Source organism: Citromicrobium sp. JLT1363 (assembly GCF_000186705.1).
GTDB lineage: Bacteria > Pseudomonadota > Alphaproteobacteria > Sphingomonadales > Sphingomonadaceae > Alteriqipengyuania.
On record NZ_AEUE01000002.1, the window covers coordinates 110,899 to 166,110 of the forward strand.

The following is a 55,212-nucleotide window of genomic DNA, read 5'->3' on the forward strand; positions in this document are numbered from 1 at the left end:
TTGCAGGTCGCCTGCACGCCGCCGTGACTGGAGACGACCGGGCGGCGCGACATGGAAAGAATGTCCGCCACGCAGGCATGGCTGCAATGCGCAATGTCGACCACCATGCCGAGCTCTTCCATTCGCCGCACGGCCTTGCGCCCCTTGTCGGTCAGCCCGCCCTTCTCGACCCCGTGCATCGACCCGGCGAGATCGGTGTCGAAGAAATGGGTCAGGCTGGCCATGCGGAAACCCGCCTCGTGCAGCTTATCGAGATTGGCGAGATCGCCTTCGAGGTTCTGCAGGCCTTCGATGCTGAGCAGCGCGCCGACGGGTGGCTGGCCCCGCAAGGGCGTGTTGAATTTCGGTTTGAGCACAGGCCAGCGGCTCTTGTCGGCGCGCACCGCAAGGAGCTGGTCGATCTCTTCAGCGCTTGTCATTTCGACTAGCTCGCCGTCCGACTTCGCCGCCGCCCGGTCGAGCTTCTCGGCGTGCCACAGAGATCGTTCCAGCAGGCTGGTCCAGGTGCGGGTGGGCTGCAGTTGGGCAATCACCAGCGTGGTGATGTTGTCGCTGTCAGCGTCGTTGGAGTCGTAGTTCTGGCCCTTGGGCGTCTTGGTGACGCTGGAGAACACCTGCAGCGCCACGTTGCCTTCTTCAAGGCGTGGCAGGTCCATGTGGCCGCGATCCGCGCGGGCCAGCAGGTTGCGATTCCACAGCAGCGTGTCCGAATGCAGATCGACGATGGTCAGCGTCTTGTGCAGCGCCTTCGCCTCTTCGGAGACTTCGATCAGCGGCTCGCCGTCGATCTGGTTCATGCTGCGCTCGGCAATGCCGGGGGCGAACTGGAAGAAGCCTGCGATGCCGATCAGCAGCACCAGTCCGGCGATGATCAGGACGGTCTTCTTCACGTGCGACGCTCGTAGGTGATGAAGGAGAAGGCGGGCGTATCGCCGCTGGCCTCGTGATCCTCGCGCGCGACCTCCTGCCAGCGCGATTCGTCGGGCGCGTCCATGAAGGTGTCGCCGTCGTAATCGGCGTGGATCTGCGTCAGCTCGATCCGCTCCGCCTGCGGTTCGAACAGCACGAAGACGTCGGACCCGCCGATCACGGCGGTTTCCTCGCCCCCGGCTGCGGCCAGCGCTTCGGGTACGGACATGGCCCGCTCCGCACCGTCGGCCTCCCACTCGCTGTCACGCGTCAGCACGATGTGGCGGCGACCGGGGAGGGGGGCCTTGAAACTCTCGAAGGTCTTGCGGCCCATGATCATGGGCTTGCCGGTGGTAAGCGCCTTGAAGTGCTTCAGGTCCGCGGGAATGTGCCAGGGAAGGCCGCCATCCTTGCCGATCGCGCCGTTCGCGGCGCGCGCGTAGACGAGGAAAAGCGTGTCTTCGATCATCGGGCGGGCTCCTCTTCCGGCCATTCCAGCCGCGTGATGTGGCCCATCTTGCGACCCTCGGGCGCTTGCGTCTTGCCGTAGAGGTGCAGGTGCGCGGTGGGATCGGCAAGCGCCTCGTGCGCGGTTGCGGCTGCGGGGCCGATCACGTTTTCCATCGTGACGCGCGGCGCGACGCGGCGCGTATCGCCCAGTGGCAGGCCGCAGATCGCGCGCACCTGGTTCTCGAACTGGCTCGTGGCCGCCCCCTCGATGGTCCAGTGGCCCGAATTGTGCGTTCGCGGGGCCATCTCGTTGAAGATCGGGCCGTCCTTGCTGGCGAAGAACTCGAGCGTGAGCACCCCGACATAGCCGAGCTTGTCCGCCACCGCCTTTGCCAGCTTGCGCGCTTCGTTCACCTGGGCGCCGACGATGCCGGGGGCGGGCAGGGTAGAGCGTGCGAGAATGCCGTCCTCGTGACCATTCTCGGAGCTTTCCCAGAATGCGACCACGCCATCCGCGCGCCGCGCGAGAATGACCGAGAACTCGCATTCGAACTGCACGAACCCTTCGAGAATGCAGGGCGCATCGGGCAGGTCGAGCGCTTCGGCCTCTTCGCGCGAGGAGATACGCCACTGGCCCTTGCCGTCGTAGCCGTCGCGGCGGGTCTTGAGGATCGCCGGCGTTCCGAGCGCGTCGATCCCGGCGAGCAGGTCACTGTGCGAATCGACCGCGTGGAAGGGCGCGGGCGTGCCACCCAGATCGGCGACGAAGCGCTTCTCGGCCAACCGGTCCTGCGCAATCGCCAGCGCGCGCGGGTGTGGTGCCAGTTTGTCGGCAATGGCCTCCAGCGGTGCGGCGGGCACGTTCTCGAATTCGAGCGTGATCACGTCGCACCGGTCGGCAAACGCCTTGAGGGCTGCCGCATCGTGCCAGTCCGCGCTGACATATTCGCTGCACACCTGCGCGATCACCGCGTCCCCTTCGGGCGCGAAGGCGATGACCTGATAACCCAGCTGCGCGGCGGAAATGGCGAGCATGCGGCCAAGCTGGCCGCCCCCAAGAATGCCGATGGTTCCGCCCGGCTCGATCATCCTTCGCTGGGCTTCTCGGCAACGGCCTCGCTGCGCCTGGTGCGCCAGGCGACGAGCCCTTGCATGATTCGCGAGTCATGCGCGCCCAGGATCGAGGCGGCGAGCAGTGCGGCATTTGTCGCACCCGCTTCGCCGATCGCAAGCGTGCCGACGGGCACGCCGGCGGGCATCTGCGCGATCGACAACAGACTATCCATCCCGGATAGCGCTTTCGAGCGGACCGGCACGCCCAGCACGGGCAGCGGCGTCATCGCGGCGATCATCCCGGGCAGGTGCGCCGCGCCGCCCGCGCCTGCGATGACGATCTTGAAGCCTTCGTCCGCCGCGCCTTTGGCGAAATCGTACATCCGGTCGGGCGTGCGATGGGCGGATACGATCCGCACATCATGCGCAATGCCCAGTTCGTCCAGAACGTCGGCGGCGCATTTCATGGTCGGCCAGTCGGACTGGCTGCCCATCACGATCGCGACCAGGGGGGCGTCAGCCATCAGGTTTCTTCCAGATACTGCCGCTCGCCCGCGACCTTGCCGTTTTCGAAGAGGTAGACGATCGGGCGACCGGTGGGGATTTCGAGGCCCGTGATCTCGTCGTCCGAAATGTTCGAAAGGTGTTTGACCAGCGCGCGCAGCGAATTGCCGTGGGCGGAGACGATCACCGTGCGATCTCCCGTCAGCTCGGGCAGGATGCGCTCTTCCCAGTAGGGCAGCACGCGCTCGATGGTGAGCTTCAGGCTCTCGGTATTGGGCACATCGATGCCTTCGTAGCGCGGGTCCGCGCCTGGATCATATTCGCTGCCTGCTTCCATCGGCGGCGGCGGCGTGTCGAAGCTGCGGCGCCAGATATGCACTTGCTCGTCGCCATGCTTGTCTCGGGTTTCCTGCTTGTTGAGGCCGGTGAGGCCGCCATAGTGCCGCTCGTTCAGGTGCCAGTCCTTGGTCACCGGGATCCACAGCCGGCCGCATTCCTCCAGCGCGAGGTTGAGCGTGCGGATCGCGCGGGTCTGGAGCGAGGTGAAGGCCAGATCGGGCAGCACGCCCTTGTCCTTCAGCAGGCGCCCTGCGGCGCGGGCTTCTTCAACACCCTTGTCGGTCAGGTCGACATCCCACCAGCCGGTAAAGCGGTTGGCGAGGTTCCATTCCGACTGCCCGTGACGGACGAGGATCAGCGTTGCCAAAGTTCATGCTCCCTTGCGGATAGGCTGCGAGCCGTTAGCTGCCTGGCTCTTCTTTGGGAAGATCGAGCTGCCCGCGGCCATCCTTGTGCGCCCGCGCCTGCGCCTTGCGGCGGCGAAGGTTCTCGCGCAGCTGCGCGGCCAGGCGTTCGGCTTTCTGGTCCACAGGCCTGTCGGCTGGAGAATGCTCGCTCATGGCCCGAGCAGATGCTATGGTCGCGGGCGCGACGCAAGCTTTGCTTGACTTGTGTGCGGCACGCGACAATAGCGCGCGGCCTGTGACGGGCTTCGGCTCGCCGATCCCCCATGCTGCTGTAGCTCAGTGGTAGAGCGCACCCTTGGTAAGGGTGAGGCCGGGAGTTCAATCCTCCCCAGCAGCACCACTCCCCCTGTTTATGGCGTCCCTGCCGAAATCGGGCGCCGCCCGCGCCTGAAAAAGGTTGCTGCATTGCAACGCCTTGGCCATTCTCGAATCATGCAAGACGAGGGGGGCAGAGCGGACATGGGTCCGGAGAACACGGTCGATGACCAGCCTTTGCGGCAGGGGCATCCAAATCATCCCAAGGCGATGAGGGTGGCGACCGTCTTGACCGCAATTCCGCTGCTGATCGGCGCGCTGGTCGCCGAATATCTCACCGCGTTCCCCAACTTCATCATCGCCGCGCCCGTGGCGCTGATCCTGCTGCTGGTGGTAGTCTTCCTCCCGCAGCGCCGGTATGCCGTGCGCGGGCATGCAATGAGCGATGACCGTTTGCGCGTGGTCAAGGGCATCATGTTCCACTCGGATACCGTCGTGCCGTTCGGGCGGGTCCAGCATATCGATGTCGATCGCGGCCCGATCGAGCGCTATTACGGGCTTGCCACGCTGCAGCTCTACACCGCCGGATCGCACGGCGATGTGGTGAGCCTTCCCGGCCTTGCCCATGAGGATGCGCTGGAGATGCGCGAGACGATCCGCTCGCATATCAAGCGCGAATCGCTGTGACCGAGAATCCGGCCAATGCGCCGATTCGCCCGCCCGAACAGCCGGAGGCCGGCGAGCTGGAGGCGGAGGCCGCCGACGGACTGCCCAGGCGCACCGATCCCCGCACCTTCATCGTCCAGGCGCTGCAGACGCTACCGAACATGGCGCTGCCATTCGCCGCGCTCGCCTTTACCTTCCGCGACAACGGGCGTTTCGCCTTGCCGGTGCTCCTGGGGCTGGTGGCGCTGTTCCTTCTTCTGAACACGGTCTTCACCTTTCTTGCATGGTGGCGACAAACCTACCGCGTGGGCGAAAGCGATATCCGGCTGGAAAGCGGGGTGCTTTCACGCGCGGCGCGCTCGGTACCGTATGACCGGATACAGGACGTCAGCCTGGAACAGGGGTTCATTCCGCGGTTGTTCGGGCTGACGATGGTCAAGTTCGAAACGGGTGCCGGCGGTTCGGACGAGATCAGTCTGGCTTACCTCACCAATGAAGAGGGCGCGCGGCTGCGTGAACTTGTGCGCGAGTTGCGCGACGAGGCCGACGGCGTGCCGACCGGCGGCGCGCAGGCTGCCGATGCCGCAAACGCATCAGCACAGGATACGGATGCCACGGTTTTGTTCGCCATGGGCCCGCGCCGCCTGTTCGTCTTCGGCCTGTTCGAGTTTTCACTGGCGATTGTCGCCTTCGTCGGCGCAGCGGCGCAGCAGTTCGATTTCCTGCTGCCCTTCGACATCTGGGATGTCGAGACCTGGCAGCGGCTGGTTGCAGGGCCGGGAGAACAGGTCGCCCAGCTCGGGCCGGTCGGGCAGGTACTCGGCGCGATTGCCGCCATCCTCACCCTGCTTGTCCTCGGTCTTGTCACGGGGATTGTGCGGACCTTCACGCGGGACTGGGATTTCCGGCTGGAGCGCAACCCGAAGGGTTTCCGGCGGCGGCGCGGGATGTTCACCCGGACCGACGTGGTGATGCCGGTCCATCGCGTGCAGGCCGTTCGCATCACGACCGGCGCGATTCGCCACCGATTCGGCTGGAAGAGCCTCAAGCTGGTGAGCCTGGCGCAGGATGCGGGCAATTCGAGCCACGTGGTCGCGCCCTTCGCCAAGGCGGCCGAACTGACCCCGATCCTGAAGGTGGCAGGCTTTCCGCTGCCGCCGCGCGGGCTGGACTGGCATCGCACGACTGCCAGCTACCGCGTTGTCGCGGCGGTGCTGGGCGGTGCGTTCTATGCAATCCTCGCCGTTGGTGCTGCGGGCGCGGCGGTTTACCTTGGGGACAGCCGCTACGACTGGCTCTGGCTGGTGGCGCTGGCGCTGGCGGCTTTCGCCGTCTTCGCCGCGGTTCGTGAGCTTTTTCTCTGGCGGGTAGAGCGCCACGCACTCTCATCCCGCCACCTTTACCAGCGACGCGGCTGGCTGGCGCCCGGTTTCGCGATCGCGGATCGCGTAAAGCTCCAGTCCGTCGACATCGTGCGCGGGCCTCTCGGCCGCATGTTCGGCTACGTCACGCTCCACCTTGGGCTGGCTGGGGGCACTTTCTCGCTGCCCGGAATACCCCGGTCCGAGGCGGACCGGCTGCGCGGCGAGCTGCTTGCCAGCATGGTGGAGACGGATTTCTCGCGCCTGGTGCGCTAGATCGCGCTCAGGCGCGCAGATCGCTCCAGTCGTTCTTGTCGAACTTGGCTTCGACATAGGAACAGTCGGGCCGGATCAGGAAGCCCTGTTCGCGCGCGTCGGAGATCAGCCGCTCTACCAGCTGAGCCGCAACCCCGCGCCCGCCGATGGCTTCGGGCACGATGGTATGCGTGGCCACCCGCACTTCCTTGCCGCGCGTTTCGGGGCCCGGCTCCCATTCCAGCGTGCCTTGTGCGTCCTCGCCCTCCAGATGCGCGACATATTTGCCGCCCTGGCCGACGACGTGGTGGGTGATCTTGGTGGTCATGACTTCCTGTCCTTTCGATACGCTTGCATCGAACGTTGGCCAGCGTAGGGGCGTTCCGATGCGATTCCTTTCCGATAATGCCGCGCGCGTCCACCCCCGGGTGTGGGACGCGCTCCGGGCCGCTGATGCGGGCGATGCGCCGTACGATGGCGATGCCTTGTCCGCCCGGCTGGACGAAGCCTTCGGAGCGCTGTTCGAGCGTGAGGTCGCGGTGCTGTGGGTCGCCACCGGCACGGCGGCCAACTGCCTTGCGCTGTCCGCCATGGTGCCGCCGCATGGCGGTGTCGTCTGCCACCGCGAGGCGCATATCGAGATGGACGAGGGCGGGGCGCCCGGCTTCTATCTCCACGGTGCCAAGCTGATGCTGGCGGAAGGCGAAGGCGCGAAGATCACGCCGGGCGCCATCCGGGAGGTGATCGATCCGATCCGCGACGATGTGCATCAGGTACAGCCCCACGCGATCTCGATCACGCAGGCGAGCGAATATGGCCGCGCCTACCGGCCGGAAGAAATCTCCGAGATTGCCGGGCTTGCGCGCTCTCGCGGTCTGGGCTTGCACATGGATGGTGCGCGCTTCGCCAATGCTGTGGCATTCCTTGGCGTCCCGGCGGCGGAAGCTGCCGGCGATGTCGACGCGCTGAGCTTCGGCTGCGTCAAGAACGGCGCGATGAGCGCGGAAGCGATCGTCTTCTTCGATCCGGCTCTGGCCGACGTGGTCCGCTACCGCCGCAAGCGCGCCGGGCATTTGCAGTCGAAGGGCCGCTTCCTCGCCGCGCAGCTGCTCGCCATGCTCGATGGCGACCTCTGGCTGGAAAATGCCCGTTCGGCCAATGCCGCCGCGCAGGCCATCGCGGAGGGCGCGAGCGAGCGCCTGATGCATCCCATCGAAGCGAACGAGGTGTTCATCCGGCTGACCCCTGCGGAGCGCGAGACGCTGCGCGGCGCCGGCTACCAGTTCTATGACTGGGGGGCCGACGCAGCGCGTTTCGTCGCCGCGTGGGATAGCGATCTGGGCGAGGCAAGCACGCTCGGTCAGGCCATCGCCGCCTTATGAGCGATCACGATAGCGGGCTGCTGCGGCCCCGCGTCATCCTGCCGTTTCTTCTGACAGGCGCAATCTGGGGCTCCACCTGGCTGGTCATTACCGGCCAGATCGATGGCGTGCCGGCGGCATGGTCCGTCTTCTACCGCTTCGCCGTTGCCACGCCCGCGCTGTTTCTGGTTGCCGTACTGATGAAAAGGCGGCTGTGGCTGACCCGGCCCGAACACCTTCTGGCGCTGGTGGTCGGCCTGTTCCAGTTCAGTGCGAACTTCCTGTTCGTATACCATGCCGAACTTTACGTGACCTCGGGCATCGTCGCGATGATGTTCGGCCTGCTGATGGTCCCCAACGCGCTGCAGGCCCGGCTTTTCCTTGGCGAAAAGGTGACGAGCGGCTTCATGCTCGGCAGCGCGGTTGCGATTATCGGCGTCTCCTTCCTGCTGATCCACGAATGGCGCGCCAATCCCGATGCGGGTGTTGTCGGTGGCAACGTGCTGCTCGGCATCGCGCTGGCGCTGCTGGGCATCCTCGCGGCCTCTTTTGCCAATGTGGTGCAGGCGAACCCGACCGGGCGTGCGGTGCCGATGGTCAGCCTGCTTGCATGGGCGATGCTCTACGGCACCGCGTTCGACCTGGGGTTTGCCTGGATCACCGCAGGGCCGCCTCCGTTTCCCACGGAGATCACATATTGGGGCGGGATCGTGTACCTCGCGCTGATCGGATCGGTGGTGACATTCCCGCTGCACTACAATCTCGTGCGGGAGATCGGCGCAGGGCGCACGGCATATAATTCGATCATGACGATATCCGTCGCCATGCTGCTGTCGACCCTGTTCGAGGATTATCGCTGGACCTGGCTGACCGCGAGCGGAATGGGGCTGGCGGTGATCGGCATGATCATCGCGCTCAGGGCGAGAACGCCGAGGCCCAAGGAAGTCAGGGCCGAGGGGGCAGCAGTGCCCTGAGGCCTTCGCGGTAGGTCGGATATTTCGGCTGCCAGCCCAGCAGGCGCTTTGCCTTGCCATTCGCCACCCGTCTGTTCTCCGCATAGAAGCCGCGCGCCATGGGCGAGAGGTCGGCCTCTTCCAGAGAGAGCAGCGGCGGCGGTTCGACCCCCAGAAGCGCGCAGGCCTCCTCGACCACGGCGTTCTGGCTGGCAGGCAGGTCGTCGCCGAGGTTGTAGGCACCCGGCGGGACATTGGCGGTCAGCGCCGCAACCGCGCCGCTCGCAATATCGTCCACATGCACCCGGCTGAAGACCTGCCCGGGCATGTCGATCCGGTGCGCCTTGCCCGCCTCGATCCGGTCGAAGATGCTGCGCCCCGGGCCGTAGATGCCGGGCAGGCGGAAGACCCGCGCCCCCTGCTCCAGCCATGCGCGATCGGCCTGGGCCCGCGCATTGCGACGGCCTTCTCCTCCCTGAGCAATGGTGGGTGTCGCCTCGTCGACCCACGCGCCCTGCCGGTCGCCGTAGACGCCAGTGGAGGAAAGATAGCCCAGCCAATCCTGGCTCAACGCATCGCCGTACCGTTCCAGCACCGGGTCGCTTGTGGTCTCCCGGTCCGGCGGAACCGAAGACAGCACTGCGTCGGCAAGGGCCAGCTCCGCTCGCACCTCCCCTTCGTCCGCGAAGGAAAGCTTGCCGTCGCTACCGGTCGCGACCACTTCCCATCCGAGAGATTGCGCTTCTCGTGCGATCCGCTTGGCGCTGTAGCCGAGCCCGAAGATGAAGAGTTTTGCCATTACCCGCCCTGCTGCCACAGTGCGTGACGCGAAGAAACGAGGACTTATGGACCAGCCGAGCAATCCCTCCACCGCCGCCAATGCTCCAGCAGGCGCGCCCGTACTGCCCGATGCGGCGCCCGAGCCGCAGGAGCCTGCGATCATCCGCCGCAAGGATTATGCGCCTTTTCCCTGGCGCGTGCCCGAAATCCGGCTCGATTTCGATCTGGGGCTGGAGACAACGCGGGTCGAGGCGACACTCTCGGTCGAGCCCAATCCCGATGCGCAAGCCGCGGACGAGATACGCCTCGACGGGGACGGGCTGGTGCTGGAAAGCGTGTCGGTCGACGGAGAGCGGCGCGAGGACTGGCGCCGTGAGGACGAGGACCTGATCGTTCCCCTGACTTCCGGCAAGCACACGCTGGCCATCGTCACCCGCATCGCGCCGTCGCAGAACACCCAGCTGATGGGGCTCTATGCCAGCGGCGGTATGCTGTGCACCCAGTGCGAAGCCGAGGGTTTCCGGCGGATCACCTTCTTCCCCGACCGGCCCGATGTCCTCTCCGTCTATACCGTGCGCATGACGGGCAGCCGCAAGACGTTCCCCGTGCTGCTTTCGAACGGCAACCCGGTGGACGAGGGCGCGCTGGAAGATGACCGCCATTTTGTCGAATGGCACGATCCCTGGCCCAAGCCGAGCTACCTCTTCGCGCTGGTCGCGGGCGATCTGGTGGCCCGCACGGACAGCTTCACGACAATGAGCGGCCGCAAGGTCGAGCTGGGTGTGTGGGTCCGCGCCGAAGATCTGCCGCGCACGGGCCATGCGATGGAATCGCTCAAACGCTCGATGACGTGGGACGAGGAGACCTTCGGGCGTGAATACGACCTCGACCGGTTCAACATCGTCGCTGTGGGCGATTTCAACATGGGGGCGATGGAGAACAAGGGCCTCAACATCTTCAACACGAAGTACGTTCTGGCGGACGAGGATACCGCGACCGACGACGATTTCGACGCGGTCGAAGGCGTGATCGGGCATGAGTATTTCCATAACTGGTCGGGCAACCGCGTGACCTGCCGCGACTGGTTCCAGCTAAGCCTGAAGGAAGGCTTCACCGTGCTGCGCGACCAGCTGTTCAGCCAGGACCTGCACGGCCACGCGATCAAGCGGATCGGCGATGTGCGCGTGCTGCGCAGCGTGCAGTTCCCCGAGGACAGCGGGCCTTTCGCCCATCCCATTCGGCCCGATAGCTATAAGGAAATCAGCAACTTCTACACGGCCACCGTCTACAACAAGGGCGCCGAGGTCATCCGCATGATGCGCGGGCTCGCGGGGGAGGCCGCCTTCCGCAAGGGCAGCGATCTCTATTTCGAGCGGCACGATGGCGAGGCCGCGACCTGCGAGGATTTCGTGCGCGCGATGGAAGACGGCGCAGGGCTGGATCTCAAGCAATTCCGCCGGTGGTACGAACAGGCGGGCACACCGCAGGTGACGGTCGAGCAGGGCCACGAGGGCGAAAAGGTGACGCTGACCTTGCGCCAGAGCGTGCCCGCAACGCCGGGCCAGCCCGACAAGGCTCCCATGCCGATACCCCTGCGCATCGCCCTGTTCGATCCCGCCAGCGGCACGCATTCGGGTGAAGAGCTGATCGTGCTGAACGAGGCGGAGCAGAGCTTCACCTTCGATGGCCACGCCGCTCCCCCGATTCTCTCCATCAATCGCGGTTTCACCGCTCCGGTCGCGATCGAGCGGGACATTTCGCGCGACGACCTGATGTTCCTCGCCGCGCATGACGACGACGCGTTCGCCCGGCACGAGGCGATGCAGGAACTGCTGCTCGGCTATCTGCTGGGCGATGGCGGGGACGATGCACGCGATGCGATCGGCACGGCGGCTGGTGCGATTCTGGCGGACGATTCGCTGGATCACGAAATGCGGGCCGAACTGCTGACCCTGCCGCCCTTCGCCTATCTGGCAGAGCGATCGGAAACCTACGATCCCGGCGCGATGGTCGAAAAGCGCGAAGGGCTGCGGACCTGGCTGGGCGAAACCTTCGCCAGCGATTTCGTTCGCCTGCACGACGAGCTTGCCGGCCCCTCGCGCGAGCGCGGAATATCCGGCAAGCAGGCGCGGCGGATGCGCTCGCTCGCGCTGGCTTACGTCGCGGCGGCGGACCCGGAGGCGGGCGCAGCCCGCGCAGCGGCGCAATATCGCGCTGCCAGCGGCATGACCGAGCGGCAGGGTGCGCTCTCCGTCCTCGCCGGACTGGACGGTCCGGAGCGGGAAGAGGCGCTGTCCGACTTCTACGATCGCTTCGAAGGCAATGCGCTGGTGATCGACAAGTGGTTCACGCTGCAGGCCATTGCGCTGCGCCCGAAGGTCCTTGAAGAGATCGAGCGGCTGGCTGACCACGAAGCCTTCACCATGTCCAACCCCAACCGGGTGCGCGCGCTCTATGCCGCGATGGCGGGCAATCCTCTGGCGTTTCACGACGAAAGCGGTGCGGGCTACCGCATGATCGCCGACCTGATCCTGGAACTGAATCTCAAGAACCCGCAGCTTGCGGCGCGTTTCGTGCCCTCGCTCGGCCGGTTCCGCCGTGTCGAGCCCAAGCGCTCCGCATTGATGAAGGCCGAATTGGAGCGCATTTCGCAGGCGCCCACGCTTTCGCGCGACGTTGCCGAACAGGTGAGCGCGAGCCTTGGTTGAGGCTCCGGTCCCGATCCGCGCTGCCGCGCTCGATGGCGTTCCGCACGGGTTCTTCGGTCGTGCCAATGCCGATGGCCCCTGCGGCGTGTCCACCGGCGAGGTCGCGGGCCTTCAGGTGGGGTTCGGCGCGGGCGACGATCCGGAGGCGGTGGCGCAGAACCGACGCCGCGTCATCGCGGCCGTGTTGCCCGGCGCGGATCTGGCCATGCCTTTCCAGGTGCATTCTCCCGACGTGGCGGTTGTTACCGGGCCGGTCGAAGGCGATGCGCGGCCCCGAGTGGATGCGCTGGTCACTGCGACCCCCGGCCTGCTGATAGGCGTGGTCACGGCGGATTGCGCACCCGTTCTCCTTGCGGACCGGGAAGCGCGCGTGGTCGCTGCCGCCCATGCAGGCTGGCGCGGCGCCAAGGAAGGCGTCCTTGCCAATACGGTGGAACAGATGATTGCGCTCGGCGCGCGGCGAGGCCGAATAGGCGCCGCCATCGGACCGACGATCGCCCAGGCCAGCTACGAGGTGGATGCTGGTTTTCGCGATCGGTTCCTCGAAGACGATCCTGCGAACGCTCGCTTCTTCGAACCCGGCAAGCCCGGCCACCATCAGTTCGATCTCCCCGGATTTGTCGCGGCGCAGCTCGAGAATGCGGGTATCGGATCGGTCGAAAACCTCGCGCTCGACACCTATGGCGATGCCGCCCGCTTCTATTCCTACCGCCGCGCAACCCACCGGGGCGAGGCGACCTATGGGCGCCAGGGGGCGTTCGTCGGCCTGCCTCCGGAGAGCCCATAGCAGGTCCTTGCTTGCGCGGCGGCGTATCACAGTTGCGCAAAAGGCCATTGGCAGCCACCACCTTACGCGCTAACAGCCCGCGCTAACGGGAAGGGGGCCTCGCTCCCCGACGCGGTCGTTCGCATGCGGATCGCGCACATTCCCTGAAGGCAACACGGGCGGATCGGCTCGATCCCGATGCGCCGCGACAAGGCAGGAACGATGGCAGAGGCAACTGGTGCCGCGACCGCGGAACCCCATGAAACAGGCGATCTGACCGATGGCGTGCGCCGTCGTGACTTCATCAACATCGCCGCGCTGAGCGCGGCCGGTGTCGGCGGGGCGGCGGTTCTCTATCCGCTGATCAGCCAGATGGCCCCTTCGGCAGACGTTCTGGCCGAAAGCACGACCGAGGTCGACGTATCGGCGATCCAGCCGGGCCAGGCGATCAAGGCTGTGTTCCGCAAGCAGCCACTGTTCGTGCGCCGACTGACGCCTGCGGAAATGGAAGCGGCCGATGCCGTTCCGCTCAGCGCGCTGCGCGATCCGCAGACGCTCGCCGAGCGGACCAAGGACGGCCATCACGACCTGCTCGTCACCATGGGCGTGTGTACCCACCTCGGCTGCGTGCCGCTGGGCGCTGCAGAGGGTGAGAACAAGGGCGAATTCGGCGGCTATTTCTGCCCCTGCCACGGTTCGCAGTTCGATACCGCAGCCCGCATCCGCAAGGGCCCCGCGCCGACCAATCTCGAAGTGCCGGAATATGTGTTTTCGCCTGACGGCAGCACCATCACCGTCGGCTAAGGAATACGAGAGACAGACCTATGAGTTTTCCCTGGGCCAAGGAATATACCCCGGCGAGCGGGTTCACCAAGTGGGTGGACGAGAAGCTGCCCCTGCCGCGTTTCGTCTATAACGCGATCGGCGGCGGCTATCCGGTGCCGCGCAACCTCAACTACATGTGGAATTTCGGCGTTCTGGCGGGCTTCTGCCTGGTGCTCCAGATCGTCACCGGCGTGGTGCTGGCGATGCATTACGCCGCCAACGCGCAGGTCGCATTCGGCACGGTCGAGCACATCATGCGCGATGTGAACTGGGGCTGGATGATGCGCTACATGCACGCCAACGGCGCCAGCTTCTTCTTCATGGTGCTGTACCTGCACATTTTCCGCGGTTTCTTCTACGCTTCGTACAAGCCGCCGCGCGAGATGATCTGGCTGCTGGGCGTGGTCATCTTCCTCCTCGCCATGGCGACCGCGTTCATGGGTTACGTCCTGCCGTGGGGCCAGATGAGCTTCTGGGGCGCCAAGGTCATCACCGGTCTGTTCTCCGCCATCCCGCTGGTGGGCGAGCCGATCCAGGTCTGGCTTCTGGGCGGTTTCGCGCCCGATAATGCCGCGCTGAACCGCTTCTTCTCGCTGCACTTCCTGCTGCCCTTCGTGATTGCCGCCGTGGTGATCCTGCACATCTGGGCGCTGCACATCCCCGGTTCGTCCAACCCGACCGGCGTGGAAGTGAAGAGCGAAAGCGACACCGTGCCGTTCCACCCGTACTATACGGCGAAGGACGGTTTCGGACTGGGCGTCTTCCTGATCATCTACTGCGTGTTCGTGTTCTTCCTGCCGAACATGCTGGGCCACCCGGACAATTACATCGAGGCGAACCCGCTCTCGACCCCGGCGCACATCGTGCCCGAATGGTATTTCTATCCGTTCTACGCGATTCTGCGTGCCTTCACCTTCGACTTCATCCTCGAGGCGAAGCTGTGGGGCGTGCTCGCCATGTTCAGCTCGATCCTTCTGTGGTTCCTGCTGCCCTGGCTCGATCGTTCGAAAGTGCGCAGCGGCCATTATCGCCCGCTGTTCCGGGTGTTCTTCTGGATATTCATGGCCAACCTGGCGCTGCTGTTCTACCTCGGTGGCGCGCCGGCCGAAGAACCCTACGTGATGCTCAGCCAGCTGGCGACGGCCTACTACTTCCTGCACTTCCTCGTGATTTTGCCGATCGTTTCGTCGATCGAAAAACCCAAGCCGCTGCCATTCTCGATCACCGAGGCGGTTTTGAAGAGCGACAAGCAGGCCGTACTGGGCGAAAACACCAGCCCCGCGACCTGAGACGACGGACAAGAGATTAGGAAATTCCGATGATCCGCATTCTAGCTGCCCTTGCCGGTCTCGTGTTCGCGGGCGTTGCCCTGCTCTCGTTCGGCTTTGGTGCCTACGCCTTTTTCACCGAAGAGCCGCTGCATTCGGCAGAGCACGAGTTCCATCTGCAAGCGCACGGGCCCGAAAGCGGCTTCTCGTTCGACGGGCCGCTGGGCACCTGGGACATCGCGCAGCTGCAGCGCGGCTACAAGGTCTACAAGGAAGTCTGTTCGGCCTGCCACAGCCTGAACTACGTCGCCTTCCGCGATCTGGCGGACCTCGACTATTCCGAGGAACAGGTTAAGGCCGAAGCTGCCAGCTGGCAGGTGCCCGGAATCGATCCGAACACCGGCGAGGCGACCACGCGCCCCGGCACGGACACCGATTATTTCCCTTCGCCCTATCCCAACAAGGTCGCGGCGGCGGCAGCGAACAACAATGCCGTTCCGCCCGATCTCTCGCTGATGACCAAGGCGCGCCATCACGGCACGGACTATGTCTATTCGCTGCTGACGGGCTACACCGATCCGGTGACCTTCGAGAACGACGGCAAGCGGCTGATGGAGGAATTCCCCGATTACGCCACGCCTGAAGGGCTCTATTTCAATCCCTACTTCGCCAACCTCAATCTGGCGATGGCGCCGCCGCTGACCTCGGCCGGGCAGGTGACCTTCGACGATGGCAAGGAAGCCACGATCTCGCAGATGTCGAAGGACGTTGCGGCGTTCCTGACCTGGACTGCCGAACCCAAGCTGATCGAGCGCAAGCAGACCGGCTGGCCGGTGCTCGTCTTCCTGCTCTTCGCGACGGTCCTCGCCTATTTCGCCAAGCGGCAGATCTGGTCGAGCGTGAAGCCGAAGAAGGACTGATCCGATCGGCGGCCCGGACAGCCCTGCCGGCCGCCGCGCCCTGCTCGATACAGAGCAACTGCGCGCGAGCATCCGCACGGTGCCGGACTTCCCCAAGCCGGGCATCCAGTTCCGTGATATTTCGACGTTGCTGGCCAACCCGGCGGCGTTGCATACCAGCGTTACCCTGCTGGCCAGAGAGGTGCGCAGTTCGGGCGCCACGCTGGTCGCCGGTATGGAAGCCCGCGGCTTCATCTTCGGGGCTGCCGTGGCGATAGAAGCAGGCGTGGGCTTCGTGCCCATCCGCAAGCCCGGCAAGCTCCCGGTCGAAACGATCGGGGTGGACTACGCGCTGGAATACGGCAGCGACCGGCTCGAGATCGATCCGGGCGCAATCGACGCGGGCGACAAGGTGGCGCTGGTCGACGATCTCATCGCCACCGGCGGGACCGCGCTCGCCGCAACCCAACTGGTCCGCATGACGAGCGCGGATGTCGCGACCGCACTTTTCGTGGTCGATTTGCCGGATCTGGGTGGCGCGACGCGGCTTCGGAACGCTGGCATTTCCGTCACTTCCCTGCTGTCCTTCGAGGGCGAGTAAGACTGGCATCGCCCAGGGGTCTGGAACCCGAGCGGCTGCAGTACCGTTGTCAGCGGATTGAGGGAGGTCTGATCTAACCATGGAATCGAGCGCACTGGTGATTGCCGCGATCGGCGCGCTGGGCATCGGCGCGCAATGGATTGCGTGGCGTACCGGGTGGCCTGCCATCGTCCTGATGCTGGCCGCAGGTTTCGTTGCGGGCCCGGTTCTGGGTATTTTCAATCCGGAAGAAACCTTCGGTTCGCTGCTGGAACCCATGATCGGCATCGGCGTGGCGCTGATCCTGTTCGAGGGCGGGTTAAGCCTGGATTTCCGCGAATTGCGCCATTCTGGCAGCGCGGTCTGGCGCTTGGCGACGATCGGCGTGATCGTGGGCTGGGCGCTGGGCTCCATAACCGGATATTACGTTGCAGGGATCGTGTGGCCGGTTGCCATCCTGTTCGGCGGGATTCTGGTGGTAACGGGACCGACCGTCGTTCTGCCGCTGCTTCGCCAGTCCAACGTGCAGACCCGCCCCGCCTCGATCCTCAAATGGGAAGCCATCGTCAACGATCCGACCGGCGCTCTCGCGGCGGTCATTGCCTACGAATATTTCCGCAAGGTGGCCGAAGCGCCGGGTGCATCGCTGTTCGAAGTCGTGCCGCCGCTGATCTTCGCGGCGGGGGTTTCGGGCATCATCGGTTATGCTGCCGCCTGGATCATCGCCTACCTGTTTCCGCGCGGCGCCGTACCCGAGTATCTCAAGGTGCCGGTGCTGTTCTCCACCGTCATCGCCGTGTTCGTGGGCACCAACATGATCGAGCACGAGGCCGGTCTGGTCGCCGTGACCGTGATGGGCGTTGCGCTGGCGAACATGGATGTGTCCTCCCTGCGCAGCATCCATCCCTTCAAGGAAAACATCGCCGTCCTGCTGGTCTCGGGGATTTTCATCCTGCTGTCGGCCTCGCTGACCTGGGAAGACCTGCAATATGTGAACTGGCGCTTCGGTGCCTTCCTGGTCGTGCTGCTGTTCGTGGTCCGCCCGGCGACCGTGCTGATCAGCCTGCTGGGCAGCCCGATTCCCTGGAACGAGCGATTCTTCGTCGCGTGGATCGCACCGCGCGGGATCGTGCTGGTTGCCATCTCCGGCCTGTTCGCCCTGCGGCTGAGCGACCTTGGCTATGGCGACGGCAACGTGCTGATCGGGCTGAGCTTCGCGGTGGTCGTCGCAACGATCGTGGCACATGGATTCACGGTAAACCTGGCGGCCAAGCTGCTGAAGGTGAAGGGGACCAGCCGCCCCGGCCTGCTGATCGCGGGCAGTACGGCCTGGACGATCGCGCTCGCCAAACAGATGCACGAACTCAAGACGCCGGTGATGATCGTCGATTCCAGCTGGCAGCGCCTTGCCGCCGCGCGGAGGGAAGGGCTCCCGTTCTACCATGGGGAAATCCTCAACGAGGCAACCGAGCACAATCTCGACCTCAACCCCTATCAGGTGCTCGTCGCCGCGACCGAGAACGAGGCGTACAATACGCTGGTGTGCAACGAATTCGCGCACGAGATCGGGCGGGACAGTGTGTACCAGCTGGGCGAGGCATCGGACGATGATCGCCGCGCGCTGCCCGAAAGCCTGCGCGGGCGTGCCCTGTTCGCCTCCGGCTTCGGTGTCGCCGAGGTCGATGAACGCCAGAAGGAAGGCTGGACCTTCCGCCGGACCAAGCTGACCGAAGAGTTCACGATCGACGATGCGCGGGCCAAGCTGGGCGACAAGGCGCAGATGCTGCTGCTGCTCAGGGAAAACGGAACGATGCGCTTCTTCACCCACGCAGCCAAGCCCGAACCGCGTGCAGGCGACATCATCATTACATATTCACCGCAACAGCTTAAGAGGGCCGAGGCGGAGTCCGCAAAACGGGAAGCCGCGTCGAACGCCGGGCGCCCCAAGCCCGCATGAGAAGATTAGTCGAGGGAGGATTGGCCATGCGTGGCCCGATGATGATGCTGGCGCTCGGTGCGCTTCTGGCAGGTTGTAACGGAGACGAACCGGCGCCTGCGCCCGAGCCGACACCGACGCCGGTCGCCACCGAAGACGGTGCGGAGCAGGCCTCCATCATCCGGCCGGAGATGGAGGTCGAACGGCCCCCCATCGCGCTCGAGCCGCTGCGCGCCACGATCCCGTTCGGCGACGGCGGATCGGACCTGAGCGAGATGGCGCTCGCAGAACTCAACGCCATGCTGGAAACGGACCAGTGGCAGCAGGTCGAGCGGGTGATCCTGCGGGGCCATAGCGATGCCGGCGGTCCGGACAGGGTCAATATGCGCGTGTCGGAAGAACGCGCGCAGGCGGTGGCCGACTGGCTGATGGAACAGGGCCTGGACGAGGAGGCGATCCGCGTGATTCCCTTCGGCGCGCAGAACCCCGTGCAGCCCAACCTTCTGCCCAATGGCGAACCCAATGAACGCGGCCGCGCCGCCAACCGGCGCGTGGAAGTCACGCTCCTGGTGCCCGAAGGTGCGACCATTCCCGATCCGGGCCCGACGGTGACGCCCGAGCCCGAGGGGCCGCCGAGTTCGCCCGCATCGGGCGCGCCGCCCAAACCGCGCGCCACCGGCGGCAGCATCACCCAGTAGTTTGGCGCCTATTGCGCGATCGCGCGCAGGATAGGCTGTGCAAGGTCTTCCCGGCAGATCAGCAAGTCGGGGAGCGACGCGCCGGCGCGATTATAGGCCAGCGGCTCCCCGTCGATCCGCGAGCAATGCAGACCATGCGCCTGGGCCACCGCGACAGGCGCGCAATTGTCCCATTCGAACTGACCGCCGCTGTGCAGGTAGGCATCGGCCTCTCCGCGCACCACGGCCATCGCCTTGGCCCCAGCGGATCCCATGCCCACCAGTTCCAGATCGAGCGCGGCGGACACATTCTCGGCCACGGCGGGGGCGCGCGTCCGGCTGACAACCATCTTTCGGGTAGGAGGCGCGTTTACCGGGGTTCCCGGCGTACTGGTCAGCACCACGTCGAGCGCGGGCAGCCCGACCGCGCCGGTGTGTGCCCTGCCATCCACGGCCAGGCCGATATGGATTGCCCAGTCGTCGCGCCCCTCGGCATATTCGCGGGTGCCGTCGACCGGATCGATGATCCACACGCGCGAATGGGCGAGGCGGGCCGGATCGTCTTCGCTTTCCTCGGATAGAATCGCGTCTTCCGGCCGATGCTGGCGCAGGGCCGCCATGAGAAAGGCGTTCACCGTCTTGTCGCCCGCATCGCCGAGCGCGCGCCCTTCCAGCAGGCCATTCGCGCGCACCTCTATCGCAATGGCCCCCGCCGCCCTGGCCAGCGCCAAGGCGAGCTGCGTGTCGTCCGCCGCACTCATTTGAGCGGCATGACCTGTGCGATGATGTGATCCGCCGCTTCCTCCACCGTCATGTCGACCGTGTTGACGCGGATTTCCGGATTTTCCGGGGCCTCGTAAGGGCTGTCGATTCCGGTGAAGTTCTTCAGCTTGCCCTCCCGCGCTTTCCTGTAGAGGCCCTTCACATCGCGCTGTTCGGCCACCTCCAGCGGCGTGTCGACGAAAATCTCAACGAACTCGCCTTCGGGCAGCATATCGCGCACCATCTTCCTTTCGGCGCGGAAGGGGCTGATGAAGGCGGTCAGCACGATCAGCCCGGCATCCGCCATCAGCTTGGCGACTTCGCCGATCCGGCGGATATTCTCGATCCGGTCGGTTTCGGTAAAGCCCAGATCCCTGTTCAATCCATGGCGCACATTGTCCCCGTCGAGCAGGAAGGTGTGGCGGTTCATCAGGGCGAGCTTCTTTTCGACCGCGTTGGCGATGGTCGACTTGCCCGAGCCCGAAAGGCCGGTGAACCACAGCACGCGCGGAACCTGGTTCTTGAGCGCGGCATGATGATCACGCGCAATGTCCGTGGGTTGCCAGTGGACGTTCTGCGCGCGCCGCAATGCGAAATTGATCATCCCGCACGCGACCGTCGCGTTGCTCTCCTTGTCGATCAGGATGAACCCGCCGAGCGCCTTCGATTCCCTGTAGGGTGCGAATGCTATCGGGCGATCGGTGTGCAGCTCGACCACGCCGATGCTGTTCAGCTCCAGCGTCTTGGCGGCCAGCCGCGCGCCCTCGCCGGTCGGATTATTGACGTCGATCTCGTATTTTGGCGGCTGCAAGGTGGCGGTGACGGTGCGCGTACCGAGCTTGAGCCAGTAGCCGCGCCCCGGCTTCATCGCGATCTTGTCCATCCACACAAGATGCGCGTCGAACTGATCGGCGACCTGCGGTGGGTCCTCCGCACTCGCTATAACGTCGCCGCGGCTGCAATCGACCTCGTCCGCCAGCGTCAGGGTGATGGATTGCCCGGCGACAGCTTCTTCGAGCTGACCATCGAAGGTCTCGATCGCCTTGACCGTGCTCTGCGCGCCCGAAGGCAGGATACGCACTGCATCGCCGGGTCGGATCACCCCATCGCTCGCCAGCCCCGCAAACCCTCGGAAATCCTGATTGGGGCGGTTCACCCATTGGACGGGCATGTGGAAAGGCCCGGTCTGGTCTCCAGCAAGCGGGAGGGCTTCCAGATGCGCCACCAGCGTCGGCCCCTCGTACCACGGCATGGCGGGCGACGCATTGACGACATTGTCGCCCTTGAAGCCGGACAGCGGAATCGCGGCGATATTCTCGAACTCGAGCGCGGCGGCAAAGCCCCGGAAATCGGCCTCGATGCGCTCGAACACGTCCGCCGCGTAATCCACGAGGTCCATCTTGTTGACGGCCAGGATGATGTGGCGAATGCCCAGCAGATGGGCGAGAAAGGCGTGGCGGCGGGTCTGCTGCAGCACGCCCTTGCGCGCATCGACCAGCAGCACCGCGGCGTCGGCGGTGGATGCGCCCGTCACCATGTTGCGGGTATATTGCTCGTGCCCCGGCGTATCCGCGACGATGAACTTGCGGTTCTCGGTCGCGAAAAAGCGGTAGGCGACGTCGATCGTGATGCCCTGTTCACGCTCTGCGGAAAGCCCGTCCACCAGCAACGCGAAATCCAGAGTCTCGCCCTGCGTGCCGACCCGTGCGCTATCGCTTTCGAGCTGCTGCAGCTGGTCCTCGAAAACCATGTGCGAATCGTACAGCAGACGCCCGATCAGAGTGGACTTGCCATCGTCCACGCTACCGCAGGTGATGAAGCGCAGCAGGCCTGCATCGCGGTGACGGGCGAGGTAGGCCTCGATATCCTCGGCGATCAGCGCGTCGGGGCGATATTCGGGCGGAGTTTGCGCGTCGGCCATCAGAAATACCCCTCCGCCTTCTTCTTCTCCATTCCGGCGCCGCCTTCGTCCTTGTCGATCGCGCGGCCCTCCCGCTCGCTGCTGGTGGTCAGCAGCATTTCCTGCACCACAGCCTCGATCGTGTCGGCTTCGCTCTCCACCGCCCCGGTCAGCGGATAGCAGCCAAGCGTGCGGAAGCGGACGGAGCGTGTTTGCGGCTGCTCACCGTCCTTGAGCGGGAAGCGCGCGTCATCCACCATCAGCAGGAGCCCGTCACGCTCCACGACCGGGCGCGGGCTGGCGAAATAGAGCGAGGCGATCTCGATCCCCTCGCCCATGATGTATTGCCAGATATCCAGCTCGGTCCAGTTGGAGATCGGGAAGGCACGGATGCTCTCGCCCGGGTTTTTCCGGGTATTGTAGAGGTTCCACAGCTCCGGGCGCTGGTTCTTCGGGTCCCAGGCATGAGCAGCGGTGCGGAAGGAAAGGACCCGTTCCTTGGCGCGGCTCTTCTCCTCGTCGCGCCGTGCGCCGCCGAAAGCCGCGTCGAAGCCATGGTGGTCGAGCGCCTGCTTCAACCCTTGCGTCTTCCACATGTCGGTATGCAGCGCGCCGTGATCGAAGGGGTTGATGCCGCGTTCCCTGGCTTCCGGGTTCTGCCAGACGAGCAGGTCCATCCCCGCCGCCTGCGCCGAAGCATCGCGCACCGCGTACATTTCCTGAAATTTCCATGTCGTATCGACATGCAGCAGCGGGAAGGGCGGGCTCGCCGGATAGAAGGCCTTGCGGGCCAGGTGCAGCATCACCGCGCTGTCCTTGCCTGCGGAATAGAGCATCACGGGCGCGCGCGCCTCGGCCACGACTTCGCGCATGATGTGAATCGCCTCTGCCTCGAGACGCTGAAGGTGTGTCAGTTTCGCCATTTGCGGGGGACCATGGTCACGACGATTGCGCGCGCCAAGAAAGAATCTGTTTCCCGCTTGCAACCGGCATGGCCGCGATGGAAGCGATTGACGCCCGGGCCCGGCCGGTGGCAAAGGCAATTGCAGCGGGCGGGTATAGCATAGTGGTAATGCTCCAGCCTTCCAAGCTGGCTAGAGGGGTTCGATTCCCCTTACCCGCTCCAGATTTTCACAGAAGATCTGATAGCTCTCTGCATCTTCCTCGCCGCCAGTTCTCTCCCGTCGGGATGCGGGCCGGCAGTCGCCCTTGCCGTCGCGGGGCGATGGATCGGCGCCGTCCTATCGACGCGGGCCCACCGGCATATTGTCGATCAGCCGGGTGCCCTGGATATGTGCGGCGACCAGAAGGCGCGCGGGGCGATCCGGGAGGGCGTCGATTCGCTGCAGCGAGGCCGCATCGGCGAGCGCGGCATAATCGACTCTGGTAAATCCTCCCTCGAGCAGAGTGGCCTCAAGCTCGGCCAGGGCATCGGCCACCGGCGTTCCGCCTTCGATCTTTCCGATCGCTTCGCGCATCGCAGCGGGCAGGGCGGCTGCCTGCCGTCGCGCGGTTTCGTCGAGGTAGCGGTTGCGGCTCGACAGGGCGAGGCCGTCCGCCTCGCGCACGGTCGGCACCCCATGGATCGAATCGGCGTCGGGCAGCGTCAGATCGAGGTCGCGCGCCATCCGGCGGATCACCGCAAGCTGCTGCCAGTCCTTTTCGCCGAACAGTGCGATATCCGGCTGTACCTGGTTGAACAGTTTGCACACCACCGTCGCCACGCCCGCAAAGTGCCCCGGCCTGCTGGCACCGCAGAAATCCGCACTCACGCCATCGACGGCGATGCTCGTCGAGAAGCCGTCCGGGTACATCGTCCCGGCGTCCGGCGCCCACAGGGCGTCCACGCCTTCCGCCTCCAACAATTGTGCATCCGCCTCCATGGTGCGGGGATAGGCATCCAGGTCTTCGTTCGGACCGAACTGGGTCGGGTTGACGAAGATCGACACGACGACCCGGTCGGCCTTGGTGCGCGCCTCGCGCACCAGCGTCAGATGTCCTTCATGCAGCGCGCCCATGGTGGGCACCAGGGCGATGGTTTCTCCACCATCGCGCCATGCCTCTATCGAGGTTCTCAAGAGATCGAGCCGGTGAATAGATTGCATGGCTGGGGGGCCTCCGATAGACGATTGGTTGACCGGCCTAGCGCTGCCCGAACTCGGGTTGCAACGGCCCCGTTCCGCAATTCAGCAAAGGATCGCCAGCAAGTGTCAGGCCGCCGCACCCACCGGATCGTTTTCGCCAACGAAAAGGGGGGCACCGGCAAGTCGACCACCGCTGTGCACGTCGCCGTGGCGCTTGCCTATCAGGGCGCAAAGGTGGTGGCGATCGACCTCGACCATCGCCAGCGCACGATGGACCGTTATTTCGAGAACCGCGACGAGACCGCGCGGCGCAGGAAGATCAGCCTGCCTACCGCCGCCTGCGCGGTATTTTCCGGCGGAGACGAAGCGGCGCTGGAAGAAAAGTCACGCGAACTGGCGGAGGATGCCGATTTCCTGATCTTCGACACGCCCGGACGCGACGATCCGCTGGCCCGCTACGTGGCGCAGGAAGGCGATACGCTGGTCACGCCGCTGAACGACAGTTTCGTCGACTTCGATCTGATCGGGCAGGTGGATGCGGAAAGCTTCAAGGTCCGTCGACTGAGCTTCTACGCCGAAGCGATCTGGGAAGCGCGGCTCGCGCGCAGCAAGACCGCGATCGAGCAGGATCGACCGCAGATGGACTGGGTGGTGGTGCGCAACCGCACCGGTCATACCGAAGCGCGCAACATGGTCCGCATCGAACGCGCGCTGACCGAACTCAGCAAGCGGGTGGGCTTCCGCGTCTCCTCGGGCCTGTCCGAACGCGTGATCTATCGCGAACTGTTCCCCTCGGGCCTCACGCTGCTCGACAAGGGCTATCTGGGCGATCTGGGGACCAGCCACCTCGTCGCCCGGCAGGAACTGCGCCAGCTGGTCCAGAACCTGCGCCTGCCCGTTCCCGAGGGCGCGAACCGGGCACTCGAAGCGGCATGATGCGCTTCCTCGTCATCGCCGTGGTGGTCAGCGTGCTGTGCCGCTGGATTGCCGGGCGATGGCCGTGGGATTTTCTCAAACCGAAACCCACCCGCGCGCAGCAGGTATTCCGTGCGCGCAAGCTGCTCGGCGTATCGTCGCAAGCCAGTCATGCGCAGATCATCGAGGCGCACAAGCGGCTGGTGCGCCAGGTCCATCCCGATATGGGAGGGACCAACGCACAGGTGCACGAGGCGAATGCCGCGCGCGACACCCTGATCGACAATCTTCCCGACACTGCGAGACAACCATGAGCCACGCTTTCGATCCCACCATCCTGCGCGAATACGACATTCGCGGCATCATCGGCGAGACGCTGGAGGCGGACGACGCCCGCGCCATCGGGCGCAGTTTCGGAACCTTGTTGCGGCGGGCCGGCGGCACAACCGTCGCGGTCGGCTATGACGGGCGGCAAAGCTCGCCCATGCTCGAACACGCGCTGGTCGAGGGGTTGACCGCGAGCGGTTGCAACGTGGTCCGGATCGGGCTCGGCGCGACGCCGATGCTCTATTACGCCGAAGCTTCTGCGGAGGAAGTGGACGGCGGAATACAGATAACCGGCAGCCATAACCCCCCCAATTACAACGGCTTCAAGATGGTTTTTCAGGGCCGCCCGTTCTTCGGGGAGGATATCCAGCGACTGGGCGAGATCTCCGCTGCCGGCGACTGGGAAGATGGCACCGGCAGCGTGTCCGACAGGCCCCTGCTCGACGCTTATGTCGAGCGACTGATGGAGGGACTCGACGGGATCGATCGGGCCACTCTGGCCAGCCTCAGGATCGGCTGGGACGCGGGCAATGGCGCGGCCGGCCCGGCGCTCGACAAGCTCGTCGCCAGGCTGCCGGGCGAGCATCATGTCCTGTATTCCGAGGTCGACGGCACCTTCCCCAATCATCATCCCGATCCGACGGTCGAGGAGAACCTGGCGGACCTGCGCGCGCTGGTTGCCGAGAAGAACCTCGATTTCGGCGTGGCATTCGACGGCGATGGAGACCGGATCGGTGCGATCGACGGCGAAGGGCGGGTCATCTGGGGCGACCAGCTGCTGATGATCTACGCGGAAGATCTTCTGCAAAGGCGCAAGGGCGCAACGATTATTGCGGACGTGAAGGCCAGCCGCGCCCTGTTCGATCATGTCGCCGCGAACGGCGGCAAACCGCTGATGTGGAAGACCGGCCACTCGCTCATCAAATCGAAGATGAAGGAAACGGGTTCGCCCCTCGCCGGTGAAATGAGCGGCCACGTGTTCTTTGCGGATACCTATTACGGCTTCGACGATGCGCTTTATGCCGGGGTCAGGCTGATTGCGGCTTCGGCCCGGCTCGGCCGGTCCGTCACGCAGCTGCGCGGTGCGATGCCCGCCATGGTCAACACGCCGGAGATGCGCTTCCAAGTGGACGAAGCGCGCAAGTTCGCGGCGATCGAGGAGGTCAAGACGCGGCTTGCCGACAGCCCCGACCAGGTCGATGGCACCGATGGCGTGCGCGTGACCAATGCCGATGGCTGGTGGCTGCTGCGCGCCTCCAACACGCAGGATGTGCTGGTGGCGCGTGCAGAGAGCGACAGCGAGGATGGCCTTGCGCGGCTGATGGAGCAGATCGACGCCCAGCTCGCCGCCTCGGGGCTCGAGCGCGGTCCGCAAGCCGGACACTGATCGCACGGGATTGAACGAAGACGCGTTAGGACGAACCTGGGGGGAAAGGTCATGAAGAAAACAGCACTCGTTGCCGCGCTTGGCTCGCTCGCACTGGCGCAACCGGCCTTCGCGCAGGACTCTGCCGGGCAGGCCGAAACCGATGTCGAGATCGCTTTCGAGAGCGACGATACCGGTCAGGACGACGGGGAACCGGACCCTATGGCGCTCGCCATGATCACCGGGATTCTTGGCGCCATGTTTGAAGCCGATCCGCTGACGGCCGAGGCCGAGGCGAGGCTGCCGGAAGCCAACGCAATCGCCGCGAGCCTCATACCCGAAGGCGTCTATGGCGAGATGATGGGCCAGATGATGGATTCCTTCCTCTCGCCGATCATGGAGCTGGCCGAGGCGGATGGCGGTGCGATGAGCGCGGGCGACCTCACCGAATATACCGGGCTCTACGGCGAAGATCTGGAAGGTCTGTCGCAGGAGGAGCGTGGCGAACTCACGCAGATTTTCGACCCCGTCTACGAAACGCGGACGCAGGCCCAGTTCGATATGATTATCGGCGTGGCCAACTCGGCTTTCTCGGTCCTCGAGCCGGGGGTGCGCGAAGGGCTCGCCAAGGCCTATGCCAGTCGGTTCGAGGCAAGCGAACTGGCGGCATTGAACGCCTTTTTCGCCACGCCTGTGGGTGCGAAGTATGCCAGCCAGAGCCTTGTCATCAATACCGATCCGCAGGTGATATCGGGCATGATGCAGTCGATCCCCGCGCTGATCGAACAGCTGCCCGTGATGCTCGAAAGCATCGAGGATGCAGAGGCGGGCCTGCCCGAACCGCGCGGCTACGACGATCTGACCCCGTCGGAACAGCGCCGGGCTTCGGCAATCCTCGGCGTCGATCAGCAAACCCTGCGCGAGAGCATGGCCGCGGCCGACATGAGGGCGGAGGACGCCGCAGCGGCCGATGCAGAAGCGAACATGGACGCGATGGGCGGTGCTTTCGACGATGCCTTCGACGGCGAGGCCGATGGCGCCGGGGCAGCCGGAGACGGGCTGGAGGGAGATAGCGGCGCCGAATAAGCCCTCGGCTCCAACCCGCCGCTCGTGCATTGTGGTGGCATGACGGGCACCGGCATTCCGCCTGAAATCGAAGACTGGTTCGCGGGGCGCGGCTGGCGCGTCCGCGACCATCAGCGCGCCATGCTTGAGGCGAGCGATCGGGGCGATCACGCGCTGCTGGTTGCCGATACGGGTGCGGGCAAGACGCTGGCCGGCTTCCTCCCCACGCTCGCCGCGTTCACGCCCTCACGCCTCGGCGATGCACCGCCGCCCGAGGGGCTGCACACGATCTATGTCTCGCCCCTCAAAGCCCTCGCGCAGGATGTTGCGCGGAATCTGATCGCTCCGATCGAAGAAATGGGGCTTCCGATCCGCGCCGAAACGCGCAGTGGCGATACCTCGTCGGACAGGAAACGCCGCCAGCGCGACAAGCCGCCGCACGTATTGCTGACCACGCCGGAAAGCCTCTCGCTGCTGCTCTCCTACCCGGAGAGCTTCGATCTCTTTGCCACCTGCAAGCGGATCGTGATCGACGAGGTTCACGCTTTCGCCACCGGCAAGCGGGGCGATCTGCTGGGCCTGTGCCTCGCGCGGTTGCAGGCCATCGCGCCCGATATGCAGCGCGCCGCGCTGTCCGCCACGGTGGCCAACGAAGAAGGCTTCAGGGCATGGCTGGCCCCGTGGGGTGAGATCGACCGGGTCGCGGTGGTGCAGGGCGAGCCGGGGGCGCCGCCCGAGGTCGAGATCCTGCTGCCGGAGGAGAACCGGGTGCCCTGGGGCGGCCATGCTGCGACGTGGGCTATCCCCCAGCTCTACGAGCTCCTGCGGCAGAATCGCACCACGCTGGTCTTCACCAACACGCGCTTCCTTGCCGAGTACATTTTCCAGCATCTTTGGGACGTGAACGAGGACAAGCTGCCCATCGGCATTCACCATGGCTCGCTGAGCCGTGAGGCGCGCGAGAAGGTGGAGGCCGCGATGGCAGCCGGGGAACTGAGGGCGCTGGTGGCGACCGCCAGTCTCGATCTGGGCGTCGACTGGGGCGATATCGATTGCGTGGTTCAGATGGGCGCGCCCAAGGGGTCCTCGCGCCTGTTGCAGCGCGTGGGGCGGGCCAACCACCGGCTTGATCAGCCAAGTCGCGCTGTGCTCGTGCCGGGCAACCGGTTCGAATTTCTCGAAGCGCAGGCCGCCAAGGACGCGGTCGATGAAGGACAGCGCGATGGGGAGGATTTCCGCGAGGGCGGGCTCGACGTCCTCGCGCAGCATGTGATGGCCTGCGTTTGCGCCGCGCCATTCGACGAGGCGGATCTGCTCGCGCAGGTGCGCAGCTGCCTGCCTTATGCCTGGGTCGACGAAGAGGTGTTCGCGCGCGTTCTGAATTTCGTCGCCACGGGCGGATATGCGCTCAAGGCCTATGACCGGTTCCAGCGCATCGTGCGCGACCGTGACGGGACCTGGCGCCTCACCCACCCGCAGCATGCCGCACGCCACCGCCTCAACGCAGGCATCATCATGGATGCGGAGATGCTGGAGGTGCGCTTTCGCAACGGCCGCTCGCTCGGCCGGGTGGAAGAGAATTTCGCGGCGCAGCTATCCCCGGGCGATACCTTCGCCTTCGCGGGCACCTCGCTCGAGGTGGAGCAGCTGCGCGACATGGAGGTGATCGTCCGTGCCTCCACCAAGGCCGCGATGATCCCGAGTTACGGCGGTGCCCGCATGCCGCTGACCACACACCTTGCGGGGCGCGTGCGGGAGATGCTGGTCGACCGGGCGGGCTGGGGCCGCTTCCCCGACGATGTGCGCGAATGGCTGGAAATGCAGGACTGGCGCAGCGAATTGCCGGGGCCAGGCAATCTGGTGGTCGAGAGTTTCCCCAGGGCGGGGCGCGAATATACCGTCTACTACACCTTCATCGGGTGGAACGCGAACCAGTCTCTCGGCATGCTGATCACCAAGCGGATGGAGGATCGCGGGCTGATGCCCGGTGGCTTCGTCGCCAACGACTATTCGCTGGCGGTCTGGGGGCTCAAGCCCGTGAAGGACCCGGCGCCGCTGCTATCGCCCGATATCCTGGCGCACGAATTCGTGGACTGGGTCCAGGATTCGCACTTGTTGCGGCGGTCTTTCCGCGAGGTGGCGGTGATCGGCGGTCTGGTCGAACGCCAGCATCCCGGCCGGCGCAAGAGCGGCAAGCAGGTCACCTTCTCTACCGATCTGATCTACGACGTGCTGCGCAAGTACGAGCCGGACCATGTGCTGCTGGAAGCAGCATGGGCGGATGCGCGCACCCGGATGACGGACGTGGGGCGGCTGGGCGATCTGCTCGATCGCGCGCAGGGCGATCTCGTGCATGTCGAACTGGACCGGGTCAGCCCTCTGGCGGTGCCGGTTATGGTGATGATCGGGCGCGAGAGCGTGCCGCAGGGCTCGGTCGATGATGAGCTTTTGCTGGAGGCAGACAGCCTCGCCGCCGAAGCCATGCGACCTGCCGATTAGCCGCCCGCGCCCGTTCACTGGTCAGTCCGCGGCAAACTCGCGATATTTCTCGTTCCCGACGAACCCGAACCTGGTGACGGGCGAGGCCTCGATCGTGCGCAGCGTGCGGGCAGACAGGTCGTAGCTGGCGTTGGCCTGCGGCTCGAACTGCAATTCGGGTTCGGGCGACATTCTGGCCGACACGCCGAGATTGCCGACGAGTTCGGCCTGCTCGACGGGCGTCCCGTTCCACAGCACCGCGCCACCATCGGTGACCACAACCTTGTTGATCACGGGGTCGACCGTGCCTTCGGACCCGACACCGACATCGATCTCTACCGCATGGGCAGCAAGCGGGATGGTGATGATGAACATGATCAGCAGGACGAGCAGGACGTCGATCAGCGGGGTCATGTTCATTGTGCCCATAGGCTCGGGCGCAGGGGACATCGGCGTAGTGGCCATTGTCACTCTCCCATGACGCGGCCGACCGTTCGGCCTGCGGAGGGCAGAGTACCGCAAATGCAGCGGTGTCGCCAGCGGATACGAAAAAGGGGCGGATCGCTCCGCCCCCTGATCGTGTGGCCGCGCTGTGCGTGGCCTGTCGGATTGCTACCGGCTTACTTGCCGAAAGTCCGGTACTGTTCGTTGCCGACGAAGCCGAACTTCGTCACGCCCGAGGCCTTGATGATGTTCAGCGTCTTGGCCGAAAGGTCGTAGCTGGCGAGCGGTTCCGGCTCGAACTGGAGTTCGGGCTCGGGATCGATCTCCGTGGTCAGCTGGAGGTTGCGTGACAGCTGGCTCTGGTTGATCGTTTCGCCATTCCACAGAATCTCGCCGTCCTGAGTCAGCACGACCTTGTTCTTCACCGGGTCGATCTGATCCTCGGGCGGGGGGTTCGGATCGGGCTGCGGAAGGTCGATATTGACCGCGTGGGTAGCCACAGGAATCGTGATGATGAACATGATGAGCAGCACGAGCAGGACGTCGATCAACGGCGTCATGTTCATGTCGATCATCGGGGCGCCATCATCCGAGCCGCCTGACATAGCCATGGTAGTGGTCTCCTAAGTCTTGTCGGATCAGCCGGGATCGACCGGGTTCGAGATGAACCCGACGGTTGGATATCCGGCAGCCTGAACATTGTAGATCGCGCCAGCCACACACCGCCAGGGTGCATTGATGTCGCCGCGAATATGAACCTGCGGAATAAGTTCCGGGTCGTTCATGATCGCTTCCGGTCCGCCGGCGCGCTGCACGATGCTGTCGAGCCGTTCGAAGGACTGGTCGTACAGTTCCTCGGACGTGACGGGCGTCGTGTTGTTGAAATACACGCGGCAGTCGCCGTCGCGGGCGGCACCGGTGAAGCCGGGCTGTCCCGCGGCATTGCCGTTGCTGTCCGTCGTGCTCACCGTCAGGAGAAGGTTTTCGACCTTGTCCTGCGATTCGCGTGATTCGAAGATCGGAATTTCAAGCTTCTCGATCGTCTGGATCGCGACCGGAACCGCGATCAGGAAGATGATGAGAAGCACCAGCATCACGTCCACCAGCGGAGTGGTATTGATGTCCGCCATCGGCGTGTTGCCGTCGCCTCCCGAAGAAATCGCCATGGTCTGCGTCCTGTACCTTGAGTGACCTGAGAATGATCTGAATGGGGCCGCCCGCTACGCGCGATGCGCGGGGCGGCCCTGCCAGATTACTTCTTGGCGGTCTTGGCGGCCTGCTGGGTGGATGCAGCCGTCATCGGCTTCACCGCACCGTTCGAGTTGATGTAGGCGAGCAGATCGGTCGAGAAGCCGGTCAGCAGCTCGGCGATCCTCTTGTTGCGCGACTGCAGCCAGTTGTACGCGAACACGGCGGGCACGGCGACCAGCAGACCGATCGCGGTCATGATGAGCGCCTCACCAACCGGGCCGGCAACCTTGTCGATCGAGGCCGAACCGGCGAGACCGATGTTGATCAGCGCGCGGTAGATCCCGATCACGGTGCCGAGCAGGCCGACGAACGGCGCGGTCGCGCCGACCGTGGCGAGGAAGGCCAGGCCGCCATTCAGGCGGGACATGATGAGGTCCTGCGAACGCTGCAGCGAACCGTGCATCCAGTCGTGCGCTTCCAGGCTGTCGGTCATCTTGCCGTGCGAGGCCTGAGCTTCGATGCCGTCGTCGACCATCTGGCGCCATGCGCTGTTCTTGTCGAGCTTGGTGGCGCCTTCGTCCAGCGTGTTGGCACGCCAGAACTGGGTGCGGACCTTCTTGTACTGCCGCATCACCTTGGCCTGCTCGAGGTACTTGGTGATGAGGATATAGAACGAACCGATCGACTGGATGACAAGCACGGTAAGGATGGCCCAGGCGACGGGGCCGCCCTGCTCCATCGCTTCCATGAAGCCGAACTGGGTTTCCGGTGCTGCCTCGCCGGCGGCCGCCAAAAGATTGATGAACATCGCGAACTCTCCAAAAAAGAATGGCTAATTAAAACAAACCGACGCGCATCCGCATTTTCCCCACGCGAGGATGCGCGCCACTCCTGAAAATCACCTCGGCAACACGTAGCGGATAGACTGCGACGTGGTTGCCTGGATCGGGTCGCCGGCTGCGTTCAGCGCGGGATTGTAGCGCGCATAGCGCCGCATCCCGCGGCAGGCCGCATCGTCCAGCGTGCTCGAGCCCGAGGAACCGGTCACCGTACACGCGCTGACCCGACCTCTGGTGTCGACGGTGATGCGCATGGTCACGATGCCTTCCTCGTCGCGCGAGAGCGCACGCTGAGGATAGTCGCCCTGGATCTGACCGGCCCAGCGGCCCTGGTTGTCGGGCGACAGACCGCGAGCCTGCGAAGGCGGCGGCGGCGGAGGCGGTGGCGGCGGCGGCGCCGGCGGCGCTACCGGCGCGGCAGGCGGAATCCGCAGTGCCGGCGGTGCGGGCGGCGGAATCGTCTGCTGCGTACGCACCTGGGGCGGGTTTGTGGCCACCGAGATCGGCGGCGGCGGGGCCACCGGGGGTGGAGGCGCAACTTCCTGTTGCGGCTCTTCTGGTGGCGGCGGCTCATCCTCCGGCTCCGGCGGCTCCGGTTCTTCGATGTCGACCGTGGTCACACGTTCGACCATCTCTTTGGTATTGCTGATCCCGAGATACTCCAAGAGCACCCAGAACAGACCAAGGTGGATGAGAACAACGATGATAATCGCGACAAGTTTGTTGCCGCTCATCTGTTGGTCTGAATAAGCCATGCAGTCGCATCACTCCATCAAACACCGGGCGCGGCCCGGCGATCATGTCCGGCGGCTGCACCGGACGGCGATTGTCGGTCCCCTCAGGTCAATCGTTTGCATCCCCGGACACGCCGAAGCCGCAATTTAATTAGCCAGAGGGGCCGTTGCCGGGCCATCTCTTACCGTCCGCCCGGACCGGCCGGGTCTTAAACAGGATGATTACCCTCTGCAAACCCTTTGTCGGTTCAGTGAGGATTCACGGCGAAATGTGTCTCCAGACTGAAAATCTTGTCACCGGAATCATATAACGCGTTCCGACAGGCTTAATTCCGGAGAGTGCCGTGAAGTTCCTCGCCCCGTTCATTGCCACCGCCATGCTCGCAGCAGCCCCCTTGCCGGGTGCCGCCGCTGCGGCGCAGAACTCGGGCAGCGTGGCCGCCGCGCCGACCCAGGCCAGCGATGCGGACCTGATCGACCTGGCGGATTATTCGGATCTCGTCCTGCGCGCAAAAGTGCGCCGCCAGAGCGAGGTGCCGCCCGAGCGTGCGCCCGGACTGAAGCCGGGCCATGCGCGCTTCTATATCGAAGCGGACACGATCGGTCTGATCTCGGGGACGAGTTCCGTGGGCGAGCGCGTGCGTTACCTGGTGGACCTTCCGTATGATGCGCGGGGCCGCAAGCCGAAGCTGAAAAAGGAAGAGGTGCTGCTGTTCGCTCGCCCCGTGCCGCGCAGGCCGGGCGAGATCCAGCTGGTCGCGCCGGACGCCCAATTGCTCTGGAACGATGCGCTGGAACAGCGCACCCGTGCCATTTTGACACAGCTTGTGGCGCCCGGTGCAGCCCCCCGGATCGTGGGCGTGGGCGATGCGCTTTCGGTTGCAGGCACCCTCGCGGGCGAATCGGAAACCCAGATATTCCTGGAGACGGTCGACGATTCTCCGGCCGCGATCAGCGTGGTGCGACGGCCCGGGATGGCGCCGGTGTGGGGTGTATCTTTCTCCGAAATCGTGGATCAGGCGGCCAGCGTTCCGGCCGAGGGCAGCCTCGCCTATTATCGGCTGGCCTGTGCGCTGCCGCGTTCGTTGCCGAGCGAGGCGAACCTGGCCCGCGAGCCTGCCGACCGCGCACGGGCGAGCGACGATTACCGCTTCGTCCTGTCGCAACTGGGCCCTTGCCCGCGCCTGCGCGAGGCGCCGACGCTCTCCTACTGATCGCGCGTCGCGCTGCCACGGGCGCTGCCACAGGCCCGTGAAATATCCCCGGGGGCTTGCCTTCGCGCATGCGGTGCCTAATCGCGTCGCGCCATGGACAGAGCATTCAAACTTGGCATCGCCGGGCTCGGCACGGTCGGCACCGGCGTTGTGCGCCTGCTGAGCGAACACGCCGATCTGCTGGCAGAGCGCAGCGGACGGCGGATCGAAATAGCGGCGGTGAGCGCGCGCAACCCGGCGCGCGATCGCGGGATCGACCTTTCCGGCTACCAGTGGTGCGAGGACCCGGTGGACCTGGCGAATGTCGACGGGCTCGATGCGGTGGTCGAGGTGATCGGCGGCACGGACGGCCCCGCGCTCGATCTTGCCAGGGCGAGCCTCGATGCGAGCCGCTCTTTCGTCACGGCGAACAAGGCGATGATCGCCGAACACGGCCTCGCCCTGGCCGAATCTGCCGAGCGTACCGGCGCCGCGCTCGCCTTCGAAGCCGCGGTTTGCGCGGGGACGCCGATCCTGCAGACCTTGCGCGAAGGCATGGTCGCCAACCGGATCGACCGGATCGAGGGAATCCTCAACGGCACCAGCAATTACATCCTGTCCGCGATGGAGCGTTCGGGCGAGGATTTTGCCGAGACTCTCGCCGAAGCACAGCGGCTCGGTTACGCGGAAGCGGACCCGGCGCTCGACGTTGGTGGCGGAGACGCTGCGCACAAGCTTGCGATCCTTGCTGCGCTCGGCTTCGGCCTCAAGCCCGATTTCGGCAGCGTCGAGGTCGAAGGCATCCGTGATGTGCGGGCCGCCGATATCGCGCAGGCCGAACGGCTTGGATTCGTCATCCGCCTGGTCGCGATGGCCGATCTCGAACGCCGGGAAGATGCGCCCGCTCGCCTCCTGCAGCGGGTCCGTCCCTGCCTGCTGCCCGCAGATCATCCGCTGGCGCGAATCGATGGGCCGACCAACGCGGTGCTGGCCCAGGGCGACTACGCGGGCCCGATCCTGCTGCAGGGCGCGGGCGCAGGCAGCGAATCGACTGCCAGCGCTGTGGTCGCCGATATCGTCGCGCTCGCCCGGGGCGATGCGCGCCCGGCCTTCGGGGTGCCCGCATCCAGCCTGGAAAGCGCGGAAAGCGCCGATTCGGGCTCGCGCGAGGCGCGGTATTACCTGCGGTTCGTGGTTGCGGATCGCCCCGGCGTGCTGGCCGAGCTGGCCGCCGCGATGCGCGATGCGCGGGTGAGTATCCAGAGCCTGATTCAGGAAGGCGAGAATCTGGGCAATGGCGAGGATACCGGCGAGGCCGGGATCATGATTGCCCTGGTTACGCACAAGGCTCCGGCCCGCAACATCAGGGATGCACTGCATCGCCTGGGCGATTCGCCAAGCATCGTCGAAACGCCGCTGGCCATGCCGCTCCTGATGAATTGAGCCCGATTGGTCGGGCGCGCTAGGGTTGCGGCGCAATGCCCTCCTCGTCCGCGGTATCGGTGGCGGGCCCGGGGTCGGACCGATCCGCGGCACTTCCGGCAATCGCCTCCGCTTCGACGAGGGCCTCCCCTTCGTCATACCGGCTGCCACGCGGCGCGAGCCCCCGCGCGATCCGGTCCGCATCCGATCCCGGCGGGGCTTCGGGCAGGGCGGTCACGTCGATCATGTAGACCGGCGGCGGCGGGCACGGAGGCACAACGCACAATCCGCCGACCGTCGCAGGACCCCTGAAGATGCCGGGGCCTGCGACGTCGGGCGCTTCCCCGGCCCAGGACAGGTGGCTGTCGTCGCCCTCCTCCAGCCGCGATGAAACGCGATAGCGCTCCGCATCTGCTTCGACCGGGGCGCACACGATGATGAGGGTTTCGTCTTCGCTGATTTCGCAATCGGCGGGTTTTTCGGGTTCGGGCTCGGGCAGCGTGTAGGCTTCCTTCGCGCGTTCGAGCAGCGGGCCCACGAAATCCGCCGAACCCGCCTCTTGCTCCGCAGGCTGCGAGGATTGCGCCCCCGACGCGCCGGGCCACGCCAGCATGAAGGCGAGCAAAGCGGCGTGCAAATACTTCGATCCAGTCGACACGGCCCCGCTCCCGGACTAGGCGCTCACAGGACCGCCAAGCATACCAGAAGGGCTGAATCACCTATGAACACCGCAAGCGATGGCAAGACGAACGAACTCGACCGGGTGCTCGTGCTCGAAATGGTTCGCGTGACAGAGAAAGCTGCGATTGCGGCTTCGAAGCTGGTCGGGCGCGGGGACGAGAAGGCCGCCGATGCCGCTGCCGTGGAAGCCATGCGGCGCGCCTTCGACAAGCTGGATATCGACGGGACCGTGGTGATCGGGGAGGGCGAGCGGGACGAGGCGCCCATGCTCTATATCGGCGAGAAGGTCGGCGGGGCGCCGGGTGCCGGCCCCAAGATCGACATCGCGCTCGATCCGCTGGAGGGCACCACGATCACCGCCAAGGCCGGGCCCAATGCGCTCGCCGTGCTGGCGGCGGCGGAAGAGGGCAACCTGCTGAACGCGCCCGATGTCTACATGGACAAGCTGGCGGTCGGCCCCGGCTACCCGGAAGGTATCATCGATCTCGCCAAGTCGCCGACCGAGAACGTGAAGGCGGTGGCCGAGGCCAAGGGCGTGAAGCCCGAAGACATCATCGTGTGCGTGCTCGACCGTCCGCGTCACGAGGGCCTGATCGCGGAACTGCGCGCGCTTGGCTGCGGCGTGGCGCTGATCGGCGATGGCGACGTGGCGGGCGTCATCGCCGTCACCGATCCGGACACGACGATCGACATGTACATGGGCCAGGGCGGCGCGCCCGAGGGCGTGCTGGCCGCCGCCGCGCTGCGCTGCGTGGGCGGCCAGTTCAACGGCCGCCTGCTGTTCCGCAACGACGACGAGAAGGCGCGCGCGGCCAAGTGGGGCGTGGAGGATCTGGACCGGATCTACACGCTGGGCGAGCTCGCCAAGGGCGACTGCATCTTCGCCGCCACTGGGGTTACCTCCGGATCGCTGCTGGAAGGCGTCAAGCGCCTGCCGGGAGGCCGGATGACGACGGAAAGCGTGGTGATGCGCTCTTCTTCGGGCACGGTGCGCTGGATCAAGAGCGAGCACCGGGCGCGGTAGGGCGCGACCAGTGGCCGCACCGGGTCATGTGCCTGCCGAGGTCGTGGCACTTGCGCACCGGCTCGGCATCGAAGAGCCGCAATACGGCGGTTCCGTCCTCTTGCGGCAGACCGGCCGGCTGCGCAGCGATGCAAAAGCCCGGTGGATGCGTTTCAAGGCGCGCCAGCACATTGCCGTGGATCGGTGCGGCTTTGCGTGGCGGGCCGGGGTCGGCCCGTTGGGCTTGATCCACGTCGAAGATGCTCTCGACGGTGCAACGCCAATCGGCAGGGTCGCCGCGTTGGGCATAATCCCACTCGCACGGTCCGAATATTCGGTCCCGCTCCTCAAGGGCGAACTGATGCGATATCTCGCCGAGCTGCCGTGGGCACCCGACGCCATCCTCGCCAACTCCGAACTTCAGTGGGAAGCGCAGGGTGAACGGCGACTGGCGGTGAGCGCCACGATCGACGCAATCGAGGCCACGGTCATCTTCCACCTCGACGATACAGGCCTGCCGGTCCGGGTGGAGGGACGCAGGCCACGGCAGGAGGGCGGCGTCTTCCACGAGCGAGAATGGCACGGCGAGTTCGGCGATTTTCGCACGATCGAGGGCCGACTGGTGCCGCATGTCGGGAAAGTCTCCTGGCGCATCGAGGCAGAGCGGGTCGACGTCTGGCACGGGCGGCTTGCGGCGTGGGCGATCACCGGGCCGAAGCGTTGAGTTGCCGGAAACCTCGTCGATCGCTCTGTTGCAATCGCGTGACCGTGGGGTTAGCCGCCGAACCGATCCCGCTCCGCGCGCAACAAGGACTGACCCCCTTATGAAACTGATGGCCGGCAATTCGAACCTGCCCCTGGCCCGCGCCGTTGCGGGCTATCTTGAAATTCCGCTGACCGATGCCAGCGTGCGCCGATTCGCGGACGAGGAAGTCTTCATCGAAATCCACGAGAACGTACGCGGCGAAGACGTGTTCGTGCTCCAGTCGACCAGCTTCCCGGCGAACGACAACCTGATGGAACTGCTGATCGCGATCGATGCGCTCAAGCGCGCCTCGGCGCGGCGGATCACCGCGGTGGTCCCCTATTTCGGCTATGCCCGGCAGGATCGCAAACCCGGCCCGCGCACGCCGATTTCGGCCAAGCTGGTCGCCAACCTGATCACGCAGGCAGGCGCAGACCGCGTGCTGGCGGTGGACCTGCACGCAGGCCAGATCCAGGGCTTCTTCGACATCCCGACCGACAACCTGTTCGCCGCGCCTGTGATGGCGGCGGATATTCAGGCGCGGTATGGCGACAAGGACCTGATGGTCGTCTCCCCCGACGTCGGCGGCGTGGTGCGTGCCCGCGCGCTGGCCAAGCGGCTCGACAACGCGCCGCTCGCCATCGTCGACAAGCGGCGCGACCGTCCCGGCGAATCGGAAGTAATGAACATCATCGGCGACGTGAAGGGCCGCCACTGCGTGCTGATCGACGATATCGTCGATTCGGGGGGGACGCTGTGCAACGCGGCCGACGCCCTGCTCGAACAGGGTGCCGAATCGGTCGCAGCCTACATCACCCACGGCGTGCTGTCGGGCGGCGCGGTGGCGCGGGTCGACGGATCGCAGCTGACCGAACTGGTGGTGACCGACACGATTCCCGCAGCGGAAGCCGCCAAGGACGCCAAGCGCATCCGCTACCTCACCATCGCCCCGCTGATCGGTGAGGCGGTGCGGCGGATTGCGGACGAAAGCTCCGTCTCGAGTCTGTTCGACTAGTGAAACTCGACGACGAACTTGCTGTCGCGCACCGGCTGGCAGACGCCGCTCGCGAGGCGATTCGCCCCCATTTCCGCAAGACTACGCCTGAGTTCAAGGGAGACGCGTCGCCCGTGACCATCGCCGACCGCGACGCGGAAGATGCGATGCGCGTGATCCTGATGTCCGAATATGCGCAGGACGGAATCGTGGGCGAGGAATATCCCGAGCATGAGGGCCGCTCGGGCCGAAAATGGGTGCTCGACCCGATCGACGGCACCATCAGCTTCGTCGCCGGCCGGCCCATCTTCGGCACGCTGATTGCACTGCTGCAGGACGGCTGGCCCGTGCTGGGCATTATCGATCAGCCCATTATCGGGGAGCGCTGGGTCGGGCGGATCGGCGCGCCCACCACGCTCAACGGCAAGGACGTGCGCACGCGCAGCTGCAAGAGCCTCGACGCGGCGATGCTTGCGACGAGCAGCCCGCACTATTTCGATGCGCAGGGCGCGGATGCCTACATGCGGCTGGCCCATGCGGTTGGCGGCAACAAGCGGCAGGGCATGATCGTCTATGGCGGCGACTGCTACAATTACGGCCTGCTGGCGAACGGCCAGCTCGATATCGTGTGCGAATCGGGGCTCAAGCTGTTCGACTATGCCGCACTGGTTCCCATCGTGGAGGGCGCAGGCGGTACCATGTCCGACTGGCAGGGCCATCCGCTCGACGCGGATAGCGACGGCAGCGTGATCGCTCTGGGTGACCCCGCGCGGCTGGAGGATGTGCTCGAAGCTCTGGCCGGGCATTCCCACGAGGCCGGCGACCACGGGCACTGATGCGCCTGTTCGTATACGGCGTGCTGATAAAGGAGCTGGCGCGGGGCCATGCGGCCCAGCTGATTGCCACCCTCGGGCCGGGCCAGCGCGCGGTGGCTCGCGGCGCCTTGTATGCCGTCGGGCGAGAGAGCGAGGGTGGTTGCTACCCGATCCTGTTGCATGATCCTGCAGGGCCGAAGGTCCATGGTTTCGTCCATGAAGCGGGCGAAGTCGACTGGGAGGCGATGGACGCTTTCGAGAATGCGCACGAGGGCCCGGACGCCGAATATGTTCGGCGCGCAATCGACGTGACGCTGGCCGACGGCACGCGCACCAGCGCCTTTGCCTATTGCTATGCGCGCGCCGTTCCGCCGGGTGCGGAAGCGATCCCCGGCGGCAGCTTTGCCGCCTGGCTGAGCGAGACGGGTCGCACCGCTTTCACCTGACCGGCCTTCATTCACCGGCACGTTTCGCGCCGAGTGCCGTTGGCAGAGGCATGAGCAAAAACAGCATCTTCATCACCGGCATCGGCAATGGCATCGGCCGCGCCCTCGCCGTCTTCTACACCCAACTCGGCTGGAAAGTGGCAGGCATCGATCCCGACGGCGAGGCGCTTGCCGAACTGCGCGAGGGGCTCGACGGCGATCTGCTGCTGATCGCGGGCGACGCCGGACGCGAGGCGGATGTGATCGACACTGCCGACCGCCTGTCCGAATGGCTCGATGGCGCGCCGCTGTCCTGCCTGGTCAATAATGCGGGCATCGCCGATCCTTATGCCGGGCCGCTCGAAGACCTCTCGCTCGCCGATTTCCAGAGCTGGATCGATGCCAGTCTGACCGCCGCCTTCCTGTGCAGCCGCGCGTGCCTGCCGCTGTTGCGGCGGGGGACCGATGGCTGCATCGTCAACATCTCCTCCACCCGCGCGGTGATGAGCGAGCCCGATTGCTTCGGCTACGCCGCGGCCAAGGGTGGGCTGGACGCGCTGACCCATGCCATGGCTGTCTCGCTCGGCCCGGATATTCGCGTCAATGCAATCCGCCCCGGCTGGATTGAGACGCGCAACTGGCAAAAGGAGACCGAGCGCGAAAAGGTCGACCACCGGGAGAAGGACAAGGCGCAGCACCCGGCAGGGCGCGTCGGTCGTCCCGCTGATATCGCCGACACGGTGCACTGGTTGCTCGGCGCGGGCTTCGTCACCGGGCAGGCGATCAACGTCGATGGTGGCATGACGCGCAAGATGATCTACGAGCACTAGGCATGACGACGGGGGGCCATCTCGATCTGAGCGGACGCACCGCGCTGGTGACCGGCGCGGCACGCGGACTGGGCAAGCAAATCGCCCTGCGGCTGGCGGAAAACGGCGCATGCGTGTTCGTGTCGGGCCGCGACGAGTCTGCTTTGCGAGAGGTGGGCGGCGGAACGCAGCCGCTGGTGTTCGACCTCGATGACGCGGCGGCGTGCGAGGCTGCGCTGAGCGGGGCGGGCGCGATCGACATTCTCGTCAACAATGCCGGGATGCGCGACCGGCGCGCGCTGGCGGACCTGCCGCGCGAGGCGTTCTCCGCCATGCTGGAGACCAACCTCGCCGCACCCTTCGATCTCGCGCGCCGCGTGGCGCCGGGGATGATTGCGCGCGGGTGGGGGCGAATCGTCAACGTCAGCTCGATCGCGGGCCAGATCGCCCGGGGCGACGTGGCCTACACCGCCAGCAAGGGCGGCCTCGACGCGCTGACCCGCGCGCTCGCTGCGGAGCTTGGCCCCCACGGCATCACCGTCAACGCGGTCGCACCGGGCTATTTCGCGACCGAGACCAATGCGGACATGGTCGCAGATGAAGAGATCGCCGCGCATCTCAAGCGCCGCACATCGCTGGGCCGCTGGGGCCAGCCCGAAGAAATCGCCGGCGCGGTCGCCTTCCTCGCCTCAGGCGATGCAAGCTACATCACTGGGCAGGTGCTCGCGATCGACGGCGGCTACCTCGCCCACTTCTGACTTGCTTTTCGGCACAGAATCGCTAGATCGCGCGCCTTCACCGACACGTGATTCACCACCGGTCTGGCTGTAAGGGCTGCCAGGGCTGGTTCGGACGTGTCTCTGTAAAGGAGATGAAAATGCCCAAGCTTAAGACCAAGAGCGGTGTGAAGAAGCGCTTCAAGTTCACCGCGACCGGCAAGGTCAAGCACGGCGCCGTCGGCAAGCGGCACCGCCTGATCAGCCACAACGCAAAGTATATCCGCCAGCATCGTGGCACCGACCTTCTTGCGAAGGCCGATGTCGACCACGTGAAAAAATGGGCCCCCTACGGGCTGAAGTGATCGCTTGAGGGCAACAGCCCTCGCGTCCCACGCATTTCTGAAAGGATTATACTATGCCTCGCATCAAACGCGGCGTTACCACGCGCCAGAAGCACAAGCGGCTGCTCGACCAGGCCAAGGGCTATCGCGGCCGTCGCAAGAACACGATTCGCGTCGCGCGCCAGGCCGTCGAAAAGGCCGGCCAGTACGCCTACCGCGACCGCAAGGTTAAGAAGCGCAACTTCCGCGCGCTCTGGATCCAGCGCATCAACGCTGCGGTCCGCCAGGAAGGCCTGACCTATTCGCAGTTCATGCACGGCACCAAGCTGGCCGGCATCGAACTCGACCGCAAGGTGATGGCCGACCTCGCCATGAACGAGGAAGCGGCCTTTAAGGCGATCATCAAGCAGGCGAAGGATGCGCTTCCCGCCTGAGTGATCCAGCCTGTCTGAAAAAGAGGAAGCGCCACCCACCCGGGTAGGCGCTTTTTCTTTGCCCACCATTCGTCTAGCGAGCGGCCCATAATGAGCACCGAACACGAAGCACAAGTCACCGAGACGCTGGAGCGGCTGCATGCCGCGGACGATCTCGATACGGTCGAGGCGATCCGGGTGGAGGCGCTGGGCAAGCAGGGCTGGCTCAACGCGCTGATGAAGACGCTGGGCAAGATGAGCCCGGAGGAACGCCAGACCGAAGGGCCGCGCCTGCAAGGCATGCGCGCCCGCGTCGCCGACGCGATCGAGGATCGCAAGGCGGTGCTGGAAGCCGCCGCGCTCGAAGCCAAGCTCGCCACCGAAGTGATCGACCTCACGCTGCCCGCGCCGCAAACCCCGCAAGGCAGCGTCCACCCGGTCAGCCAGGTGATGGACGAGCTGGCGGAAATCTTCGCCGATCTCGGCTTCGCGGTCGCCACCGGGCCGGAGATCGAGGACGAGTGGCACAATTTCACCGCGCTCAACATGGCGGAAACGCACCCTGCGCGCGCGGAAATGGACACCTTCTACTTCCCCGACCGCGATGCGGACGGCCACCGCATGCTGCTGCGCACGCACACCTCGCCGGTGCAGATCCGCACGATGGTGGGTGAGGGCGCGCCGGTGCGGATCATCGCGCCGGGCCGCACCTATCGCAGCGATAGCGACGCGACCCACACGCCGATGTTCCACCAGATCGAAGGCCTCGCGATCGATCGCGGTATTCATCTCGGCCATCTCAAGTGGACGCTGGAGACCTTCCTCAAGGCTTTCTTCGAACGCGACGATATCGTGCTGCGGCTGCGCCCGTCCTACTTCCCCTTCACCGAACCCTCGGTGGAGGTCGACGTCGGTTATTCCAACGAAGGCGGACGCCGCGTGGTCGGTGGCCATGGCGATGCCGAAGGGCACGCGTGGATGGAACTGCTGGGCAGCGGCATGGTCAACCCGCGGGTGATTGCAGCCGCCGGGCTCGATCCCGACGAATATCAGGGCTTCGCCTTCGGCTGCGGGATCGACCGCCTCGCCATGCTCAAATACGGAATGAACGACTTGCGTGCCTTCTTCGATGGCGACGCCCGCTGGCTGTCGCACTACGGCTTCTCGCCCTTCGACCAACCGACGCTTTCGGGCGGTGTGGGAGCGCGCGCATGAAGTTCTCGATCGAATGGCTGAAGTATTTCCTCGAAACCGACGCGTCGGTGCAGGAAATCGCCGACAAGCTCAATGCAATCGGCCACGAGGTCGAAGGGATCGAGGATCCGGCGGAAAAGCTCGCCGGGTTCACCGTCGCCGAAGTGCTCACCGCCGGGCCGCACCCCGATGCGGACAAGCTGCAGGTGCTCTCCGTCTCCACGGGTGGGGGCGAGCCTTTGCAGGTCGTCTGCGGCGCGCCCAATGCGCGCGCCGGGATGAAGGGCGTGCTGGGCCAGCCGGGCGCGGTCGTGCCTGCCAACGGCATGGAGCTGAAGAAGTCCAAAATTCGCGGCGTCGAATCGAACGGCATGATGTGCTCGGTCCGCGAGCTGGAGCTGGGCGAGGAGCACGACGGGATTATCGAACTGCCGGGCGATGCGCCGGTCGGCGCTAGCTTTGCCGAGTATCATGCCGCCTCGCCGATCATCGACGTGGCGATTACGCCCGACCGGCCCGATTGCATGGGCGTGATGGGCATCGCGCGCGATCTGGCGGCAGCGGGGCTTGGCACGTTCAAGCCGGTCGAAGCGCAAGAGATCGCGGGCGAAGGCGCGTGCCCGGTCGAAATCCGCACCGACGATGCCGAGGGCTGCCCCGCCTTCTACGGCCGCGTGATTCGCGGCGTGAGCAATGGCGCGAGCCCTGAGTGGATGCAGCGTCGCCTGAAGGCGGCAGGCCAGCGGCCTATCTCCGCACTGGTCGATTGCACCAACTACCTGATGCTCGCCTTCGGGCGGCCTGCACATGTCTATGACCTTGCCAAGCTCAGCGGCCCGGTGGTCGCCCGCCGCGCGAAGGACGGCGAGCAGATCGAGGCGCTGAACGAGAAGACCTACACGCTCGACGATACGATGACCGTCATCGCCGACGATGCGGGCGTGCACGATGTCGCCGGGATCATGGGCGGCGAGCATTCGGGTGCCACCGAAGCCACCACCGACGTGCTGCTCGAAATCGCGTATTTCGATCCGGCACGGATCGGGGTAACCGGCCGCAAGCTGGGCCTGACTTCGGACGCGCGCACGCGGTTCGAACGCGGCGTGGACCCCGAATTTCTTGATGAGGGGCTCGCGATCCTGACCGATCTGATCGTGAAGACCTGCGGTGGTACCCCGACTCAGGTGGTGCGAGCAGGCCAGCCGCCGGTCGAACCCAAAGTCGTCCAGTTCGATCCGGCGCGCACGGCGAAGCTGGGCGGGGTCGAAGTGGCCGAGGATCGCCAGCGTGCGATCCTGACCGCGCTCGATTTCAAGGTGGCCGACGACTGGACAGTCACCTGTCCGCCGCGCCGCCACGACATCGAGGGGCCTGCCGATCTGGTGGAGGAAGTCGTCCGGATCGAAGGGCTCGACAAGGTCGCCAGCGTCCCGCTGACCCGCGCGCCCGGTGTCGCGAAGCCGACCGCCACGCCCGAGCAACTGGTGCAGCGAAAGCTGCGCCGCGCGGCGGCTGCGCGCGGTCTGCACGAAGCGGTTACGTGGAGCTTCCTCCCGGTGCCTGAGGCAGAGCATTTCGCCGATGGTGCCGATCTGTGGGTCCTCGACAACCCGATCAGCGAGGACCTCAAGGCCATGCGCCCCTCGCTGCTGCCGGGCCTGCTCACCGCTGCCAAGCGTGCGGCGGATCGCGGCGCGGCGGGTGCGCGGCTGTTCGAGATCGGGCGGCGCTATTTCCGTGGGGAACGCGGCCATAGCGACGAGCGCGCGACGCTTGGCCTCGTGCTCGCGGGCGAGAAGACGCCGCGCGGCTGGGCGAATGGCAAGGCGCAAGGGTTCGACGCCTACGACGCCAAGGCGGAGGCGCTCGCGCTGCTCGAAGCGGCGGGCGCTCCGGTCGATAACCTGATGGTGATGGGTGAGGCTGGACCGCAGTTCCACCCCGGCCAGTCGGCGACGCTGCGGCTCGGCCCCAAGAAGGTGCTCGCCCGCTTCGGCGCGCTGCATCCCGCCACGCTCAAGGCGTTCGATATCGACGGGCCTGTCGTGGCAGCGGAAATCTTCCTCGACGCGATCCCGGCGAAGAAGAACGCCGAATTCGCCCGCTCGACCTACAGCCCGCCGGCGCTCCAGCCGGTGACGCGCGACTTCGCCTTCCTGGTGGACAGCGCCATGCCTGCCGGCGATCTGGTCAAGGCGGTGCGCGGCGCGGACAAGGCGCGGATCGTCGATGCGCGCATCTTCGACCGGTTCGATGGACAGGGCGTGCCCGAGGGCAAGACCTCGCTCGCGCTCGAAGTCACACTCCAGCCGGGCGAGAAGAGCTTCACCGACGAGGAACTGAAGGCGATTTCCGACGCGGTCGTGAAGGCAGCGGCGAAAACCGGAGCGGAGTTGAGAGCATGAAAACCGCACTGATTACCGGCGCGACCGCAGGGATCGGCCGGGCCACCACGCGGCTGCTAGTGGAGAACGGCTGGCGCGTGATCGGCACCGGTCGGCGGCAGGAGCGGCTCGATTCGCTGAAGGAAGAGCTGGGCGCGGATCGCTTCCTCGGCCTCGCCTTCGACATCACCGATGATGCGGCGCGCGATGCGGCGATCGACGAGCTGCCGGAGGACTGGCGCGGGATCGACCTGCTGGTGAACAATGCAGGCCTCGCCAAGGGGCTCAACCCCGCGCAGGACGCCGATCTCGACGACTGGCAGACCATGATCGACACCAATGTGACCGCGATGGTCCGGCTGACGCGGAAAATGCTGCCGGGCCTGATCGAGCGCAAGGGCGCGCTGGTCAATATCGGCTCGGTCGCGGGCAGCTACGTCTATCCCGGCGGCAATGTTTACGCCGGGTCCAAGGCCTTCGTGAACCACTTCACGCTGGCGATCCGCGCGGACCTGCATGGCACCGGCGTGCGCGTGACCAGCATCGAGCCGGGCATGGTCGAAACCGAATTCACCACCGTGCGCACCGGCAGCCAGGACAAGTCCGACGAGTTCTATTCGGGCGCACACCCAATGACGGGCGAGGATATTGCCGAGACGATCCGCTGGGTCGCCGAACTGCCCGCGCACCTCAACGTCAACCGGCTGGAGATCATGCCGGTGACGCAGGACTTCGCGGGCTTCCGCGTGGCGCGGGACGAGAACTGACCATCTTGCCGTCACCCCGGACTTGATCCGGGGGCCCGCTTTCTTTTGACCCTCCGCGAAACGGCCTTAGATTCCCGCCTTCGCGGGAATGACGAGAGTTTTCGATGACCTCCGAACGCCGTACCTTCGCGATCATTTCGCACCCCGACGCGGGTAAGACCACGCTGACCGAGAAGCTGCTGCTGCGTGGCGGCGCGATTCACTTGGCGGGCGAGGTCAAGGCGCGCGGGGCTGCGCGGCGGGCGCGTTCGGACTGGATGAGCATCGAGCAGCAGCGCGGTATCTCGGTCACGTCTAGCGTGATGACCTTCGAGCGCAACGGGATCACCTTCAACCTGCTCGACACACCGGGGCACGAGGATTTCTCCGAAGATACCTACCGCACGCTGACCGCGGTCGATTCGGCGATCATGGTGCTCGATGCCGCCGCCGGTATCGAGGCGCAGACATTGAAGCTGTTCGAGGTCTGCCGCCTGCGCTCGGTGCCGATCATCACCTTCATCAACAAGATCGACCGCGAGGGGCGCGAGCCGTTCGAACTGCTCGACGAGATTGCCGAAAAGCTCGCGCTCGACACCGCGCCGATGAGCTGGCCGGTCGGCATGGGCGGGCTGTTCGAAGGCGTCTACGACTTCGAGGAGAACGAGCTGTATCTGCCCGAGGGCGACAGCAAGGAATTCCAGGGCAAGACCGTGAAGGTCGACGGTCCGGAAGACGCGAAGCTGGGCGAGTATCTCAGCGCCGATGGCGTCGCGCGGGTGGCCGAGGAAGGGCTGCTGGCGCGCGAAGGCTATGCCCCATTCGATTTCGAGGCCTATCGCAACGGCGACCTGACGCCGGTCTATTTCGGCTCCGCGCTCAAGGAATTCGGCGTCACCGCGATCATCGATGCGATCGCGAAATTCGCGCCCGCCCCGCGCCCGCAGCCGACCGACGGGGGCGAGATCGCACCCGACCGCGACGAGGTGACCGGCTTCATCTTCAAGGTGCAGGCCAATATGGACCCCAACCACCGCGACCGGATCGCCTTCATGCGGCAGGTTTCGGGCACCTTCAAACGCGGCATGAAGCTGACGCCTTCGGGCCTCGGCAAGCCGATCGCGGTGCATTCGCCGATCCTGTTCTTCGCGCAGGACCGCGAGATCGCGGACAATGCCTACCCGGGTGACATTATCGGCATCCCCAACCACGGGACCTTGCGGGTGGGCGATACGCTGAGCGAGAAGAACGAGGTGCGCTTTACCGGCCTGCCCAACTTCGCACCCGAGATCCTGCGCCGCGTCCAGCTGAAGGACCCGACCAAGACCAAGCAATTGCGCAAGGCGCTCGACGATCTGTCCGAAGAGGGCGTGATCCAGGTGTTCTACCCGGAGCTGGGCGCGAACCATATCGTCGGCGTGGTCGGGCAGCTGCAGCTCGAAGTGCTGATCTCGCGCCTCGCCGCCGAATACAAGGTCGAGGCCGCGCTGGAACCCGCACCTTTCGCGACTGCGCGCTGGGTGCGGGGCGAGCAGAAGGCGATGGACGAATTCGAAAAATTCAACCGCGCCAACCTCGCCAAGGACCGCGACGGAGACATGGTGTTCCTCGCCAAGAGCCCATGGGACGTGAACTATCAGGCGGAGAAGAACCCCGACCTGACGTTCTCGGCCACCAAGGAGCGGTGAGACCTGCGTCATCCCCGCCTGCGCGGGGGTGACGGATGTTGTGTTGCGGGGTAGCTTTCCCCGCATGGCCGACTTCTTCGACACGCTGACCGACAAGCACATCGCGATGATCGCGAAGCAGCCGGTGTTCTTCGTCGCCACCGCCGCGCCCGATGCACGCATCAACCTCAGCCCCAAGGGTTACAACGCGTTTCGCGTGCTCGCACCGGACCGGGTCGCCTATCTCGATCTCGCAGGCTCGGGCAACGAGACGCACGCGCATCTCGTCGCGGATGCCAATGAAAACGGGGGGCGCATCACGCTGATGTTCTGCAACTTCGATCGGCCCGCGCTGATCCTGCGGATCTATGGTCGAGGCCGTGCGGTGCTGCCACAGGATGCGGGATGGGAGGATCTGGCGCAGCACTTCACCCTGCTGCCCGGCACGCGCCAGATCTTCGATATCGCCGTAGAAAGCGTGCAGACCTCCTGCGGCTGGGGCGTTCCCTTCATGGCCTACGAGGCCGAGCGTCCCACGCTCAAGAAGGCGCACGCGCAGTCCGATCCGGTCCAGTGGGAGGCCAAGATGGCGGAGCGCACCACCAGCATCGATGGGCTGCCAACCCGGCCCACCGACCGTTACATCGCCGGCGAGGATGCCGGATAGCGGCGCTGGCGCCCGCGTAAATCTCCCCTTCAGGAAAGCAGTGCTTCTGGAAGATGGTGGGCCATGTTATGGTTAACGCCACAAGCAATGATGGGGAGTGAACCTTCATGCGTTCGCTAATTCTTGCACTTTCGCTTGCCGTCCTCGGCGTTGCGCCTGCATCGGCGCAAGTCGTCACTCCGGCCGCCACTGGTGGTCTGCCGGAGGATTTCCAGGGCAAGGTCCAGTATTTCGGCAACCACAGCGGCGAAGTCGTCGCGACGGTACCCGGTACTCCGCGCCGCACCGACACCAAGTGCCCCAAGCGCGAAGGCGGCTGTCCCGAACTGATCGGCGGCAGCTTTCAGGCCGAGCTGGAATTCGATGGCGACATCGTGAAGGGCAAGTATCGCGGCACCGGCGGGATGCGCCCCTCGACGCTGATCGGCCGCCGCAACGGCGCCAATTGCCGCCTGTTCGACACCGCCGACGGCTCTGTCTGGAGTGGCCGCTGCGACCGGGAAGCTTTCATAGGCACCGTGCGCAGCGTGCCCAACGCGCCCGAACAGATCGATCTCGCGTTCGAGACGGTCGGCGTGAATACCATCGATTTCTACGAGCGTGATCGCACGCAGCAGCTGATCGACGCATATGATCGGTTCGGCGGCATCGCCTTCGGAGAGGGCGCGGGCGAATCGCGGCTCGACGCGATCCTGCAGCTGCACGGCTATTTTGTGGAGCCGGGCGAGGCCTATCGTCCCGGCACGCTGCGCAATGTCGAGCGGGAGAGCGAGAAGAAGAACAGCCCGATCTACGCGGTCTACGGCCAGTATACCCGGATCGACGGCGTCTCCGCCTGGGCGCGCGCGCGGTTCGAATACGACCGCTTCGTGTGCATCGAAACATCGGTGGAGCAAGGCTTCTGCCGCCCGATCGATTCGGTGCCCCCCAAGCTCGAAGTCGGCGAGGATCTGTTCGACTTCACCGGCACCGCGGCTCCCGCGCAGGCCTACTGAGCGCACCCGGGCGGGGGAAAGCGCGGCTCAGGTCGCCTTTTCCGCCTCGATCACGAAGTCCGCGCAACGCTCCCCGATCATGATCGAGGGGGCGTTGGTGTTGCCCGACACGATCTTGGGCATGATCGAAGCATCGGCGATCCACAGGCCGTCCAGCCCACGCGCCTTCAGCTTGGGATCGACCACCGCATCCTCGTCCGATCCCATGCGACACGTGCCCACCGGGTGGTAGACCGTGTCCGCGCGGGCGCGGATCAGCGCGTCGAGAGCGGCGTCGTCAGACAGATCGATCGGGTGTCTGTCGGTCAGCCCGTAATCCGCCAGTGGCGGCGCCTCCGCGATCCGGTGCGACAGGCGAACGCCTTCGCGCAGCACCGCAATATCCCGCTCGTCATCCAGGAAATTGGGATCGATGGCGGGTGCATCGCTCGCCTCGCGGCTGGCCAGACGCACCGTGCCCCGGCTTTCCGGGCGCAGCACGCAGGCGTGCAGCGAGACGCCGTGGCCGCTCAGCTTCTCGCGCCCGTGATCCTCCAGCATGGCGGGCACGAAGTGCCACTGCACATCGGGTGCGGGGGCATCGGCGGATACGGTCCAGAAGCCGCCCGCTTCGGCATAGGGCGTGGTCATCGGACCGGACCGGCTGCGCCGGTGTTCCAGCACCGCGCGCGCCATGCGCAGCGTACCCTCGGCGCTCCTGCCGATAGGCACGCGGCTCTCGCTCTCCCAGCAAGACACATAGTCGATATGGTCCTGCAGGTTGCTGCCCACCGCCGGGCGATCGAGCAGTACGGGCACCCCCAGCGCATTGAGATGACGGCCGGGGCCGATCCCCGACAGCATCAGTATCTGCGGGGAGTTGAACGCGCCTGCCGACAGAATCACCCCGCGCCGGGCATAGATCTTTTCGCTGCGACGGCCCTGGCGAATCGCCACCCCGGTCACGCGCCCACCCTCGACGATCAGCCTTTCGACCAGGGTGTTGGTGCGAATGTCGAGATTGTCCTGATTGCGGATCGGCTCGACATAGGCGCGGCTAGCCGACCAGCGCTCTCCGTCGCGCTGCGTCACCTGGAAGATGCCGAAGCCCGCCTGCCGCTCGTCGTTGAAATCGTCGGTCTCGGTCAACTGCAGCGCGGCGGCGCTTTGCACGAAGGCGCGGCTGGCTTCGTTGGGCCACTTCTGGTCGGACACGAACAGCGGCCCGCCCGCACCGTGATAATTGCTTTCGCCGCGCTCGTTGGCTTCGGATTTCCGAAACCACGGGAGTACGTCGGCGAAGCTCCAGCCGTCGCAGCCCATCGCGGCCCAATTGTCGTAATCCCAGGCATTGCCGCGGATATAGACCATCGCGTTGATCGCCGAAGAACCGCCCAGCCCCTTGCCGCGCGGCTGATGGCCGATGCGCCCGTTCAGCCCTTTTTGCGGGACGGTTTCGTACAGGTAGTTCGGCCGGGAGCCGAGGAAGGGCATCATGCCCGGCGTCTTGATGCGCATGGTGTTGTTGCGCCCGCCCGCCTCGACCAGACACACGCTGCGCGTCCCGCCCACGGCGAGCCGCCCGGTGACTGCGCAGCCTGCGCTGCCGCCGCCGATCACGATATAGTCGTACTGTTTCATGCGCCTGCCCTCTCTCTACGGAGATACTCTCTCCGTTTACGGAAAGGTTAGGCCGCGCGGCGCGGCCCCGCAATCGGCTTTTGGGCAGGAGGGGCGCCTTCCGGCGGGACAGGCTCTTGCGCGCCATGCGCCTGCTGCTCCTGCCAGCGCGCACGGATCATGTCGGAGGTTTCGCGGCTGCCGTCGTGGCTCCAGCCGGGTTCGCGCAGCAGGTAGGACAGCTTGTGCTTCCAGGGCGCGCGCCAGATGTCGCCCAGCATGCCGACCCATTCGTGGAACACCGCCCACAGCAGGTTGAAGCTGCCCAGCTGCTTCACGATGCCGTAGCGGATCGGCTCTTCCTCGCGCGGACGCTCGGGTTCGAAGGTGCCGAACATCCTGTCCCACACGATGAACACGCCCGCATAGTTGCGGTCGAGATAGCGCGGGTTGGTGGCGTGGTGCACGCGGTGGTGGCTGGGCGTGTTCATCACCGCCTCGAACCAGCGCGGCATCCGGTCGATCGCCTCGGTATGGATCCAGAACTGGTAGATCAGGTTGAACCCGCCGCAGATCGCGATCATGCCGGGGTGGAAGCCCAGCAGCACCAGCGGCAGCGCGAATGCGAAGCCCAGCGTGAAGGCCCCGGTCCACGTTTGCCGCAGCGCGGTGCTGAGATTGTAGTGCTGGCTGGAATGGTGGTTCACATGACTCGCCCAGAACCACCGGCTGCGGTGGCCGAAGCGGTGGACCCAGTAATATTTGAGATCGTCGAGCACGAAGCAGACGGGCCATGCCCACCATTCCCAGCCGATGGTGAACAGGCGGAACTCGTAGGCGGCAATGAACACGGCCAGCGCGAACCCGCCCAGCAGCAGCCCGGCGATGGTGCTGCCCAGTCCGAAGAGGAGACTGACCAGCGTATCCTTCGGCTCGTATGCCTGCGGGCTGCGCCAGCGTGCCCACAGCATCTCGATCAGGACGAGCGCGACGAAAGCCGGGATCGCATAGGATACAGGATCGAAATCGGGCATGATGCGCCTATCCTAGCGCGCCAATGCGCGAGGCCCAAGACCGGGAATCCTCGGCCAGATCGAGCCGGACTTCGCCGAAACGCCGATCGGTCGTCGCGACGACGAGCGCTTCGCCATCGCAGCGCGCGCGCGCGCCCGGTTCCAGAATGCGTGCGGCGAAATGCGTGCCGTGTCGCCTGAGCACCATGATCCGCCCCTCGCCGTCCGTCAGGATCGCCGCCGCCCTGTCCCGCGAGAGCGCGGCTTCGGCAGGATCGAAGCCGGTATCCGCCTGGCGCGCCAGAGCCCTCGCGTGTGCTGCGTCTTCCAGCAGCGGTGGCTGGCCCAGCCTCAGTGCCCAGGCGATCGCTGCCAGCACGAGAATCGCGCCGAGCGAACCAAGCAGCTGGAGCAGGGCCGGGTCCATCGCGCTCAGTGTGGCCTTACTGCAACCGATTCGCGCGCTGGGGCCGTTCGCAGTGCGATTCGCGGTGATGCTGTCATGGACCATGCGCGCGCAGGCGCCTGCCGAACCCCGGCCCGGTTGGAGCAGGACATCGCGTCGGCAAGCCCCGCATCGCGCCGCTTGCCGTCCATCGTCCCGAACGGCGCGAGCGGCGCAGTGTGGGCCGCTGGATGGGCCGGCAGGGCGAGGATATCCATGGAATCGGGCAATGCCCCGCTCGCTCGCCGCGCGCAAGCGGGGCCGGAGGGCCCCGTTCGAAATTGTCACAATACTGCGGAATCTTGCGGCCTTGGCGATTTGGTTCGCGCCGGGCCGCGTTCTGCGGTAAAGGTGGTCTCAGCTTGGCGGGGATTTGCGCTAAACGTCGATCGTTTGCCGAACGAGCAATGCCGGTAGGTGGCCGTCCGCGCCCGCCGGGATTTCGAACTGAGGACGGATGGAAGTAGCAGGGTTTTTGGCGAGTTATGGGTTACGATAAAGGACGTCGGCGCGGGCGCGACAAGCGGGACAGCATCGGCGAAGAGGGATTCGAGCCGTTTCCCGGGGGTGATTTCGGCGGCGGTTTCCAGGATCGCGGCGGCTTCGACGATCGTGGGGGCGGGGGCTTCCAGGATCGCGGTGGTTTCAACGACCGCGGCGGCTTTCAGGATCGTGGCGGCGGCGGTGGTGGTCGCGGCGGCTTCGGTGGCGGCGGCGGTGGACCGCGCGGCGGCGGCGGCGGCGGCGGCGGTGGTGGCGGCGGCTTCAACCGCATGCCCGCCCAGGTCGTCGGCACCGGCAAGGGCCAGGTGAAGTTCTTCAATGGCCAGAAGGGCTTCGGCTTCATCCAGCAGGAAGGCGGCGGGGACGATGTGTTCGTGCACATCAGCGCCGTCGAACGCGCTGGCCTCGAAGGCCTGGCCGAGGGTCAGGAGCTGGAATTCAACCTCGTCGATCGCGGCGGCAAGATTTCCGCGCAGGACCTGCAGGTCGTGGGTGACGTCATCCCCGTCAGCGGTGGCGGCGGGGCAGGCGCCAGCGCCGACAGCGGCCCTCCGCGGCGCGAGCTGACCGGCGAAAAGGCGACCGGCACGGTGAAGTTCTTCAACTCGATGAAGGGCTTCGGCTTCCTGGTGCGCGACGACGGGCAGCCCGATGCCTTCGTGCATATCAGCGCAGTGGAGCGTTCCGGCCTGTCGCAGATCAACGAGGGCGAACGCTACGAGTTCGACCTCGAGGTCGACCGACGCGGCAAGTATTCGGCGGTCAACCTCGTTCCGGTTCAGGAATGATGCTTCGGCCCCTGCGGGTTTGACCTGCACGGCTTGAAACAATAGATCGTCGATAGAATTTCAGATGGCGGTTCCTTCACGGAGCCGCCATTTGTCGTTTCCCCCGAGTCTCTTGGAGTTGCCATGTCGATCCCCGCACTGATGCCCGTCTATCCCCGTTGCGATGTTCGCCCGGTCAAAGGCGATCACTGTCACCTGATCGACGAGGACGGCACCCGTTACCTCGATTTTGCCAGCGGCATCGCGGTCAACCTGCTCGGCCATAGCCACGAAGGGCTGATCGGCGCGATCCAGCGCCAGGCGGAAACGCTGATGCACGTCTCCAACCTCTACGGCAGTCCGCAGCAGGAAAAGCTGGCGCAGATGCTGGTCGATGCGACCTTCGCGGACACCGTATTCTTCACCAACTCGGGCGCCGAAGCCGTCGAAACCGCGATCAAGACCGCGCGTGCCTTCCACCAGCACGAGGATGGCGACCCTGCCAGGACCGAGCTGATCACCTTCACCAACGCCTTCCACGGCCGCACGATGGCGACCATCAGCGCGTCGGACCAGGCGAAGATGCACAAGGGCTTCCTGCCGCTGCTGGAGGG

57 protein-coding genes and 2 tRNA genes (2 of these 59 cut by a window edge) are annotated in these 55,212 nt (G+C 65.6%); 38 read left to right on the plus strand and 21 right to left on the minus strand.

What is annotated here, in order from left to right:
• The 6 genes in view from ADAD_RS0102945 to ADAD_RS17060 are tightly spaced (at most 34 nt apart) and all read right to left on the minus strand, a layout consistent with a single transcriptional unit that may run on beyond the window.
• Positions 1-890 carry the 5' portion of a dipeptidase gene (locus ADAD_RS0102945; RefSeq protein ID WP_010409106.1) on the minus strand. 328 nt of this gene lie to the left of the window's left edge, so 890 of the gene's 1,218 nt are visible here — the first part of the coding sequence; it begins with the start codon at positions 888-890; its stop codon lies beyond the left edge, outside the window.
• A complete protein-coding gene (locus ADAD_RS0102950) occupies positions 887-1,378 on the minus strand; it encodes a dihydrofolate reductase (protein ID WP_010409109.1) in 492 nt (163 codons plus the stop codon). The genes ADAD_RS0102945 and ADAD_RS0102950 overlap by 4 nt, the downstream gene beginning before the upstream one ends.
• Entirely contained in the window at positions 1,375-2,448 is a 1,074-nt protein-coding gene (locus ADAD_RS0102955; RefSeq protein WP_010409111.1) for a 5-(carboxyamino)imidazole ribonucleotide synthase, read from the minus strand. Before ADAD_RS0102955 ends, ADAD_RS0102950 begins: the two co-directional genes overlap by 4 nt.
• The gene (purE, locus tag ADAD_RS0102960; RefSeq protein ID WP_010409114.1) at positions 2,445-2,936 is read right to left on the minus strand and encodes a 5-(carboxyamino)imidazole ribonucleotide mutase; all 492 of its coding nucleotides are present in this window, start codon (positions 2,934-2,936) and stop codon (positions 2,445-2,447) included. Before purE ends, ADAD_RS0102955 begins: the two co-directional genes overlap by 4 nt.
• Positions 2,936-3,622, minus strand: coding sequence for a 2,3-diphosphoglycerate-dependent phosphoglycerate mutase (gpmA, locus tag ADAD_RS0102965; protein WP_010409117.1), 687 nt, complete (start codon positions 3,620-3,622; stop codon positions 2,936-2,938). Before gpmA ends, purE begins: the two co-directional genes overlap by 1 nt.
• A gap of 34 nt (positions 3,623-3,656) precedes the next feature.
• The gene (locus tag ADAD_RS17060) at positions 3,657-3,815 is read right to left on the minus strand and encodes a hypothetical protein (RefSeq protein ID WP_192807568.1); all 159 of its coding nucleotides are present in this window, start codon (positions 3,813-3,815) and stop codon (positions 3,657-3,659) included.
• 112 nt (positions 3,816-3,927) lie between these two features.
• Here ADAD_RS17060 and ADAD_RS0102975 point away from each other — a divergent pair.
• From ADAD_RS0102975 to ADAD_RS0102985, 3 genes are all read left to right on the plus strand, one after another.
• Positions 3,928-4,002: transfer RNA gene (locus ADAD_RS0102975), tRNA-Thr, on the plus strand.
• 185 nt (positions 4,003-4,187) lie between these two features.
• Positions 4,188-4,604: a PH domain-containing protein gene (locus tag ADAD_RS0102980; protein ID WP_010409125.1), complete on the plus strand. Its 417-nt coding sequence runs from the start codon at positions 4,188-4,190 to the stop codon at positions 4,602-4,604.
• On the plus strand, positions 4,601-6,220 hold the full coding sequence (locus tag ADAD_RS0102985; RefSeq protein ID WP_010409129.1) for a PH domain-containing protein: 1,620 nt from the start codon (positions 4,601-4,603) through the stop codon (positions 6,218-6,220). Before ADAD_RS0102980 ends, ADAD_RS0102985 begins: the two co-directional genes overlap by 4 nt.
• Before the next feature lie 7 nt (positions 6,221-6,227).
• On the opposite strand, the gene ADAD_RS0102990 is transcribed toward ADAD_RS0102985, so the two are convergent.
• Positions 6,228-6,527 (minus strand): GNAT family N-acetyltransferase, encoded by a 300-nt coding sequence (locus tag ADAD_RS0102990; RefSeq protein WP_010409133.1) that lies wholly within the window; start codon positions 6,525-6,527, stop codon positions 6,228-6,230.
• Between the two features lie 58 nt (positions 6,528-6,585).
• Here ADAD_RS0102990 and ADAD_RS0102995 point away from each other — a divergent pair, with 58 nt between their 5' ends.
• Both ADAD_RS0102995 and ADAD_RS0103000 read left to right on the plus strand, forming a co-directional pair.
• Positions 6,586-7,581 carry a threonine aldolase family protein gene (locus tag ADAD_RS0102995; protein WP_010409491.1) on the plus strand — a complete coding sequence of 332 codons (996 nt, stop codon included), beginning with the start codon at positions 6,586-6,588 and terminating at the stop codon, positions 7,579-7,581.
• Entirely contained in the window at positions 7,578-8,534 is a 957-nt protein-coding gene (locus ADAD_RS0103000) for a DMT family transporter (protein ID WP_010409493.1), read from the plus strand. The genes ADAD_RS0102995 and ADAD_RS0103000 overlap by 4 nt, the downstream gene beginning before the upstream one ends.
• On the opposite strand, the gene ADAD_RS0103005 is transcribed toward ADAD_RS0103000, so the two are convergent.
• Positions 8,506-9,312, minus strand: a complete 807-nt coding sequence (locus ADAD_RS0103005; RefSeq protein WP_010409496.1) for an SDR family oxidoreductase — start codon at positions 9,310-9,312, stop codon at positions 8,506-8,508. The two genes, ADAD_RS0103000 and ADAD_RS0103005, sit on opposite strands and share 29 nt — an antisense overlap.
• 46 nt (positions 9,313-9,358) lie before the next feature.
• Between ADAD_RS0103005 and pepN the strand changes: the two genes are divergently transcribed.
• The 8 genes from pepN to ADAD_RS0103045 all read left to right on the plus strand — a co-directional run bounded on the left by pepN (position 9,359) and on the right by ADAD_RS0103045 (position 18,973).
• On the plus strand, positions 9,359-12,001 hold the full coding sequence (pepN, locus tag ADAD_RS0103010; protein WP_010409499.1) for an aminopeptidase N: 2,643 nt from the start codon (positions 9,359-9,361) through the stop codon (positions 11,999-12,001).
• Complete coding sequence (gene pgeF / locus ADAD_RS0103015) at positions 11,994-12,788, plus strand: peptidoglycan editing factor PgeF (RefSeq protein ID WP_010409502.1); 795 nt, start codon at positions 11,994-11,996, stop codon at positions 12,786-12,788. The genes pepN and pgeF overlap by 8 nt, the downstream gene beginning before the upstream one ends.
• Before the next feature lie 201 nt (positions 12,789-12,989).
• Positions 12,990-13,571 carry a ubiquinol-cytochrome c reductase iron-sulfur subunit gene (gene petA / locus ADAD_RS0103020; RefSeq protein ID WP_029139867.1) on the plus strand — a complete coding sequence of 194 codons (582 nt, stop codon included), beginning with the start codon at positions 12,990-12,992 and terminating at the stop codon, positions 13,569-13,571.
• A 20-nt stretch (positions 13,572-13,591) separates the two neighbouring features.
• Complete coding sequence (locus ADAD_RS0103025) at positions 13,592-14,881, plus strand: cytochrome b (RefSeq protein WP_010409507.1); 1,290 nt, start codon at positions 13,592-13,594, stop codon at positions 14,879-14,881.
• Between the two features lie 29 nt (positions 14,882-14,910).
• Positions 14,911-15,780 (plus strand): cytochrome c1, encoded by an 870-nt coding sequence (locus ADAD_RS0103030; protein ID WP_010409511.1) that lies wholly within the window; start codon positions 14,911-14,913, stop codon positions 15,778-15,780.
• Between the two features lie 40 nt (positions 15,781-15,820).
• A complete protein-coding gene (locus ADAD_RS0103035) occupies positions 15,821-16,360 on the plus strand; it encodes an adenine phosphoribosyltransferase (protein ID WP_029139868.1) in 540 nt (179 codons plus the stop codon).
• Positions 16,361-16,439: 79 nt separating this feature from the next.
• Entirely contained in the window at positions 16,440-18,296 is a 1,857-nt protein-coding gene (locus tag ADAD_RS0103040; protein ID WP_010409516.1) for a cation:proton antiporter, read from the plus strand.
• Positions 18,297-18,322: 26 nt separating this feature from the next.
• Entirely contained in the window at positions 18,323-18,973 is a 651-nt protein-coding gene (locus tag ADAD_RS0103045) for an OmpA family protein (RefSeq protein ID WP_010409520.1), read from the plus strand.
• A gap of 8 nt (positions 18,974-18,981) precedes the next feature.
• On the opposite strand, the gene ADAD_RS0103050 is transcribed toward ADAD_RS0103045, so the two are convergent.
• Genes ADAD_RS0103050 through cysD form a run of 3 tightly spaced genes read right to left on the minus strand, consistent with a single transcriptional unit; the run spans position 18,982 to position 22,537 of the window.
• Positions 18,982-19,713 (minus strand): 3'(2'),5'-bisphosphate nucleotidase CysQ, encoded by a 732-nt coding sequence (locus ADAD_RS0103050; protein WP_010409523.1) that lies wholly within the window; start codon positions 19,711-19,713, stop codon positions 18,982-18,984.
• A complete protein-coding gene (cysN, locus tag ADAD_RS0103055; RefSeq protein WP_010409526.1) occupies positions 19,710-21,635 on the minus strand; it encodes a sulfate adenylyltransferase subunit CysN in 1,926 nt (641 codons plus the stop codon). Before cysN ends, ADAD_RS0103050 begins: the two co-directional genes overlap by 4 nt.
• On the minus strand, positions 21,635-22,537 hold the full coding sequence (cysD, locus tag ADAD_RS0103060; RefSeq protein WP_010409528.1) for a sulfate adenylyltransferase subunit CysD: 903 nt from the start codon (positions 22,535-22,537) through the stop codon (positions 21,635-21,637). The genes cysN and cysD overlap by 1 nt, the downstream gene beginning before the upstream one ends.
• Positions 22,538-22,666: 129 nt before the next feature.
• Here cysD and ADAD_RS0103065 point away from each other — a divergent pair.
• Positions 22,667-22,740 (plus strand) — tRNA-Gly (locus ADAD_RS0103065).
• A gap of 115 nt (positions 22,741-22,855) precedes the next feature.
• Here the strand turns inward: ADAD_RS0103065 and panC are convergent.
• Entirely contained in the window at positions 22,856-23,719 is an 864-nt protein-coding gene (panC, locus tag ADAD_RS0103070) for a pantoate--beta-alanine ligase (protein WP_029139869.1), read from the minus strand.
• Between the two features lie 102 nt (positions 23,720-23,821).
• Here panC and ADAD_RS0103075 point away from each other — a divergent pair, with 102 nt between their 5' ends.
• From ADAD_RS0103075 to ADAD_RS0103095, 5 genes are read left to right on the plus strand one after another with little or no spacing between them, the layout of a single operon-like run.
• A complete protein-coding gene (locus ADAD_RS0103075; RefSeq protein ID WP_010409535.1) occupies positions 23,822-24,634 on the plus strand; it encodes a division plane positioning ATPase MipZ in 813 nt (270 codons plus the stop codon).
• Positions 24,631-24,927: a J domain-containing protein gene (locus ADAD_RS0103080; RefSeq protein ID WP_010409537.1), complete on the plus strand. Its 297-nt coding sequence runs from the start codon at positions 24,631-24,633 to the stop codon at positions 24,925-24,927. Before ADAD_RS0103075 ends, ADAD_RS0103080 begins: the two co-directional genes overlap by 4 nt.
• Complete coding sequence (pgmG, locus tag ADAD_RS0103085) at positions 24,924-26,327, plus strand: phosphoglucomutase/phosphomannomutase PgmG (protein ID WP_010409540.1); 1,404 nt, start codon at positions 24,924-24,926, stop codon at positions 26,325-26,327. Before ADAD_RS0103080 ends, pgmG begins: the two co-directional genes overlap by 4 nt.
• A gap of 51 nt (positions 26,328-26,378) precedes the next feature.
• Complete coding sequence (locus ADAD_RS0103090; RefSeq protein WP_010409542.1) at positions 26,379-27,392, plus strand: DUF2059 domain-containing protein; 1,014 nt, start codon at positions 26,379-26,381, stop codon at positions 27,390-27,392.
• A 39-nt stretch (positions 27,393-27,431) separates the two neighbouring features.
• Positions 27,432-29,870 (plus strand): ligase-associated DNA damage response DEXH box helicase, encoded by a 2,439-nt coding sequence (locus ADAD_RS0103095; RefSeq protein WP_010409544.1) that lies wholly within the window; start codon positions 27,432-27,434, stop codon positions 29,868-29,870.
• Positions 29,871-29,891: 21 nt separating this feature from the next.
• Here ADAD_RS0103095 and ADAD_RS0103100 read toward each other — a convergent pair whose 3' ends face one another.
• The 5 genes from ADAD_RS0103100 to ADAD_RS0103120 form a co-directional block, all read right to left on the minus strand.
• Positions 29,892-30,269, minus strand: a complete 378-nt coding sequence (locus ADAD_RS0103100) for a biopolymer transporter ExbD (protein ID WP_010409546.1) — start codon at positions 30,267-30,269, stop codon at positions 29,892-29,894.
• A gap of 200 nt (positions 30,270-30,469) precedes the next feature.
• Complete coding sequence (locus tag ADAD_RS0103105) at positions 30,470-30,904, minus strand: ExbD/TolR family protein (protein ID WP_029139871.1); 435 nt, start codon at positions 30,902-30,904, stop codon at positions 30,470-30,472.
• 27 nt (positions 30,905-30,931) lie between these two features.
• Entirely contained in the window at positions 30,932-31,459 is a 528-nt protein-coding gene (locus tag ADAD_RS0103110; RefSeq protein ID WP_010409549.1) for an ExbD/TolR family protein, read from the minus strand.
• An 86-nt stretch (positions 31,460-31,545) separates the two neighbouring features.
• Positions 31,546-32,292: a MotA/TolQ/ExbB proton channel family protein gene (locus ADAD_RS0103115; RefSeq protein ID WP_010409552.1), complete on the minus strand. Its 747-nt coding sequence runs from the start codon at positions 32,290-32,292 to the stop codon at positions 31,546-31,548.
• A gap of 90 nt (positions 32,293-32,382) precedes the next feature.
• Complete coding sequence (locus ADAD_RS0103120) at positions 32,383-33,078, minus strand: energy transducer TonB (protein WP_033193145.1); 696 nt, start codon at positions 33,076-33,078, stop codon at positions 32,383-32,385.
• 323 nt (positions 33,079-33,401) lie between these two features.
• On the opposite strand from ADAD_RS0103120, the gene ADAD_RS0103125 reads away from it, so the two are divergent.
• Both ADAD_RS0103125 and ADAD_RS0103130 read left to right on the plus strand, forming a co-directional pair.
• Positions 33,402-34,271, plus strand: coding sequence for a hypothetical protein (locus tag ADAD_RS0103125; RefSeq protein WP_010409555.1), 870 nt, complete (start codon positions 33,402-33,404; stop codon positions 34,269-34,271).
• Between the two features lie 93 nt (positions 34,272-34,364).
• Complete coding sequence (locus ADAD_RS0103130; protein WP_010409557.1) at positions 34,365-35,693, plus strand: homoserine dehydrogenase; 1,329 nt, start codon at positions 34,365-34,367, stop codon at positions 35,691-35,693.
• Positions 35,694-35,712: 19 nt separating this feature from the next.
• On the opposite strand, the gene ADAD_RS0103135 is transcribed toward ADAD_RS0103130, so the two are convergent.
• The gene (locus ADAD_RS0103135) at positions 35,713-36,330 is read right to left on the minus strand and encodes a hypothetical protein (protein ID WP_139020321.1); all 618 of its coding nucleotides are present in this window, start codon (positions 36,328-36,330) and stop codon (positions 35,713-35,715) included.
• A 63-nt stretch (positions 36,331-36,393) separates the two neighbouring features.
• Between ADAD_RS0103135 and glpX the strand changes: the two genes are divergently transcribed.
• The 15 genes from glpX to ADAD_RS0103210 all read left to right on the plus strand — a co-directional run bounded on the left by glpX (position 36,394) and on the right by ADAD_RS0103210 (position 50,270).
• Positions 36,394-37,377 (plus strand): class II fructose-bisphosphatase, encoded by a 984-nt coding sequence (gene glpX, locus ADAD_RS0103140; RefSeq protein WP_010409562.1) that lies wholly within the window; start codon positions 36,394-36,396, stop codon positions 37,375-37,377.
• A gap of 10 nt (positions 37,378-37,387) precedes the next feature.
• Positions 37,388-38,080, plus strand: a complete 693-nt coding sequence (locus ADAD_RS16275; RefSeq protein WP_139020322.1) for a DUF6544 family protein — start codon at positions 37,388-37,390, stop codon at positions 38,078-38,080.
• 100 nt (positions 38,081-38,180) lie between these two features.
• A complete protein-coding gene (locus ADAD_RS0103150; protein ID WP_010409567.1) occupies positions 38,181-39,116 on the plus strand; it encodes a ribose-phosphate pyrophosphokinase in 936 nt (311 codons plus the stop codon).
• A complete protein-coding gene (locus ADAD_RS0103155; RefSeq protein WP_010409570.1) occupies positions 39,116-39,931 on the plus strand; it encodes an inositol monophosphatase family protein in 816 nt (271 codons plus the stop codon). The genes ADAD_RS0103150 and ADAD_RS0103155 overlap by 1 nt, the downstream gene beginning before the upstream one ends.
• Positions 39,931-40,356, plus strand: a complete 426-nt coding sequence (locus tag ADAD_RS0103160; RefSeq protein WP_010409573.1) for a gamma-glutamylcyclotransferase family protein — start codon at positions 39,931-39,933, stop codon at positions 40,354-40,356. The genes ADAD_RS0103155 and ADAD_RS0103160 overlap by 1 nt, the downstream gene beginning before the upstream one ends.
• Positions 40,357-40,406: 50 nt before the next feature.
• Positions 40,407-41,165 (plus strand): SDR family oxidoreductase, encoded by a 759-nt coding sequence (locus ADAD_RS0103165; RefSeq protein WP_010409576.1) that lies wholly within the window; start codon positions 40,407-40,409, stop codon positions 41,163-41,165.
• 2 nt (positions 41,166-41,167) lie between these two features.
• Positions 41,168-41,902, plus strand: a complete 735-nt coding sequence (locus ADAD_RS0103170) for an SDR family oxidoreductase (protein WP_010409579.1) — start codon at positions 41,168-41,170, stop codon at positions 41,900-41,902.
• Positions 41,903-42,021: 119 nt separating this feature from the next.
• On the plus strand, positions 42,022-42,225 hold the full coding sequence (gene rpmI, locus ADAD_RS0103175) for a 50S ribosomal protein L35 (protein ID WP_010409581.1): 204 nt from the start codon (positions 42,022-42,024) through the stop codon (positions 42,223-42,225).
• Between the two features lie 53 nt (positions 42,226-42,278).
• Positions 42,279-42,638, plus strand: a complete 360-nt coding sequence (gene rplT, locus ADAD_RS0103180; protein WP_010409585.1) for a 50S ribosomal protein L20 — start codon at positions 42,279-42,281, stop codon at positions 42,636-42,638.
• Positions 42,639-42,728: 90 nt separating this feature from the next.
• Positions 42,729-43,832 carry a phenylalanine--tRNA ligase subunit alpha gene (pheS, locus tag ADAD_RS0103185; protein WP_010409589.1) on the plus strand — a complete coding sequence of 368 codons (1,104 nt, stop codon included), beginning with the start codon at positions 42,729-42,731 and terminating at the stop codon, positions 43,830-43,832.
• Complete coding sequence (pheT, locus tag ADAD_RS0103190; protein WP_010409592.1) at positions 43,829-46,216, plus strand: phenylalanine--tRNA ligase subunit beta; 2,388 nt, start codon at positions 43,829-43,831, stop codon at positions 46,214-46,216. Before pheS ends, pheT begins: the two co-directional genes overlap by 4 nt.
• Entirely contained in the window at positions 46,213-46,962 is a 750-nt protein-coding gene (locus ADAD_RS0103195) for an SDR family NAD(P)-dependent oxidoreductase (RefSeq protein ID WP_010409595.1), read from the plus strand. The genes pheT and ADAD_RS0103195 overlap by 4 nt, the downstream gene beginning before the upstream one ends.
• Before the next feature lie 104 nt (positions 46,963-47,066).
• A complete protein-coding gene (locus ADAD_RS0103200) occupies positions 47,067-48,629 on the plus strand; it encodes a peptide chain release factor 3 (RefSeq protein ID WP_010409596.1) in 1,563 nt (520 codons plus the stop codon).
• A 64-nt stretch (positions 48,630-48,693) separates the two neighbouring features.
• Positions 48,694-49,275 carry a pyridoxamine 5'-phosphate oxidase family protein gene (locus tag ADAD_RS0103205; protein WP_010409599.1) on the plus strand — a complete coding sequence of 194 codons (582 nt, stop codon included), beginning with the start codon at positions 48,694-48,696 and terminating at the stop codon, positions 49,273-49,275.
• Positions 49,276-49,382: 107 nt separating this feature from the next.
• Positions 49,383-50,270: a hypothetical protein gene (locus tag ADAD_RS0103210; protein WP_010409600.1), complete on the plus strand. Its 888-nt coding sequence runs from the start codon at positions 49,383-49,385 to the stop codon at positions 50,268-50,270.
• A 27-nt stretch (positions 50,271-50,297) separates the two neighbouring features.
• On the opposite strand, the gene ADAD_RS0103215 is transcribed toward ADAD_RS0103210, so the two are convergent.
• The 3 genes from ADAD_RS0103215 to ADAD_RS0103225 are packed head-to-tail and all read right to left on the minus strand — an operon-like array spanning position 50,298 to position 53,393.
• Positions 50,298-51,890, minus strand: a complete 1,593-nt coding sequence (locus ADAD_RS0103215; RefSeq protein WP_010409603.1) for a GMC family oxidoreductase — start codon at positions 51,888-51,890, stop codon at positions 50,298-50,300.
• A 47-nt stretch (positions 51,891-51,937) separates the two neighbouring features.
• The gene (locus tag ADAD_RS0103220; protein ID WP_010409605.1) at positions 51,938-52,903 is read right to left on the minus strand and encodes a sterol desaturase family protein; all 966 of its coding nucleotides are present in this window, start codon (positions 52,901-52,903) and stop codon (positions 51,938-51,940) included.
• 7 nt (positions 52,904-52,910) lie between these two features.
• Positions 52,911-53,393, minus strand: a complete 483-nt coding sequence (locus tag ADAD_RS0103225) for a hypothetical protein (protein WP_237700728.1) — start codon at positions 53,391-53,393, stop codon at positions 52,911-52,913.
• Positions 53,394-53,812: 419 nt separating this feature from the next.
• Here ADAD_RS0103225 and ADAD_RS17285 point away from each other — a divergent pair, with 419 nt between their 5' ends.
• Positions 53,813-54,619: a cold-shock protein gene (locus ADAD_RS17285; RefSeq protein ID WP_010409611.1), complete on the plus strand. Its 807-nt coding sequence runs from the start codon at positions 53,813-53,815 to the stop codon at positions 54,617-54,619.
• 123 nt (positions 54,620-54,742) lie between these two features.
• A protein-coding gene (locus ADAD_RS0103240; RefSeq protein ID WP_010409613.1) for an aspartate aminotransferase family protein crosses the window boundary here: on the plus strand, positions 54,743-55,212 show its 5' portion. It continues 724 nt past the right edge of the window; the window shows 470 of its 1,194 coding nt (coding positions 1-470); its start codon is at positions 54,743-54,745; its stop codon lies off the right edge, out of view.

Bases quoted from the DNA above. Each gene is read 5' to 3' on its own strand.
- glpX (WP_010409562.1), top strand. From the start codon at position 36,394: ATGAACACCGCAAGCGATGGCAAGACGAACGAACTCGACCGGGTGCTC.
- ADAD_RS0102980 (WP_010409125.1), top strand. From the start codon at position 4,188: ATGAGGGTGGCGACCGTCTTGACCGCAATTCCGCTGCTGATCGGCGCG.
- rpmI (WP_010409581.1), top strand. From the start codon at position 42,022: ATGCCCAAGCTTAAGACCAAGAGCGGTGTGAAGAAGCGCTTCAAGTTC.
- ADAD_RS0103040 (WP_010409516.1), top strand. From the start codon at position 16,440: ATGGAATCGAGCGCACTGGTGATTGCCGCGATCGGCGCGCTGGGCATC.
- panC (WP_029139869.1), bottom strand. From the start codon at position 23,719: ATGCAATCTATTCACCGGCTCGATCTCTTGAGAACCTCGATAGAGGCA.
- ADAD_RS0103030 (WP_010409511.1), top strand. From the start codon at position 14,911: ATGATCCGCATTCTAGCTGCCCTTGCCGGTCTCGTGTTCGCGGGCGTT.
- ADAD_RS0103195 (WP_010409595.1), top strand. From the start codon at position 46,213: ATGAAAACCGCACTGATTACCGGCGCGACCGCAGGGATCGGCCGGGCC.
- ADAD_RS0103130 (WP_010409557.1), top strand. From the start codon at position 34,365: ATGGACAGAGCATTCAAACTTGGCATCGCCGGGCTCGGCACGGTCGGC.
- pheT (WP_010409592.1), top strand. From the start codon at position 43,829: ATGAAGTTCTCGATCGAATGGCTGAAGTATTTCCTCGAAACCGACGCG.
- ADAD_RS0103105 (WP_029139871.1), bottom strand. From the start codon at position 30,904: ATGGCTATGTCAGGCGGCTCGGATGATGGCGCCCCGATGATCGACATG.
- ADAD_RS0103115 (WP_010409552.1), bottom strand. From the start codon at position 32,292: ATGTTCATCAATCTTTTGGCGGCCGCCGGCGAGGCAGCACCGGAAACC.
- ADAD_RS0103220 (WP_010409605.1), bottom strand. From the start codon at position 52,903: ATGCCCGATTTCGATCCTGTATCCTATGCGATCCCGGCTTTCGTCGCG.
- ADAD_RS0103205 (WP_010409599.1), top strand. From the start codon at position 48,694: ATGGCCGACTTCTTCGACACGCTGACCGACAAGCACATCGCGATGATC.
- ADAD_RS0103120 (WP_033193145.1), bottom strand. From the start codon at position 33,078: ATGGCTTATTCAGACCAACAGATGAGCGGCAACAAACTTGTCGCGATT.
- pgmG (WP_010409540.1), top strand. From the start codon at position 24,924: ATGAGCCACGCTTTCGATCCCACCATCCTGCGCGAATACGACATTCGC.
- ADAD_RS0102995 (WP_010409491.1), top strand. From the start codon at position 6,586: ATGCGATTCCTTTCCGATAATGCCGCGCGCGTCCACCCCCGGGTGTGG.
- ADAD_RS0103025 (WP_010409507.1), top strand. From the start codon at position 13,592: ATGAGTTTTCCCTGGGCCAAGGAATATACCCCGGCGAGCGGGTTCACC.
- ADAD_RS0103225 (WP_237700728.1), bottom strand. From the start codon at position 53,393: ATGGTCCATGACAGCATCACCGCGAATCGCACTGCGAACGGCCCCAGC.
- ADAD_RS0102955 (WP_010409111.1), bottom strand. From the start codon at position 2,448: ATGATCGAGCCGGGCGGAACCATCGGCATTCTTGGGGGCGGCCAGCTT.
- ADAD_RS0102950 (WP_010409109.1), bottom strand. From the start codon at position 1,378: ATGATCGAAGACACGCTTTTCCTCGTCTACGCGCGCGCCGCGAACGGC.
- ADAD_RS0103095 (WP_010409544.1), top strand. From the start codon at position 27,432: ATGACGGGCACCGGCATTCCGCCTGAAATCGAAGACTGGTTCGCGGGG.
- ADAD_RS0103110 (WP_010409549.1), bottom strand. From the start codon at position 31,459: ATGGCGATTTCTTCGGGAGGCGACGGCAACACGCCGATGGCGGACATC.
- ADAD_RS0103000 (WP_010409493.1), top strand. From the start codon at position 7,578: ATGAGCGATCACGATAGCGGGCTGCTGCGGCCCCGCGTCATCCTGCCG.
- ADAD_RS0103200 (WP_010409596.1), top strand. From the start codon at position 47,067: ATGACCTCCGAACGCCGTACCTTCGCGATCATTTCGCACCCCGACGCG.
- ADAD_RS0103160 (WP_010409573.1), top strand. From the start codon at position 39,931: ATGCGCCTGTTCGTATACGGCGTGCTGATAAAGGAGCTGGCGCGGGGC.
- ADAD_RS0103045 (WP_010409520.1), top strand. From the start codon at position 18,323: ATGCGTGGCCCGATGATGATGCTGGCGCTCGGTGCGCTTCTGGCAGGT.
- ADAD_RS0103170 (WP_010409579.1), top strand. From the start codon at position 41,168: ATGACGACGGGGGGCCATCTCGATCTGAGCGGACGCACCGCGCTGGTG.
- ADAD_RS17285 (WP_010409611.1), top strand. From the start codon at position 53,813: ATGGGTTACGATAAAGGACGTCGGCGCGGGCGCGACAAGCGGGACAGC.
- petA (WP_029139867.1), top strand. From the start codon at position 12,990: ATGGCAGAGGCAACTGGTGCCGCGACCGCGGAACCCCATGAAACAGGC.
- pepN (WP_010409499.1), top strand. From the start codon at position 9,359: ATGGACCAGCCGAGCAATCCCTCCACCGCCGCCAATGCTCCAGCAGGC.
- pheS (WP_010409589.1), top strand. From the start codon at position 42,729: ATGAGCACCGAACACGAAGCACAAGTCACCGAGACGCTGGAGCGGCTG.
- ADAD_RS0103215 (WP_010409603.1), bottom strand. From the start codon at position 51,890: ATGAAACAGTACGACTATATCGTGATCGGCGGCGGCAGCGCAGGCTGC.
- ADAD_RS0103210 (WP_010409600.1), top strand. From the start codon at position 49,383: ATGCGTTCGCTAATTCTTGCACTTTCGCTTGCCGTCCTCGGCGTTGCG.
- ADAD_RS0103080 (WP_010409537.1), top strand. From the start codon at position 24,631: ATGATGCGCTTCCTCGTCATCGCCGTGGTGGTCAGCGTGCTGTGCCGC.
- purE (WP_010409114.1), bottom strand. From the start codon at position 2,936: ATGGCTGACGCCCCCCTGGTCGCGATCGTGATGGGCAGCCAGTCCGAC.
- ADAD_RS0103165 (WP_010409576.1), top strand. From the start codon at position 40,407: ATGAGCAAAAACAGCATCTTCATCACCGGCATCGGCAATGGCATCGGC.
- ADAD_RS0103050 (WP_010409523.1), bottom strand. From the start codon at position 19,713: ATGAGTGCGGCGGACGACACGCAGCTCGCCTTGGCGCTGGCCAGGGCG.
- ADAD_RS0103005 (WP_010409496.1), bottom strand. From the start codon at position 9,312: ATGGCAAAACTCTTCATCTTCGGGCTCGGCTACAGCGCCAAGCGGATC.
- rplT (WP_010409585.1), top strand. From the start codon at position 42,279: ATGCCTCGCATCAAACGCGGCGTTACCACGCGCCAGAAGCACAAGCGG.
- cysN (WP_010409526.1), bottom strand. From the start codon at position 21,635: ATGGCCGACGCGCAAACTCCGCCCGAATATCGCCCCGACGCGCTGATC.
- ADAD_RS0102990 (WP_010409133.1), bottom strand. From the start codon at position 6,527: ATGACCACCAAGATCACCCACCACGTCGTCGGCCAGGGCGGCAAATAT.
- ADAD_RS0103090 (WP_010409542.1), top strand. From the start codon at position 26,379: ATGAAGAAAACAGCACTCGTTGCCGCGCTTGGCTCGCTCGCACTGGCG.
- ADAD_RS0103100 (WP_010409546.1), bottom strand. From the start codon at position 30,269: ATGAACATGACCCCGCTGATCGACGTCCTGCTCGTCCTGCTGATCATG.
- cysD (WP_010409528.1), bottom strand. From the start codon at position 22,537: ATGGCGAAACTGACACACCTTCAGCGTCTCGAGGCAGAGGCGATTCAC.
- ADAD_RS0103150 (WP_010409567.1), top strand. From the start codon at position 38,181: ATGAAACTGATGGCCGGCAATTCGAACCTGCCCCTGGCCCGCGCCGTT.
- ADAD_RS17060 (WP_192807568.1), bottom strand. From the start codon at position 3,815: ATGAGCGAGCATTCTCCAGCCGACAGGCCTGTGGACCAGAAAGCCGAA.